The organism is Clostridium sp. C105KSO13, assembly GCF_001517425.1.
In the GTDB taxonomy this organism is placed as follows: domain Bacteria; phylum Bacillota; class Clostridia; order Lachnospirales; family Lachnospiraceae; genus Muricomes.
This window is the reverse complement of record NZ_FBWL01000169.1, coordinates 172,479-230,149: the sequence shown is the minus strand read 5'-3', so window position 1 is coordinate 230,149 and position 57,671 is coordinate 172,479. Positions and strand designations below refer to the sequence as shown.

Here is a 57,671-nt window from a genome sequence, read left to right as displayed (position 1 = left end):
TGGAGTTCCCTGAAAGGATTCTGTAATGTCATTGTGTTCAATTTTCTCACGTATACCTGCCATCAGCACAATTGCGACCAAAAAGCCAAAGGAAGTTGCAAGCCCGTATATAACACCTTCTAAGATGTTATAGGATCTCTGAACATTCACCAGCGCAACGCCAAGTACCGCACAGTTTGTAGTAATCAAAGGAAGATATACACCAAGCGCATTATAAAGCGGAGGCATTGCCTTTTTCAAAAACATCTCTACAAACTGTACCAGAGCAGCTATGACAAGGATAAATACAATTGTTTGTAAATATTCGAAATGCACCGGAACAAGAATGAATTTATAAATCAGGCTTGTTACAAAGGATGCAATTGTAATAACAAAAATAACAGCACTGCCCATGCCCGCTGCAGTTTTCACATCTTTGGAAACACCGAGGAAAGGACAGATTCCAAGGAACTGGCTGAGCACAACATTATTCACAAATGCCGCACCGACTGCAAGTAATATTAACTCTTTCATCTCATTTCCCCCTAATCATTCTCTTTTTTCTCTGTTTCAGACTCTACGGGGAAGATTCCCCCTGTACAGCTTCCTGCTCTGCCACATCCTGCACAACCTTCACAGCCCTCCGCGGGTTCCGGTATAGGCTCGCCTTTTTTCAGGGCTATATGCCTCTTCACTTTATTCTGCAAAGCAACCAGCATAGAGAGAACAAAAAATGCTCCCGGCGCCAGAATAAAAATAGTGATTGGCTCATAAGAATCCGGCAGGATCTGTGTGCCGAAAACTTTCCCTGCGCCCAAAATCTCCCGGACTATACCAATTGCCGTCAGTCCAACAGTAAAGCCAAGCCCCATACCAAGGCCGTCAAATAAAGAAGGAATCACGGGGTTCTTGGATGCATAACTTTCTGCTCTTCCCAAAATAATACAGTTTACCACTATTAGAGGAATATAAATCCCCAGCGAATCATACAGGCTCGGGACGAAACCTTCCAGCAGGAATTGTACAATTGTTACAAAGGACGCAACTACCACGATAAACGCAGGCATCCTTACAGAATCAGGTATAATTTTCCGCAAAGCGGAAATCATGACATTGGAAAGCACAAGTACAACTGTGGTAGAAAGACCCATTCCGATGCCGTTGATGGCGGAAGTCGTGACTGCCAGTGTGGGGCACATGCCCAACATCAGAACAAAGGTAGGATTTTCTTTGACCAGACCATTAAATAGTCTTTCTCCTGACTTACTCATCGACACTACCTCCTAACGTATTTTGAAAATAAACTAATGCAGAGTCCACTGCATTCGTCACCGCATTTGTTGTGATGGTTGCTCCGCTGATTGCATCGATCTTATCATCACCTTTTTCATTATTCTTTGTATAGGCGAAGGCTTCTACCTGCTTATCCTTAAACTGGTCTCTGAAATCCGCCTCTGCTGCTTTCATTCCAAGGCCGGCTGTCTCGCTGATGGAGAGCATTTCCACACCTTTTACAGTTCCGTCTGCCATGATTCCCACAGACATTGTGATATCCCCGCCGTATCCTTCATGGGAAACTACAGTAATGACACAGCCTATGTCGTCTCCGCCTTTGTCTTTTCCTATAACTGCTTCTGTAATTTCATCATCACTGTACCCTGCACTTTTAAGAGTTTTGACAGCATCACTCTCATCAAAATCATCATAAGGTTCAAAAGAAACAGCGTCCGGAAGTGCCTGTCTGTATGCCTCTTGTTTTGCCTTTTCCTGGGCAGTGGCAATGGGAGCTTTTGTAACTTCATAAACCAGCCCGAGGAGAATGCCGGAAATCAATGTAATAGCTGTAAGTATCAACGTGTTTTTTACAATTTTATTCATTACTTTTCTCCTCCTTTGCCAAACGGTTTTGGAAGAGTAATCTTTTCAATCAGAGGAACCAAAAGGTTACTGATGATGATTGCATAGGACACACCCTCCGCGGAACCGCCAAATAATCTAAAAAGTCCTGTCAGCAGCCCCATACAGACACCGTAAAGGATCTGACCTCTCGGAGTAATGGGAGAAGTCACATAGTCTGTAGCCATAAACCATGCACCCAGCATGAGTCCGCCGCCACAGAGATGTGCGGTGATATACTGTGCATCAAAACCGTAACCGCCGAAAATAATAATAAAAATAACAAACGTTACAATGTATGTACCGGGGATGCGCAGGTCAATGACACCCATCAGAAGCAGGAACATGGCACCGACCATAATTGCAAGAACAGAAGTTTCTCCTATGGTACCCCTGGTATTTCCAACCAGCATGTTCATAGTATTAACAGCTTCCCCGGCCTTCATGTCTGCAAGGGGAGTCGGTCCTGTCACACCGTCATACACAAAATAAGTCATGCGCCCTGCAAAAGAGATAAGAAGGAAACACCTGGCAGCCAGTGCAGGGTTCATAAAATTCTGTCCCAGTCCTCCAAACAGCTGCTTTACAATAATAATGGCAAATACAGATCCTAAAGCTCCCATCCACAAAGGAAGAGTGGGCGGAAGATTCAGCGCAAGAAGAAGACCTGTGACAGCTGCACTGAAATCCCCTATCGTTATCGGTTTGTGCATCAGCTTCTCATATATATACTCAGCTAAAACTGCTACTGCCGTTGTAACTACAACCAGCAGCCATGCATTTTCATGTCTGAAATTATAAACACCAAAAATTGTAGCCGGCAGCAGAGCAATCAGAACCATCAGCATAATATTACTGCTGGTTACCTTGTCTCGTATATGTGGTGAGGATGATATGTTGTAATTCTCGTTCAATTTTAATTCACCTCTCTGTTATTTTTTCTTTTTGTTAGCAATTGCAACCTTACGCATAGAACCAATAGACTGCTTCAACGGCAGTTTCGCCGGACAGACATAGCTGCAGCAGCCACATTCTACACATTCCAGTCCGTACTGTGCGACAAAAGTCTCTTCATCCTGTCTGTCGGCATACTTTGCCAATCTGGATGGAACAAGCCTGCAGGGGCAGATTTCCACACAGCGGCCGCAGTTAATACACTGCGTCGATTTTCTCTTCGCCACCTCATCTTCAGTAAAGGCCAAAACGGAAGAAGAAGTCTTTGTCACAGGAGTGTTGAGTGTAATCATGGCAAATCCCATCATAGGCCCGCCCGATATCACCTTCTTGGGAGCCTCTTTAAGTCCCCCGGCGGCATCCACCAGTTCCTGCTGATTCGTGCCTAAAAGCACCTTAAAATTGCTCGGACTCTGTATGTCATCTCCGCTTACAGTAACAACACGCTCCGTCAGGGGCCTGCCTTTCGCTACCGCATAATGAATCCCAATCAATGTCTCCACGTTGTCTACAACACATCCCACATCAGCTGGAAGCATGGCAGAATGAATCGCACGTTTGGTGAGCGCATAGATTAACTGACGTTCCGCTCCCTGAGGATACTTGGTCTGAAGTACTTTAACTTCCATGCGTGGCTCGTCCTTAACGGCATCCTGCAATTTTTCGATACACTCTTTCTTATTGTCCTCTATCCCGAAAATTCCCTTTGCATTATCAAACAGGGAGAGAACTATTCGCATTCCGTTTACAAGTTCTTCTGTGTTCTCCAGCATCCTGCGGTAATCCGCCGTAATATAAGGCTCACATTCTGCGCAGTTCGCTATCACATAATCTATCTTCTCAGGTTCCTTCGGAGAAAGCTTTACTCTTGTCGGAAAACCTGCACCACCCATTCCCACAATTCCAGCTTCAGCAATCATGTTAAGAATTTCTTCTTTTGTAAGCTGCTCCAATGGTTTTACAGGGGCATATTCTGCCTCCTCGTATTCTCCGTCATTCTCGATTACAATACAGTATTCCTTATTTCCTGTGGGGCCTAAATGAGTTTCCAATCCTTTGACATTCCCTGACACAGAAGAATATATCGGTGCTGATACAAACCCCCCTGCCTCTGCAATCTTCTGCCCTTTTAAGACATGATCCCCTTTTTTGACAATGGGGTTTGCCGGTGCCCCTATATGTTGTGAAAGTGGATATAGTAAATCACCTTTTGGCAGTAATTCAGTGATTGCCTGGTTTTTCGATAAGTCTTTTCCGTCTTTTGGATGGATTCCACCTTTAAAAGTTAAAAATCCCATTCTCTGCTACCTTCCTTCCTTACTATTCCCATCGTATTTATTGTACAATGAATTGTCCGCGAATGCCAGTAAATACGGACATTTCATTGTATATAAAAAGATACATACTGCTACTTTTTTAACAAGCAATGCCCTCCCCGATTCTATATACAAGGATTGTTTTTCATAACATTTATGTGTGACATAAGTTTAAACATTAACATAAAAAAAAGAGACTTTCCAGCCTCTGTTTTTTATGAAGTTTATTCTTCTGTATACTCGGCATCCTGAGAATCTGTCTCCAGGGCTTTCATGCTCAGGCTGATTTTCCTCTCCGCTTCATTTAGATCTACGATTTTTGCTGTAATCTCCTGCCCTACAGAAAGTACATCTGATGGTTTGTCTACATGGGCTCTTGAAATCTGAGATACATGGAGAAGCGCATCTACTCCAGGTGCAAGCTCAACAAACGCACCAAAATCTGTCATACGCGCAACCTTGCCCGTGATGATAGTTCCGGCTGCGAAATTCTCTGAAGCATGTGCCCATGGATTTGTCTCCGGGAACTTCAGACTGAGTGCAACTTTTGTATCATTGATATCCTTCACAAGCACTGTTACAACATCACCTACCTGGAATGCTTTTCTGGGGTTCTCTACTCTTCCCCAGGACATTTCGGAGATGTGCAGCAATCCGTCTACCCCGCCAAGATCTATAAAAGCACCGAAGTCTGTTACATTCTTAACGGTTCCCTCAATTCTGTCACCGACTTTTAACCTGGCAAACAGCTCTTTCTGCTTCTCTGCTCTCTCTGCTACAAGAAGCTGTCTTCTGTCACCAATCACGCGGTTCCTTCTTGGATTGAATTCACTGATAACAAACGCAATTTCCTTGCCATCATATTTGCTCAGGTCTTTCTCGTAGGAATCAGATACTAGACTTGCAGGTATAAATACACGCGCTTCATCTATTGTCGCAACCAGACCGCCTCCAAGAATCTGAGTAACTGTAGCCTTGAGGACTTCTTTATTCTCAAAAGCTTCTCTCAGTTTCTCGTTGCCCTTCTCTGCAGCAAGTCTCTTGTAGGTCAATAATACCTGCCCTTCACCGTCGTTTACTTTTAAGACCTTCACTGTCATCGGATCCCCAGCAGAAACTACCGTAGTCAAATCAATGGACTGATCATTGGAATATTCGTTCTTTGTAATGATACCATCTGCTTTATATCCGATATTCAGGATAATCTCATCCGGCTTTACGTCAATGACTGTACCCTCTACTACTTCTCCATTATGAATTGTTTTAAAAGACTCGTCTAACATTTGTTCAAAAGATAATTCTGACATTATTTTGAACCTCCTCAATTATATTGTTGGGCGTGGATGCCCCCGCTGTAATACCTACTGTTTCCACTGACCCTAATTGATTCAAATCCAAATCGTCAAGTGTCTGTATATAGTACGTATCTTTACATGCTTTCTGGCATATTTCAAATAACTTCTGGGTGTTGGAACTATGCTTGTCGCCAATCACTATCATAGCATCCACCTCTTCTGCTATACTCTGAGCCTCAGTCTGACGCTCTTTCGTTGCACTGCAGATAGTATTTAAAACACTTACATCATAACCCTTTTTTAAAATAATTTCAACCAAATCTTTAAATTTATTGTAATTAAATGTCGTCTGTGCAACAATACAGACTTTCTTTCCGGATTCAGGCATGAAATTTTCTGCCTCCTGGGTATTTTGGATTACTGTTACATATTCCCCGGCCCAGCCTCTGATGCCCTCCACTTCAGGGTGATCCGGATTACCTATAATTACAACATGTCTGCCTTTCTGACTCTCCTCCTTCACAATCTTATGTATTTTTTTTACAAAGGGGCAGGTGGCATCCATCACTGTCAATCCTCTCTTATACAGATCTTCACAGATAGCCTCGGACACTCCATGGGAACGGATGATAACGATTCCCTCCGTCAATCCTTCCAATTCCTCCTGGTTTTTTAATACTTTGACGCCTTTTTTCTCCATATCCTTGATTACTTCCTCATTATGGATAATGGGCCCATAGGTACAAATTGGCGTATGACTGTCCTTTTCATTTTCCAGCTGCTTATAAACTTCATCTACTGCCCGTTTTACACCGAAGCAAAAGCCTGCTGTTTTTGCCTGTTTTATTTCCATATTTCTATTTCTTCACCCCTTATATAAATATACGGTTATTATTGCTGCTATTTACAGTGTTTTAGGATTTCAGACACTACTTCTTCTATTGACAGGTGGGAACTGTCGATCAGAACTGCGTCCCCGGCCTTCTTCAAAGGTGCCGTTTCCCGGTTCATGTCTCTGGTATCCCGCTCTTCCATATCTTTCCTGATTTTATTGTAATCGCATGCCACACCCTTCCTGGTCAGCTCATCGTACCGTCTTTTTGCTCTTGTCGCCGTATCGGCCGTCAGATATATTTTCACATCAGCATGAGGGAGGATGTTAGTTCCTATATCGCGGCCGTCCATAACCACATTTTCGTTTTCTGCTATATGTTGCTGGAGTTTTAAAAGCTTTTGCCTCACCTCCGGAATGGCAGAGCTAAAGGAGGCCATATTTCCCACTGCTTCCTCCCGTAGTCTTGATGTTATATTCACACTGCCTGCATAAACCTGTTGGACTTTATTTTCATATTTTATGCTAACGTTTGCATGTTCGCATGCTGCTATGATTTTTTCCTTTTCACCGGGTTTGATGCCTGCATCCAAAAAACAGACTGCCATTGCCCGGTACAAAGCACCTGTATCTACATAAATGTACCCTTTTTCTTTTGCCACTAATTTGGCTATTGTACTTTTCCCCGCGCCTGCAGGACCATCGATTGCAACATTATATCCCATAACTACTCTCTGTGTTTCCTTTCTAATATCTATATTGTTATCCCATTGCCTGCCAGATATGCAGTAGACCAGGCAATCTGCAGATTGAAACCTCCTGTCAACGCATCCAGATCTAATACCTCTCCGATGAAATACAGTCCTCTTACGAGTTTTGATTCCATTGTTCCCGGATCAATCTGCTTTACATTTACACCGCCTTTGGTAATAATTGCCTCTTTATAACCTCGCAGTCCTGATAGCGTCATTTCCAGATTCTTTATCAGGTTCACAAATGTGAGCCTCTCTTCCCTATTTATTTCATGAACCTTTTTGTCTGGATTTACACCACAAAGTTCAAGCATAACAGGTTTTAGTTTTGCCGGAAACAGCCCGTCAACAGCATTCTTGAACTGCTTGTTCGTTCCTTCTTTAAAATTCCTCAAAATTCGCTGATCCAGCTGTTCAAAAGATAATGCAGGCTTTAGATCAATGACAAGCTTTAGATTCTTTTTGCTTAATAATGGTCCCACCTTACTGCTGGCGCTTAAAATGATAGGACCGCTCACACCATAATGAGTAAAGAGCATCTCTCCAAATTCTTCATATATCTTTTTCTTTCCATCGTATATTGTCACATTCACATTGCGCAGGGAAAGGCCCTGAAGATCTCTGACATAAAGCTCTTTTACCTCCAAAGGAACAAGAGATGGGTAAAGTTCTGTAACTAAATGTCCTGTCTGTCTGGCAAAATGGTATCCGTCTCCGGTAGAACCTGTAGACGGATAAGAAATTCCTCCGGTGGCAACAATACATATATCTGCCGCTTCCCTTTTTTTGTCTGCCATAACGATGCTGTGAAATCTGCCCTTCTCCGTGCATATGTCTTTCACTTCACTGCGCAGATGAATCTTCACATGGAGATGCTCAAGCTCCTGTATCAACCCACCAATCACATCAGAAGAGTGATCGGACAGAGGGAATACCCTCTCTCCTCTCTCAACCTTTGTTTTAATACCAAGTTCTTCAAAAAACCGAATCACCTGATCATTGGAAAAGCTATAAAATCCACTGTACAGAAATTTCGGATTGCTGACAACGGAAGTAAAGAGAGTATCCATCTCTGCAGCATTAGTAATATTACACCGCCCTTTTCCCGTAATAAAGAGCTTCTTTCCCAACTTTTCGTTTTTTTCATATATATGGACTTCATGTCCGTTCCTGGCTGCAAAAATACCTGCCATCATTCCCGCTGCACCGCCGCCAACGACGAATACCTTACTCATCTTCTTTTCCTTTCCTGTCTGTGACCACAGGCAGGGGACCGGTCACATGGTTCAGTTCATCTCCGCTGTATACCTGATATTCATCCCAAAGCTTTTCCAGCGTTTCCAGAGTGGAAATCACTTCACCCTGCTTTTTCATGCAGAGAGCCACAATCAGGGCATTGATCACACTTAAAGGGGCAACAAGAGAATCTACAATAGATGCCATATCACTTCTTGCGATCAGATTACAGGAAGAGTAAAGATTCATAGGAGAATGTACACTGTCCGTCAGCGTGATTACCTTTGCTTTACGGTTACTGGCAAATTCCAATGCTTTTAAGGTACGCATGGAATATCTGGGGAAACTGATTCCGATAATTACATCTTTTTCATTGATGCGTATTAACTGTTCAAATATTTCACTGGAACTGTTCGTATGCACCGAGATTACATCTTCACAGATTAAATTCAGATAGAATGTAAGAAATGAGGCCAAGGGAGCACAGCTCCGTATACCAATCACATAAATTTTCCTAGCATCCAAAATTGTATCTATTGCAAGTTCAAACGCTTTTTGGTCGATGACTGCTAGGGTCATTTTAATTTTCTCTATATCAGACTGCAATACATTCGTAAGAATTTCGGACTGGCTGATTCTTCCGTAGGTCACTTCCATTCGCTGGATGGAGTTTAATCGATTGCGCACAAGTTCCTCCAGAGCCTGCTGAAAACCCGGATACCCCTTGTATCCAAGCTGTGTGGCAAAACGTACTACTGTGGATTCACTGACCCCCACAATTTTCCCAAGCTTTGCGGCCGTTAAGAACACTGCCTTATCATAATTCTCACAGACGTAATTTGCAAGACGTTTCTGCCCCTTGCTGAGATTGTTATATTTGGCTTCAATTCTGACCAGAAGTTCTTTGGTCGTGCTTTCGTTTGCGTTTAAGTTATTTTCATTCACAGTAGTACCTCTCTTATGCCGCCTTACACGCAGCTTTTATATTGCCCTTGTATATTCTTTAAGCCATTCCTGCTCATCTTTCGTCAAATGGGGGGCTATCAGCTCGTAAACCTTTTTATGATAATCATTTAGAAGAGTTCTTTCCTTTTCTGTCATCAGCTCCGGAATAATGGCATCCAGATCAATAGGCACAAATGTAATGGGCTCAAAATGCATAAACTGACCGTATTCGTTCTTTTCTCCATTACATACCAGGAGTTCATTCTCCGTGCGGATTCCGTGGGATCCTTCAATATAGATGCCGGGTTCGTCTGTAATAATCATGTTAGCCTCAAAGGGATGAATTTCATTTGGGCGGAACTGCCAGCGGAAACCTGTGGGCGGCTCATGAATATTACCAAGATATCCTACCCCGTGTCCGGTTCCGTGGTTAAAGTTTAGATTTTGTCTCCAGAAAGGCTCTCTTGCCACATAATCCAGATTCATGCCGGAGCATCCGTAGAGGAACTTTACGTCTGCAAGGTTCAGGTTGCTGATTGCAACAGCTGTGAAATGTTCTTTTTCTATCTGGCTTATCTCTCCAAAAACATAGGTTCTTGTAATATCTGTAGACCCTTCATAAAAGTTCGCTCCGGTATCTGTCAGAAACATTCCGCCCTCTTTTAATTCCACATCTGTCTCCGGGGAAGACGTATAGTGAACAATAGCACCATGTTCTTTATATGCGCAGATAGGCTCAAAGCTGGGCCACAGGAAATTTCCCTGTTCAGCACGGAACTCATCCAGCTTATCGGAAGCACTTAGCTCTGTAATTTTCATCTTGCCAACATTCTGTTTCAGCCAGTACATGAACTTCGTGTGTGCGATGCTGTCCTTAATCTCTGCTTTTCTGATATTCTCTATTTCAACATCATTTTTAACTGCTTTCATGATAATGGTGGGATTTTCCTGTTTCACAGTTTTTACTGCCTCAGGCATGTTATTATAAAGAGCATAATTCAGCCGTCTGGGATCAACCAGTACAGTGTCATCCCCGCCAAATGTTTTTACCGCTTCATAAATATCATTGTATGGATGTATATGAACATGATTCTTTATAAATTCTGCTTTAATCTCGTCATTAAACTTTCTTTCATCTGCATAGAGCTCCACAGAATCCATTTTTACAATAGCATAAGAAAGAAGCAGCGGGAAATATTCTACATCATCACCGCGCACATTTAAGAGCCAGCCGATATCGTCCAGACTTGTGATAACATGCAGATTGGCGCCGGCCTTTTTCATCTCACTTCTCACACGCTCCAGCTTGGAGGCAGTCGTCTCCCCTGCATATTTCAAATCTAGCAAAAAAGCTGGTTTTTCTGACAAAGGAGGTCTGTTTGTCCAAATAGAGTCCACTAAGTCACAGTCATAGACAATACTTCCGTGCTTAGCCTCGGCGATAGCAGCGTAAGAGAGACCTTCATCTATTCCTACTGTGCGGCCGTCAAATCCAATCACGCCGCCCTCAGGAAGTGTTTCTTTTAAGTACTCTTCAACAGTCGGCACTCCTGGTTCGCCCATTTTGCGAAGTGCAACACCTGTGTCCTTCATCTGCAGGGCAGCCTGAATAAAGTACCTGCCGTCCGTCCACATACCTGCTTCATTTTTTGTGAATACAGCTGTGCCTGCAGACCCTGTAAAACCAGTCATAAAAGCTCTCACTTTAAAATGTTCCCCAACATATTCACTCTGGTGATAGTCAGCTGTAGGGATAACATAAGCATCTATCCCTTTTTCTTCCATTGACAGGCGGAGCCTGTCAACTCTTTCTGAAATCTTCATGTAAAAACCTCCTTTTGAAAACCATTAATAAAGATCAAATTTTCATCGACTATAGTATATATTATCTCAGAGAAAATAGCAAATATGAATTAGAAAACCTATAAGATTCGGGCATTTCAGATGAATATTAAAAATGAGAAAATTTTTATTAACAAAATATAAAAATTCATTTGTCCTTTTGTATAATTTGTGGTACAATCCCCTAGGAAAAACAATTTTGGTATGGAGGTTTTAAGTTATGGAAACAGCAAAAAAGAAGAAACCCTTTGGCTTTTATGTATGTGCCTTAGGTTTCACATTCGAACGCTGCGCATTCTACACAGTAAAATACTTACTGGCAATCTGGATTGCAACAAATGCAGCAGGCGGCGGACTTGGACTATCAGATGCAAAAGCAGCTTCTATGTCCGCGATTTTCGTAGCCGCAACTTATATTACCCCTATTTTTGGCGGGTATGTTGCTGACTACTGGTTAAGCCCCAGAATCTGCGTAATTGCAGGTATGATACTCATGGGCATTGGTTATTTATTCACCTGGCAGGCTCACTCCACTGCGCTGGTATGGGTTATGATTGTTTTTGTAGCAGTAGGAACCGGTTTATTTAAAGGAAACCTCTCCGGTGTAAACGGTCTTCTGTTCGAAAACAAGGACGATTTGAATGAGGCTTTTTCTATTCAGTATTCGTTCGTAAATATCGGTTCATTCATCGGCACAACTTTTGTCGTACTGCTAACAGGGCCTATGGGATACAATTTTATATTCCTGCTCTGCGCAATTTTCCTTTTTATAGACGCTGTCTGGTTTGCTGTGAATCAGAAGGCTCTCGGCAATGCCGGCAAAAAGCCTTTTAAACATGACCAGAGAAAATTTGTTGACAGTGCCAAGAAAAAAGAGGAAGAAAACAAACCGCTCACTACAAGCGATAAGAAACGTATCCTTGCTATCGTTCTTGTCACAGTATTCTCCGTTGTGTTCTGGATTTTATGGTACATGGCATACATGCCTACATATTATTATTTTGGATGGGGTGACGGCGCAGATTTCCTGAACCACGCAAACTGGTTTATCGGAAACTGGCAGGTACCTACCTCCTATTTCGACTCCATGAACGCAATAACCTGTATCATTTTGGGACCTGTATTAGCCGCACTATGGACAAAACTTGCAAAGCGTCCCCAGGGCGATTTGAGCATGTTTAAGAAAACAGCTCTCGGTATGATCTTAGTTGGGGTATCTTTTGCAGTCATGGTAATTGCCGATATCGTCAGAGGAGACGGTCAGGCTAACCTGCTTTGGATCGTAGTTATTGCATTGCTGATGTCCATCGGTGAGATGATATTCTCCCCCCTTGGAAATTCATTTATCACAATGTTCGCACCTGCAAAGGTATTGGGGCTGCTTCTTGGTCTCTGGCCAATCGCAGTATTTTTTGCAACGATGATTTACCCGGCTTTATATGCTTTCCTCAAGACAGTTCCTTTCCAGTCCGGATACGGGGTTGTCGCTGCAATCGCAATTGTTCTTGGTCTTCTGCTCTGGTTCTTGAGCGGTAAGCTGGACAAGCTTGCAGTTGGTGAAAAGTAATATAAAAATTTTAACTGTAATAAAAAGAGTATCGGTTTATTCCGATACTCTTTTTATCATCCTATCTGCTGTTTCTGAACTGCACAGGAGTCATATAATACATTTTCTTAAACACTCTGTTGAAGTGTTCCACATTCTGATATCCTACAGATTCTGCAATACTTTCCACTGTTGTATTACTGCTCTTTAACATTGCACGCGCTTTTTTCATTCGTATCTCCTTTAATATCTCTCCAAAAGTTGTCCCCGACTTTTCTTTAATATATTTGGAGAGGTACGGTTTAGTGAGAAAGAACTTTTCAGATAAGTCCTCCAACGTTACGTCCTTGTAATTCATGTAAATGTAATTCGTAATTTCCAACAATCTTTCATCTTTACAATTCTCGGCATTTCTAATTTCCTCAATCTTGTTGACGGCTACGACAAGTGCCTCCACAGATGCCTTGATGATGTCCGCATCAATACCGACTCCCCAGAATTTCTTCTTGTTGTATATCACACCTACGTAAGCCACTGCTTTTGAGGATGAGCCTTTCGTCAGAGAATGCTCCTCATAAAATGCAATGTCATAGTTGACGGCAAAATATTGTTTAATTGCGTTGCTAACTGCATCCAGACGTCCATTCCCCACACCTGTAATTACCCTGTTAATGCCCGCGTGGTGGATAGTTGCGTCGGCTACAATGCCATTCTCCTGTTTAAAGTGGCACTCATCTACTGTAAAAATTGATTTTGCATCAACATAATTGTCCTCAAAAATGTGATAAATCCAGTCAGGACTAAGCTCTTTGTGCATTTTATCCGAGACATCCTTTACCAGATATCCCACCTCTTCCTTCATTTTCTCAGGAAGACTAATGCCAAAGTGCTGTTTGAGAATGTAGTTTACGCCGCCCTTTCCGGACTGACTGTTAATTCGTATTACATCCGAATCGTATCTTCTGCCCACGTCTTTGGGATCAATCGGAAGGTAAGGTACTGTCCATTTGTCATACTGTCCTTCTTCTCTCCATGACATCCCCTTGGCAATCGCATCCTGATGGGATCCAGAAAAGGCAGTAAATACCAGCTCCCCCGAATAAGGCTGCCGGGGGGATACCTGCATTCCTGTAAGTCTCTCATAAAGCTCACAAATTTCATTCATATTAGAGAAATCCAACTTTGGATCCACACCGTGAGAGAACATGTTCATCGCCAGTGTAACAATGTCCACATTACCGGTTCTCTCGCCGTTGCCAAAAAGGGTTCCTTCGATGCGGTCAGCCCCTGCAAGAATTCCCAGCTCTGCGTCACTGACGCCTGAGCCCCTGTCGTTGTGAGGATGAAGGGAAAGTATCACATTTTCCCTGTACAGGAGGTGTTTGTCAAAATATTCCACCTGGCTTGCAAACACATGGGGCATGGCATTTTCTACAGTTGTTGGAAGGTTGATGATGGCGTTATGTTTTCCGTCAGGCTTCCATATGTCAAGAACTGTGTTACAGACATCCAGTGCATAGTCTACTTCGGTTCCCGGAAAGCTTTCCGGACTGTACTCAAAAGTAAAATCCCCATCGGTCTCTTCTGATAACTTTTTTAGCAGTTTTGCGCCATCAACAGCAATCTTCTTGATTTCTTCAGGTCCCTTTTTAAAAACCTGTTCCCTTTGTGCCACAGAAGTGGAATTGTAAACATGGATAACGGCATGAGGGGCTCCCTGTATCGCTTCAAAGGTTCTCCTGATGATGTGTTCTCTAGCCTGAGTCAAGACTTGGATTGTCACATCGTCAGGAATCATATTCTGCTCAATTAGTGCCCTCAGAAACTGATATTCTGTCTCAGAAGATGCCGGAAACCCGACTTCAATTTCTTTGAATCCTACGTCCAGAAGGAGCTGAAAAAATTCAATCTTCTCATCCAGGCTCATAGGTTCTATCAGTGCCTGATTTCCATCTCTCAAATCTACACTGCACCATATAGGAGGGCTGGTGATGGAATCCTTTTTTACCCAGTCATAGCATGGTTCGGGTGGCATAAAATACATCTTTTCGTATTTTTCAAAGTTCTTCATATTTTGACGGCTCCTTACATTTAATCAAATTCGTTGTCTTTTTTTATACTACCATAAGAATCCGCCATCCACCAGTGGCAAATTTAATCATTATTATTGATATATCTTAACACCCTTAAATTTTTTGCAGAAAATACATTCCAATAATCGTCTTTAAATACCAGGCAGCGTTCTTTTCAGATATGCTGCAGCCGGTTACAATGTCATAGGATTTTATCATCTCACCATTCAAAGTATAATGAACTTCCCCTACTTTTTCTCCTTTTTCAACAGGAGCTTTGACACTCTTTTTCTTATTCAGGCTTATGTTTACCTCTTCATCGTCCCTCAAGAGTATATTCCAATTCTCATCCGTCTTTACCACCTCAAGAGATATTTCGGTTTCCGTTTCAAAAGGCTTTTGGCTGTCGATTCCGTTATATACTTTCAGAGTACCACAAGACATATCCTGCCTGATATTTCGATATTCATAATGTTCTATCCCATATTTCATCAAAGCTTTCGTGTCCGCCCATTTATAGCTTTTGTTATTTGGCCAGCCGCATGCAAGCAGAGCCACAATGAAGGTTCTCCCCTTATCTTGCAGCGAACCTATGTAACAATAGCCGGCATTTCCGGTAAAGCCGGTTTTTCCTGACAAAGCACCCTTCATCATTTTAAGAAAAGCGTTGTGGTTTACACAGGAGTAAGAATGCTTTCCGGAACAATCCGTAAATTGATAGTCTTGCGTTCTTGTGACTTCCAAAAACATATCTTTCTTAGGGGACTTCATTATACAATATTGCATAATCTTTGCCAGGTCTTCTGCGGTAGTGCGATGGCTTCCTTTTTCATCCGATGCATCCAGTCCATTGGGCGTAATGAAGTATGTATTTTCGCACCCCAATTCCTTTGCTTTTGCATTCATCATGTCTGCAAAGCCCTCCACATTTTTTCCAACATTTTCGGCAATGATGACTGCGGAGTCATTGTGGGATTCCAGCATCAGGGAATAAAGTAAATCCCGGAGATAAAATTCCTCTCCCTTAATAGCTCCAAGACGTACCTGGGGCTGGGATGCAGCGTAGGAACTGACTGACATCTTACCATCCAGTTTACCATATTCCAGTGCCAGAATACAGGTCATGATTTTGGTAGTACTGGCCATTGCTCTCTCCTGTTGTCCATTTTTCGAAAATAAAATACGCCCGCTGTCCGCGTCCATAAGAACAGCCGACTGGGCGTATAAATTTTCCGGTTCTTTCGTCTTTGCCTGTACCTCCGACATTTGTGTTTTCATACCACAAAACACGGTCAGGCTTAGGGTACAGTAGATTAAAATCAACGCTGTGATTCGCACCTTTATATTACGGACAATCCTCTTGCCCTTATCTGTCTTTCTTTTTTGTTCAGCCACTTTAGTTCACTCCACAACATACCATATTATTAGTATCTATGTAGAAATACTTTTCGATAGAACTACATTTTAAAAGGTCAGATATCAAGTTTAAGCTGTGCTTCCTCCTCGGCTTCCTCCTTAAAATGTTCTACCTGCTCAGGGTTAATTGTAGGCAGATCATCCAGAGACTGGACGCTGAATCTGCGCAGAAACTCCTCTGTGGTTCCAAACAACAGCGGCCTGCCGGGTGCATCCATGCGCCCCACTTCCTCGGCAAGACCATATTCCACCAGCTTGTTTACGGCATGATCCGACTTCACACCTCTGATTTTTTCGATTTCCAGCTTCGTGACCGGCTGTTTATAGGCCACAATAGACAAAGTTTCCAGAAGAACATCTGTCAGGATATATTTTCTGGGTTGTCTGGCGACTTTTATCAGATATTCATACATTTCCTTTTTGGTACACATCTGAAAAGAATTTTCCAGTTCAATGATGCGGATACCCCTGTCCTGCTGTTCATACTTATCCATCATATTGTGAATGATCTTTCTTGTTGTATCCTCATCATGTCCTATTACCGCCGCAATTTGTCTCAACTCCACGGAATCACCCATAGCGAAAAAAATTGCCTCTATAACACCCTGCAGTTTTTCTATTTCCATATCCTCTTCCATCCTTTTATACCAGTGAGTGAATCATGATTTCCCCGCATGTTTCTTCCTGTTTTGCCCGAATCGTCCCCAGCTTCATCAATTCAAGAACAGCCAGGAAAGTTACAACAATATGCATCTTACTTTTTTGCTCCTCAAGAAGCCTGCGAAAACTAAAATTATGATGTGTTCTGGCATAGTCTTCTACATAGGACAGCTTTACAGGAAGGGGAACCTCTTCTTTTTCAATTTTACTAAACTTACTCCTCACCGGATCTATCTTATCTTCTTTGCGCTTCATAACATCATGAAAAACTTGATTCAATCGCTCTAATGTCAGGTCTCCCAGAAGCTGATCTATATCTACAGGTTCCACGTATTCCATGACTTCTTCCGGAATTTGGGGTGTCTTAAACAAAACCTGTTCAGCATTATGCTGCCGGTCTTTCAATTCGTAAGCCATATATTTAAACAGTTTATACTGCAAAAGCTGTTCTACCAATTCCCGGCGTGGGTCTTCTTCCTCCCCGTCTTCATTGACCTCTTTCGGCAGAAGCATTTTACACTTAATATCCAGCAGCGTGGCAGCCATTACAAGAAATTCGCTCATAATATTTAAATCTTCCTTCGCCATGCCCCTGATATAATCCATATACTGGGTGGTAATCTCTACAATCGGTATATCGTAAATATCTATTTTACTTTTTTCAATCAAATGAAGCAGAAGGTCCAGAGGGCCTTCAAATACTTCCAGTTTTACGGGTATTCCCATATTTTGCAATTCTCCCTTAAGGCATTCCTATTCTTCATCAAATGGCTGCATGTTGATGACAACCACCTCCGCATTGTTGCAAAAGCGCAGATTGATTGTATGGGTACCTAAGCCCCTGCTCACAATCAAAGCCTGTTCGCCTTCCAGGGTCATTTCTCCTGAATATGCAGGGAAAAGAACAGCCTGCGGAGTGATGAGTCCCCCAAGACCGGGGATGCGTATGATTCCTCCATGAAGATGCCCTGACAATGTCAAATCAGCCCCCCACTCTTTATAAGCAGGGAAAAACACCGGGTTGTGGGCAAGCAGTATATTAAATTTATCTTTTTCTGCATGCTGTATGCAGCGGCTGATATCCTCCGGAGTGACTCTTTGTTTCTTAAACTTTTCATAGGTATCCATGGGAAGTTCCAACCCTGATATGCGTACACAAAGCTTATCCAGCATCACGTCTTCTGTCTGATTCTCCAGAAAATGAATACCAGATTCCTGCAGTGCGTTTTTGTAATCATAGTATGTCTCACCGCCATGCTCCCAGGAAGCTTCCTTTAACCGCTGCTCATGATTCCCCAGGGAATAATACACTGGACAAAGTGGAGGAAGCTTTGCGATAAAGGAAAGGGCCTCTTGAAAATCAGATTTTTCCCTCCCCACCAGCATGTCCCCTGCTATCAGAATTAAATCCGGTTTCTCCTTGCGTATTGCCCTGAAAAGCTTATCATTGTGTTCTCCATATACTTTATTATGCAGATCAGCCAGCAGAACTATTTTTTTATCTGTATCCAGCAGTCGGAATTTTGGAACCTTTAAGGAGTATCTGGTGATTTTAAAAAACTTAAGTTCCCGCTTTCCCTCCACCAGAATAATTACAAGCAGTATAATAAGGATTGTACCAACAACCTTACTCATGCTTCATTCCTTCTACAATTGCAATCCCCGAGCTTGTCCCCAGCCTGTCGGCGCCTGCGCGAACCATGGCCATAGCCGTCTCAGTATTCCGAATACCGCCGGAAGCTTTTACTCCCATACCGGATCCTACAGTCCTGCGCATCAGGGCTACATCTTCTTCCCTGGCACCGTCCGCAGAAAACCCTGTGGAGGTTTTTACAAAGGCTGCTCCTGACTCTCTACATAATCTGCACGCATATTCTTTCTCGTCATCCGTAAGAAGACATGTCTCAAGAATCACTTTCACAATAGCCTTATCTCCTGCTGCTTCCACCACAGAAGCTATGTCCTGTCTAACGTAATCCCAATCCTTACTCTTGATCATCCCCACGTGAATGACCATGTCGATCTCTTCAGCCCCATCCTCCACTGCAGAAAGAGTCTCTGCTACCTTTCCTGCTGTGGACATGGTGCCAAGAGGAAAGCCTACCACTGTACACACTTTTACATTGCTGTCTTTTAAAAACTGCGCACAATAATACACAAAACTGGAATTTACACATACTGAATGAAACCCATATTCCACAGCCTCTCTGCAAAGCTTCTCAACATCCTGCTTTGCTGCCTCCGGTTTCAAAATTGTATGATCAATCATTTTTGCAAGATCCATGTTTATCCTCCATCTGTAGAGCGGCATAAAACTGCCGGCAAATCTGTTATCATTTACATTATACTAACATTTTTTGCCTGCTTATGCAACTAAGGCTTGATTTTTCCAAGCCTTAGTTGCAAAGCATATCCTGTCGACTTAGACGTGGTTTTTTTATGTCTTAGTGACATGGATATTCCTTTTTTAAGCAGCTATACTAAAACTTTTCATTACCTTCTTAAGATAATCAAATATACCCGCCTTTTTTACATTTTTGGAGGCAATTACATCCACCTTTCCTATTTCTTTCCCATCCAGCTCATATACCAGACTTCCTGCAGCATCCCCTTTCCTGACAGGTGCATCCAGACTCTTCTTCATATTCAGCTTTTTTGTGATTCCCGCCAGGTTGGCTCCTGTTGTGTCAAGGTAGCGGAATGTACCGGAATATTTACAGGGGACGGTATCCTCCACTCCTCCATCCACCACTATATCCTTTAATTTTTGAGGTTTCTCGTCTTTGTAGACCTGACATTTTCCAAAACCATAGTTTAATAGTGTTGTGGCATCTTTGAACCGGGCTTTAGAGTCTTCTGCCGCCATTATCACTGCAATCAGGTCAACGTCATTCTTTTTAGCTGTTGCTGATACACAGAATTTTGCCAGCCCTGTTGAACCGGTTTTCAGCCCAGTGGCATATTCATACTGCCGCACAAGTTTATTTGTGTTTGTAAGACCAAATTCGGAAGTTCCCTTTTGTGTTGTATGGGTGATATTTTCCATCCATATCATACAGTAATCCTGAATCTGAGGATACTTTGTAATCAGCTCCCGTGACATCAGGGCGATATCCCTTGCTGTCGTAACATGTCCGTCCGCATCCAATCCATTGCAGTTGACAAAATGGGTGTTCTCCATGCCCAGGCTTTTTGCCTTCTCATTCATCTGTCTGACAAACTCTTCCTCATTGCCGCATATGTATTCCGCCATGGCAACGCAGGCGTCATTGCCACTGGCTACAGAAATGCATTTTAGCATTGTATCAACAGTCTGGGTCTCTCCTGCCTCCAGAAACACCTGAGAGCCACCCATAGATGCCGCATATTCAGAAGTCGTTACCTGGTCCTCCAACTTGATCTTTCCCTCTGCCAGGGCATCAAAAATCAGCAGCATAGTCATAACCTTCGTCACGCTTGCTGGAGGGCGGGGCGTATCTGCATCCTTTTCGCAGATAACTTCACCCGTCGAAGCCTCCATCAAAACTGCAGACGGTGCACTGACCTGAGGACCTGCAGCTTCTTCGGCAGGCTGTTCTCCTTCAGAATCGTCCTTATTTTCGGTATCCTCTGTATTCTCAATATTTTCCTGAGTATCTTCATAGACAATATGTTCTTTTGCCGGCATTGCATATACATTCTGCAAACACAGGAATGTACTGAGAAGTACCGCCAATACTCGTTTCATAAAAAACTCCCTCTACTACATCGTCTATTAACAATATAGTAGAGAGAGAAAAAAAATAGAACTTTTTATACTACTCTGGTCATGGGAAGTTCGTTGTTAACTCCTTTGGAAATTAAAATCTGATGTATATCTATAATACCGTTATGGAATGTTGCGGCGCAGGCAGCAAGGTAGAGTTCCCACATTCGGGTAAATTCCTCACCCTGCATTTTTACTACTTCGTCACGGTGACCTAAGAAATTTTCACGCCAGCACAGCAGGGTTCTGTTATAATGCCTTCTCAGGCTTTCTACATCCAGTGTGTAGAACTTGTAATCCGGCAGAATGTTTATAATCTCCCGCAGGCTCGGTATAACTCCTCCTGGGAAAATGTATTTTTTTATCCATGCGTCACCTTCATGTTCTTCCAGTGCACTGATGTAATGTAGTAAAAACAATCCTCCGGGTTTTAAAACACCATTTACATTTTTCAGGAACAGTTCATAATTTCCCCGTCCCACGTGTTCAAGCATGCCTACACTGACTACCCGGTCAAATTGCAGGTCCGACTTCTCCAGGTCTCTGTAATCCATCAGCTTTACAGTCAGTAAGTCCTGAAGGCCTTCCTTCTCTATATCTTCAGAGAATTTTTTATACTGCTCTTCACTTAGGGTAATACCGGTTCCCTTAACCCTGTATTTTTTTGCTGCTTCTTTTAGGAGAAATCCCCAGCCGCAGCCTATATCAAGAAGTGACATTCCTTCTTCCAGATGAAGCTTGTCCAGGATGTGATGCACCTTTCCCACCTGTGCCTGATACAAGGTATAGGAATCCTCCTTAAAGTAACCGCAGGAGTAACTCATAGTCTCATCCAGCCAGAGACGGTAAAAATCATTGCCGATATCATAGTGGGAAGTCACTTCTTTTTTCTGATTTTTCTTAGATTTTGAGGTGGTGATCAATTTCTTCAATGCCGACTTATCCGTTGTGAACTTTCCCATCTCACCCATGAACAAATCCAAAACCTCATATAAATCCCGGTCCACCTCAAGTTCTCCACGCATATATGCCTCGCCCAGCGCAAGAGATGTGCTGGTAAGCAATTCTTTCTGGTCCAGATTCTTATTTAGTGTCACCGTAAACTCAGGGGTTTTTGCATTTCCTATCTGAGAAACTTCTCCACCGGATTTCAGACAGAACGTCACAGGTATAATACGTCCCAGGTACTCTTTAATAAATGTCTGCATAATAATTCCTCCTCTTCTGCATTATGCTGTCTCTTTATGCTTCTTTTGCTGCCAATACCAATTAGGAAATTTCGCTTATAAAAAATAATTATAAAACTTTCCATTTATTTTTCAACCCCCTAAAAGCATTCTTGTTGTCTTGTTTAAAAAGAAGTAGTTATTTAGAACCAGGCACAAAAAGAAGAATTTTGTTCCCTGACTTTTCTTGATTTTTTTTTTTTTATATCGTAATATTAAGGTTGCAGAATCGAATGAAAGGCTGAACTGTTACATATAAGGTCTAGATAATAATAAGGCAAGGAGAAAACAATGGAAACCCGTACATATTATGACATTCTCGGTGTATCCAGGGAGGCAACCACGGAGGATATTACAGATGCAAAGAATGCTCTGGCAAAGGTATACCATCCCGATGCCAATATCCATAGTGATATAGATACAACCTCCTATATGCAGGAAATACTGGAGGCATACACAGTACTTTCCAATCCTGATAAGAGGAAAAAATACAACTGTGTACTGGCCGGGAAGCCAAGCCGTGTATTTCGCACTTACACTGTAGAAAAAGGCGACCCTGAAAAGGACGCTTCCTCATCTTTTGTCACCTATTGGAATGCCGCCTGCAAGCTGAATGAAATCGTAGAACAGAGTGAAAAAATCATAGAGACCAGTCATAAAAAAGAAAGAATTTCACTCAAACTCTTCAGGAAAATCGGAAAGCACAATAAAGATGACACGGCAGTTGCAGAACAGCTTAACACTTTGTCCCTGCAGGCCATCCGATATATCACCATTCTGAAAACCGCAGAAATTCCTCTGAACTGCTGGCAGCCCGAGGCTATGAACTGGGTTCTTGTCCGCTGGGGACAAAAACAGAGCCTGGATTACCGTGTACTCTTTTCAAAATATGAAGTATACATGGAACAGAACCAGTCAACTGCGGAAAAAGCAAGAATTCGTTCTCAGAACAGACATTTTTATAATAATCTGCAAAGACTATTGAGTTATGCTTCCGGTATTTTAGACTCCGTATTTATGAATCTGTAAATTCTTCCGGACGTCCTTTTAATCTGACATAGTATAGTCTTAGTTTTTTCAAAAAAGAGGTTAGATATCGAAGCACAGGTTCTGTTGCAATGGAAAAGACTACGAACAACATAACACATTTTGTTGACATGGTTGTAATGGCAAACAAATCGTTCAGGAAGATGCTGCAGAAAAGCAGACCTGTAATGTTTCCCACGACTACTGCAGTCCTCAGTATATTCATGGGGGCACTGATTTTATATAAAATCATAAATCCCACAATAGCCAGCAGCATAGTGGCTGCTGTGGAAATGTCTGTAGAGTTCACGCCAAAGGTCAGTCCGAACACTACAAGGGCGCCAACTGCCAGCACATCAGTCAGCGCTGCCGGAAGCGCTTTTAAAAATACATTGGTCAGGAAGTGACCTTTAATAATATTTTTATTTGGCTCAAGAGCCAGGAAAAATGCCGGTATCCCAATTGTAAACATGCTGATCAGAGATACCTGGGAAGGTTCCAGAGGATAAGTAAGCATAAATACAGCGGAGAACAGCGAAAGCAGGAAGGAAAATGTGTTTTTTACCAAAAATAGGCTTGCCGAGCGCTGAATATTGTTGACGACTCTCCGCCCTTCCGTAACCACCTGGGGCATACATGAAAAATCTGACTCCAGGAGCACAAGCTGGGATACATGGGCTGCTGCCTCGCTCCCGGACGCCATGGCAATACTGCAGTCTGCATCTTTAAGCGCCAATACATCATTTACTCCGTCACCTGTCATGGCAACTGTTTTCCCTGCGTCCTTTAATACATGTACAAACTGCCGTTTCTGACTTGGGGTCACTCTCCCGAAGACTGTGTTTTTCAGCACGGCTTGACGGATATTTTCATCGGATCTCAAAGAAGATGCATCTACGTAATCTTCCCCGTGAGCAATGCCTGCTCTCTTTGCTACCTCAGAAACGGTCACCGGATTATCACCAGATATTACCTTTACTTCGACACCCTGCTCCGTAAAATAGTGGAAGGTCTCTTTTGCTTCTTTTCTGATGGGATTTTCCATAAGAATATAGCCCAGAGGAATAACCTCTTCTTTCAACGCCTTACCGTCTATCTCACCATCATAGAGACCAAATACAAGTACTCTGGTCCCTTTTGAAGCATATTCCATAATTGTGTCTTTATACTTCTCATAATGTTCACGTAGAACAAATTCAGGGGCGCCAAGTACGTAGGCAGCATTTTCGAATGTAACGCTGCTGTATTTTGTAGCAGAGGAAAACCCTGTCTTACTGACCGGCTTTTTCCCGGAAGTAGACTGAAAGTATCTTTTCATGGCCTCCATGGTAATGTTATCCTTCTGCATTGCCGCCGTGAAGTCTCCGATCATTGTATCCAGAAGGCCCATGGACTCAATGTCATACCCCTCTGCAGGGATTACCCCTTGAACCTCCATGGTGTTCTCTGTGATAGTTCCTGTCTTATCGACGCAGAGTACATCGACCCTGGCCAGTGTTTCGATACATTTCATATCATGAAGCAGAACTTTTTTGTTGGCCAGTCTGACTGAACTGACTGCCAGCGCTACACTTGTCAAAAGGTAAAGGCCTTCCGGAATCATACCAATGACTGCCGCAACCATAGATGCAATACTGGACTGAAATCCTTCCCCCTGGAAATAAAACGCCTGTACAAACAGAATAATTCCAATGGGTATAATAGCAATTCCAACACCTTTTACCAACTTGTCCAGGGAACGTATCATCTCAGACTGCTCCCCTTCCTGCATTGCTTTTGCTTCCAGTGTCAGTCTGGAGATATAAGAATCAGCTCCCACTTTATCCAGCCTTGCATGACACTTTCCCGATACAATAAAGCTTCCCGACATCAGATTGTCGCCTTTTCTCTTTGTGATTTCATCAGACTCACCGGTCAGCAGAGACTCATCAACCTGAACTTCCCCCGCACAGACTTGTGCATCAGCACAGACCTGGTTGCCGGCCTTAAAAACAACAATATCGTCCAACACAAGCTCTTCGGCATCAATCACTGTCTCCAATCCGTCTCTTACCACTGTTGCATGTGGCGCATTGAGCATGGTCAATTTGTCCAGAACTTTCTTCGCACGAACTTCCTGCACTATTCCAATGAATGTATTTAATATAATAACTGGCAGGAATGTAAGATTGCGGAAAGAACCTGCAATACACAAAAGTACGGCCAGAATTAAAAATATCAGGTTAAAATACGTAAACAAATTACCCTGGATAATCTCCTTTACGGTCCTGGCGGGCGGATCCACCGATGTATTGGTCCATCCGTGAAGCCTGTGCTCCTGTACCTGCTGGCCGGTAAGGCCCTTTAAATACTCCGGGCAGTATCTGGTCGTGGGGATTCTCCGGTCCGTGTTCTCATCAATTATCTGGGATCTGTTTTTTCTTCGCATGTATTTTCTTCCACCTCATTTTCGTTATACGTTATCTTCAGTATTTTCCAAATTAAGTCCTATTCATTCTACCATATTGAAATCAAATTTCCAGAGGCTTCATCAATTTTTCTTATAAATTGCCATGGTTCCTTGTTTTCTGAACATGTTTCTATTATAATAGTACAGGTATTCTAAGAAAAGGATAAGAGTTGACAATAAAATTATGAGATTAAGAAGTGTACTTGCAATCAAATGTGCTAAATGCACCAGCTATCTGATTAAAAAACTGAATAGAGGAAGCGGTGTCACCCTTCCAGGATATGTGGCCCGCCTAATAGACCCCCAGATCCTGGGCGTTATGGCTGATATGGTAAGGGAAAAAACAATCGTAACTATGGGGACAAACGGAAAGACAACAACCAACAGTATCATTTACCATGCCCTGAAAGCAGAGGGTAAAAAGGTAATCATAAATAGGACCGGTGCCAATATGCTCAATGGAATTATCTCCGCTTTTGTTCTTGCCGCGGACAAGCACTGCCGTCTGGATACCGATTATGCCTGTATAGAGGTGGACGAAATTGCGTCTGTAAATGTGCTGCCCCAATTAAAGCCTGATTGCGCCCTTTTAACCAATATCTCCAGAGATCAGCTGGACCGTTTTGGTGAGGTGGACATTACGTTCAATAAACTAAAGACTGCCGTGACAAGCGTCCCTGATACAAAACTGATTATCAACTGCGATGATGTACTTTCTTACACTCTGGCTTCCGAAAGTGGAAATTCATTTGTGACATATGGGATTAGTGAACAGATCTTTGACGATATCTCCCGTTCTGAAATCAGGGAAAGCATTTTTTGCCGTTCCTGCGGGAAAAAACTGGAATATGATTTCTTTCATTATGGTCAGCTGGGAATTTACCACTGTCCCAACTGTGGCTTAAGCCGCCCGGAACCGGATTTTACGGCAGAGAACATTTCGCTGGAAGAAGAATTGTATACATTTTCTATGGATGGTATGTTAATTCATTCAACAGTCCGCACCCCGTACAATATTTATAATACTTTATCTGCTTATGCGGCACTAAATGTACTGGGGGCTGCCCGGGTACATTTCCAGGATATGATAGAAGCTTTTGATTACGGCAATAACCGGGAAAGTATTTTCTTCATCAATGATGCAAGAGTTCAGCTGCATCTTGCCAAGAACCCTATTGGTTTCCAGCAGAAGATTTCTCTGGTATTAAAAGATGAAAAGCCTAAGGATATCATCATCCAGATCAACGATACCTATCAGGATGGTGAAGACATTTCCTGGCTTTGGGATGTAGACTTCCAATATCTTGCAGATGCAAGGGCCGCTGCAATAACCACAGCGGGTACACGCAGGTTTGATATGGGTCTCCGCCTGAAATATGAGGATATTCCCTGCGGCAATACCACGGATCTGCGCAGTACTATTGTTGAGCGCACAAAAAGCGGAACGGGGAATCTGTATGTGATTGTAAATTACTCCGGGCTTTACAGCACGAATCATATGCTGACCGAATTAGAGAAAATACAGAAAGGGGAAGAAACGCCATGAAACTGACAATCGGACATTTATACCCGGATTTGCTGAATCTATATGGTGACAGGGGAAATATACAATGTTTCCGCAAACGCCTGGAATGGCGGGGCATGGAAGCAGAAATTATACCTTTCCTTTCCGATGATACGATAGATTTTTCCCAACTGGATATTGTCCTGCTGGGCGGAGGCTCCGACAGAGAACAGGAACTGGTATGTGGGCATTTGAAAAATATTCAGCAGGATTTTAAAAATTATGTAGAAGACGGCGGAGTTGTCCTGGCCGTCTGCGGAGGATACCAGCTTCTGGGTAAATATTATAAAACAGACAACAAAACAATAGAGGGGCTGTCCATATTAGACATCTCTACCGAATGGCAGCCTGAACGTCTGATTCGGAATATTGTCCTTACCAGCCCTCTTTTTGATAAACCTGTGGTAGGCTTTGAAAATCACGGGGGCCGCACCTACATCGGCAGCCATACACCTTTTGGCAAGGTTTTTTATGGACTGGGCAATACCGGGAAATCCGGTTACGAAGGTGTCATTTACAAAAATGTTATCGGAACCTACCTGCATGGTCCTCTTCTTCCCAAAAACCCACAGGTATGTGATTACCTGTTGGAGAGAGCACTCAAAAGGAAATACGATGACAATATTATTCTTGAGCCGCTGGAAGATGAATTAGAAGACCTTGCAAACAGGTACATCGCAGACAGATACAGTGACAAAAAATATATTCTAAAAGAAACAATCAAAAGGCACATCTAACGAAACATACAAAATGAGCGGACAGATTTCCTCGTCCGCTCACTTTTTGGGATTTTTATTTCTTTAACTTTCTCTGAATAGCTTTTGTTATTTCCATGATTGGAATAATTGCAATCGCCAGTCCCATAGCAATCAAATATTCGTTCCAATCAATCGACTGGAATGAGAAGGCATCTGCAAGTATAGGAATTTCAATAACACTTGTAGTCAATACAAGTGAAAGCAGCATTGCGCCCCACAACCATTTATTCTGGTAATTCATAGTAAATATAGAACCTCTTCTGGATCTCATATTAAATGAGTGGAAAATCTCAACCATCGACAAGGTAAGGAAGGCCATTGTCATTCCATCAAGGCTGTCAGTAATTTCCCAGACGCCTGACTCTACATAGTGTCCAACAAAGTAAGAAGCCAATGTTAATAATGTTACAATAACTCCCTGAAAACCAATGTCAAAACCCATTCCGCCGGCAAAAATTCCATCTCTGGAATTTCTTGGTTCCCGCTTCATAATATCACTTTCAGCTCTCTCCATACCCAAAGCCAGCGCGGGAAAGGCATCTGTAATCAGGTTAATCCACAATAAATGTACCGGTTTTAGAATCTGGAATCCCATCAATGTGGCGAAAAATACAGCCAGAACTTCAGCCATATTGGAAGCCAGAAGGAACTGAATTGCCTTTCTTATATTATCATATATGCGGCGTCCCTCTTCAACTGCTGATACAATGGTTGCAAAATTATCATCTGCCAAGACCATGTCTGCTACATTTTTCGTAACATCTGTTCCTGTGATGCCCATGCCAACGCCGATATCAGCGCTCTTAATAGAAGGAGCATCATTGACACCGTCGCCGGTCATGGCTACAATCATGCCTTTCTTCTTCCATCCTTTAACAATACGAACCTTATGTTCCGGCTGCACACGGGCATACACGGAATAATTTTCAATCTCTGTAAAAAAGTCCTTATCACTGATCTCATCCAGCTGAGCTCCGGTGATGGCATGGCTGGCATCTTCGATGATTCCCAACTGCTCCGCAATAGCAACAGCTGTATCTTTATGATCTCCTGTAATCATGATAGGCCGGATTCCTGCCTCCCGACATTCCTTCACCGCATCCTGTACTTCCGGACGCACAGGGTCAATCATGCCTGACAATCCCAGATAGCAAAGATCCTTCTCAAGATTGCCCGGTTCCTGATTCTCAGGCACCGATTCCCAGCTGCGCTGTGCACCGCACAACACGCGCAAGGCCTGTCCTGCCATCTCACGGTTCTGACTTATGATTTCCTTTCTGGTTCTATCATCTAAAGGCTTTTCCTGACCGTCCGACCAGAATTTTGTACAACGCTTTAGAACCTCATCCGGGGCGCCTTTTGTAAACTGCATGATTTCACCATCATTCGTCCGATGTATGGTAGACATCATCTTGCGCATAGAGTCAAAAGGTGCTTCTCCTACACGCGGATATTCTTCCATCAATTCGGATTTAAGCAGCCCAAGCTTATAAGCATCATTTACAAGGGCAGCTTCAGTTGGCTCTCCCACTGCATTATTCTCATCATCCAAATTAGCGTCTGAGCACAAAGCCATTGCCATTGCAAGTCTCTTTTCATCAGACCCACTGTGATGGACAACTGTCATTTTATTCTGAGTCAGTGTGCCTGTCTTATCCGAACAGATAATCTGTGTACAGCCTAATGTCTCCACGGCAGTAAGCTTGCGGATTACTGCATTTTTAGCAGACATCTTAGTCACGCCCATAGACAGTACAATTGTTACCACGGCTGCCAGACCTTCCGGGATGGCAGCTACTGCCAAAGAAACTGCAACCATAAATGTATCCAGGGCAAACTCTCCATTAATTCCTGTTCCTGTAACCTGTGCCCTGATCAAGCTTACCGCAAATATTACAATACAAATAAACAATACCAGAACACTTAAGATTTTACTGAGCTGATTCAATTTGATTTGAAGCGGTGTTTCGTCATCCTTTGCATTTGACAGGGCATCGGCAATCTTACCCATCTCTGTATCCATACCGGTTGCAGTCACCACAGCCATACCACGGCCATACACTACGGTACTTCCCATATAGCACATGTTTTTTCTGTCACCGAGAGGAACATCCTTTGCTCCGTCCAGATTCAAGACCTTGCAGATTTTATTGACCGGAACAGATTCACCGGTCAGTGCTGCTTCTTCAATCTTCATGCTGGCACTTTCTATAATTCTTGCATCTGCAGGAACTGCATCTCCCGCTTCCAGCACAACGATATCCCCCGGAACAAGCTCCTCGCTTTTTATACTGGCCTGTTTCCCGTCGCGGATAACATTTGATGTTGCCGCTGCAATTTCCTGGAGGGCTTCAATTGCTTTCTCAGCCTTGCTCTCCTGCACAACACCCAGCACCGCATTAATAATTACCACAATCATGATGATGATGGCCTCTGCAAAGGATTCGCCCTCCAAAACTGATGTAATTCCTGAGATAACCGCAGCTGCAATCAGTATAATAATCATAGGATTTGCCAGTTCTTCGAGGAAACGCCTGAAAACAGATACTTTCTTTCCTTCTTTTAATTTATTTGCCCCAAACTGCTGCAGCCTTTTTTCAGTCTCCTGTGTACTTAAACCTTCCTCATTTGACTTTTGTTCCTGCAGTACTTCCTCCACGCTGGTTAAGTACTCTTTCATAGTGACCTCCTTTTATTCGGTTTTCATCCTGCGATTAAAAAAAGACTTATCTGTATACACAGATAAGTCTCGTCATTTCATCAAAAGCCAGGAACTCCTGTTCCGGTTGTTGGCCCTTTCGCGGTTAATCGCCGACTACTCCCTTACTGTATGGCATTGTAACACATCCCGCACTTATCCGTCAAATATTTTCTAAAATTTCTTTTGCTCTTGGAGTGTTTGCCAATCCGCCTTTGCTTGTCTCACGCAGAGAATCATTCATTGCTTCCCCGACCTCTTTCATTGCATCGATTACCTGATCCGGAGGGATACGGCATGTAATGCCAGCCAGGGCCATGTCCGCCGCAGACAGAGCATTGACGGCTCCCCCTACGTTTCTCTGTACACAGGGCACTTCAACCAGGCCGGCAACCGGATCACAGACTAGGCCCATCAGATTAATCAAGGCCATTGCGGCTGCATCCATAATCTGATAATTGTCTCCGCCTTTTAAATAAACCAGCGCTCCCGCAGCCATTGCAGAAGCCGAGCCTATTTCTGCCTGACAACCGCCTGACGCGCCTGCTATAAAAGCCCTAAAGGCTATCACCTCTCCGATTCCCGCTGTGACATAAAGGGCATGGAGAATCTCCTCCTCTGTGTTTCTTCCCTCTTTGAATAGAGAAACAAGAATCGCAGGTATTACACCACAGGCTCCCGCCGTGGGAGCAGCAACAATCCTCTTCATGCAGGCATTAGATTCTCCCATCTGCAAAGCTCGAGTAATAACCTTAGAAACAAAATCGCCGCAAAGTGTCTCTCCTTTTTTGCGGTATGACTCCATCTGTCCCCCCATACCACCTACGAGTCCGCTGTTTGAGGTCAGGTTTGTGTCATAATCATCGCTGGCCCCCAGCATAGCATCCCACATTCCCTTCATAGTATGGACAGATTCTTCTTCACTGATACCATTTTCCTCCATGTCTCCCAATAATACAGCTTTCCAGAATGGAACGCTCTTTTCCAGGCAAAACTGATTTATTTCTTCCAAAGACTGATAAGCCATCTATGCATCCCCCCTGTCTATATAAGTCACCTTTACGATTCCTTCCTGTTTCTCCAGCCACTTTACATATGAATCCGGCACAGGCTGATCGATCTCAATGACCATCACTGCCAGTCCGCCTCTTTTTTCGCGGTGGAGCTGAAGAGTTGCAATGTTGACAGATGCTTTTGCAAGCATGGAAGTCACTTCCGCTACATGCCCTGGAGTATCATGGTTGTGGACAATCAGTGTGGGACTTTCTCCGGTACAGTTCACCACAATACCATCCAGCTTGTTTAACATAATACGGCCTCCGCCCAGAGAAGACGCCTGCACCTCCAACACTCTGCCATCCTTACCAGTCACTTTTAAAAGTGCCGTATTGGGGTGGGCATCACGTATCTCTATATTCTTTATATGAAAGTCCAGCCCTTCCTTTACAGCAATCTCAAAGCTTTCAGGAATTCGCATATCATCCGGCTGCATTCCCAGAAGTCCCGCCACAAGTGCCTTGTCTGTACCATGTCCCTTCCCAGTGGCTGCAAAAGAACCGCAAAGTCCAATCTCTGCCTTTATAGGACAGCTTCTCAGCAGTTTTCTCGTAACACGACCTATGTTTACTGCCCCTGCTGTATGGGAACTGGAGGGTCCTACCATAACAGGTCCTAAAATGTCAAAAATATTCATAATCCGCTTCCTCCATAGAAGAACGTAAGCTTGTTCTTTAATCAGTATAGCAGATTTTCATTTAAATATCCACGAATTTCATTTATTTAGTAGACTTGATTCTACACGATACCCTGTGCCGTCATTGCATCCACGACCTTCTCAAAACCTGCGATGTTCGCACCTACTACATAGTTTCCTTTTGCACCGTATCTTTCGGCTGCATCTGCCATATTATGACAGATAGTTTCCATGATTCTCTTGAGGCGGCTGTCAACCTCTCCAAAGGTCCAGCTAAGTCTTTCACTGTTCTGGGACATTTCAAGAGCAGATGTGGCTACGCCGCCGGCATTGGCAGCTTTTCCCGGAGCAAACAGTACTCCGTTTGCCTGAAGATATTCGGTTGCTTCCAGCGTTGTTGGCATATTTGCTCCCTCGGCCACTGCAATACATCCGTTTTCTGTCAATAACTTAGCATCATCCAAAACAAGTTCATTTTGCGTTGCACAGGGCAGTGCGATGTCGACCTTTACGGACCACACACCTTTTCCTTCATGATACTCTGAATTTGGACGGTAAATCTTATATTCTGTCAATCTCGCACGTTTTACTTCTTTAATTTCCTTGAGTGCATCCACGTCAATGCCCTCCGGGTCGTATACCCAGCCATTCGAATCGCTGGCGGTCACTACTTTGGCACCGAGCTGCTGTGCTTTCTCTGTTGCATAGATGGCAACATTGCCGGATCCGGAAACCGCAACCGTCTTCCCGGCGAATTCGATTCCATTAAGCTTCAGCATTTCCTGTGTCAGGTAGAGCAGACCGTATCCGGTAGCTTCCGTACGTGCCAGAGAACCGCCGTAGCTCAACCCTTTTCCTGTAAGAACACCCTCTGATAATCCACGGATACGCTTGTACTGTCCGTACAGATACCCGATTTCTCTTGCGCCTGTTCCTATATCGCCGGCCGGCACATCTGTATCAGCCCCAATGTATTTGCTCAGCTCTGTCATAAAGCTCTGACAAAATGCCATAATCTCTCTTTCTGATTTTCCCTTAGGATCGAAATCAGATCCACCCTTTCCTCCGCCGATTGGAAGACCTGTCAAAGAATTCTTGAAAACCTGTTCAAATCCTAAGAATTTAATAATACCGAGGTTTACAGATGGATGCAGGCGAAGTCCTCCTTTGTATGGCCCTATTGCACTGTTGAACTGAACGCGATAGCCTGTATTTACATGTACCTGACCATTATCGTCCACCCACGGAACACGGAACTTTAATTGTCTTTCCGGTTCAGTCAGTCTTTCCAGAAGAGCATCCCTGCAAAACCGCTCTTCATTTGCCTCTACAACAACCCGAAGAGATTCCAGTACTTCCTTCACTGCCTGATGAAATTCCGGCTCTGCAGGATTCTTTTTCACTACTAACTCAATTACCTCGTCTACATATGACATCCTTTTTTCCTCCTTTAATGTAAAAATAGTTATCCCCAATGTACCCGCTTTTAGACTACATTGTCTACCAGTTCAGTTTAAAATCAGAATGCAACTTTGTCAATCATAAGTTTCATTGTTTAAAAGTGCATCGGCAGCCATCGTTGTAATCAATTCTTTCTTAATCCGCACATTGAAAATTCTTGCAGGAATTCCCAAATCACAATTCATTTTTTCAGCCAACTCCATTAATTCTCAGATCAGCTAATGTAAATTTTACCCCTTTCTTGCTGGAGTAAAAAAAAGCCATGAACACTCGTCCATGACATCTTTGTCTGATATTATAATAGGAAACCTGGTTCCCTCTAATATAATAAATAGAGTGCCTTCTAACACTCTATTTATCTGCACATATTAATTATATTTGCGTTTTCTAGCAGCTTCAGATTTTTTCTTACGTCTTACGCTCGGCTTTTCGTAATGCTCCCTTTTACGAATCTCCTGCTGGATACCAGCCTTTGCACAGTTTCGTTTGAATCTGCGTAAAGCGCTATCTAACGTCTCGTTCTCTTTAACGATTACATTTGACATAGTCTCACACCTAACCTCCCCTCCAGCCTTGTATTGTGCATCATACGACTGTTCGGGTATATTTATTGCACTACAGAAGATTATATCATATTTTTGATAAACGTCAACTGTTTACTGCAAAAAAACTAAGAAAGTTGTCCTTTAAGAACCTCAGCTGTTTTTGCAAGAGCCTCTTTGATTCCTGCCGGGTTTTTTCCTCCTGCCTGAGCCATGTTCGGACGTCCGCCACCGCCGCCGCCTACCAGACCGGCGATTGCCTTAATAAGATTTCCTGCATGAGCACCTTGTTTTACAGCCCCTTCTGTTGCGGTTGCCATAAGATTTACTTTGCCTTTATTCTCAGCTGCAAGGACAACAACACCCTCTCCCATTTTTTCCTTTAACTGGTCTCCCAGTTCGCGCAGACCTGACATATCTACACCATCTGCCTCTATAGCCAATAAACCAAGCCCCGCTATCTCCTGTACCTGATTCATCACATCCCCCATTGCATCCTGTGCAAGGCGGCTCTTTAGACTTTCTGTCTCCGCACGCAGAGTTTTGTTCTCTGACTGTAAATGAGAAATTTTTTCAACAAGATTGTCAGGCGCTGCCTTCAACTCTTTTGCCGCCTCATTTAATCTTTCTTCCAGAATATTATAGTAATTCAGCAGTCCCTTTGAGGTCAGTGCTTCAATACGGCGTACCCCTGCTGCTACACCGCTCTCGGAGACAATCTTGAAAGCCATAATCTCACTGGTGTTCTTTACATGGGTACCGCCACAAAATTCAACGGAAAATCCGCCCATATTTACTACCCGGACAATATCACCATACTTTTCCCCGAAAAGTGCCTGTGCCCCGGTTTTCTTTGCCTCCTCTATAGGCATGTTCTGTATTTCTACGGGAATAGATGCCGCAATCTGCTCATTGACGATATCCTCTACCTTCTTCAATTCTTCCTGGCTCATTGCGGAAAAATGAGTGAAATCAAAACGCAGCCGTTCCTCGTTCACGCTGGAACCTGCCTGTTCAACATGGGTGCCAAGTACCATTCTTAATGCTTTCTGAAGAAGATGAGTGGCGCTGTGATTTCTTGCAGACAACGCCCGCTTCTCAGCATTTACAGCTAAATCCGCCTTCTCTCCCACACGGAGCATCCCCTTGATCACCTGCCCTACATGGCCTATTTTACCGCCCAGAAGCTTAATTGTATCCTCTACCTTGAACGTTCCCTCAGAGGTGGTTATGATGCCTGTATCAGCCGTCTGTCCTCCGCTGGTGGCATAAAAAGGAGTTTTGTCCGCAAAAACAGTTCCTCTTTCTCCTTCTGAGAGTGCATCCACAATTTCTGTCTCAGAAGTCAGCACCAATATTTCCGATTCATAGTTCAAATGATCATACCCCACAAAGGTACTGGTGACAGCCGGGTCTATAGACTCATATACAGTCACATCTGCTCCCATATAGTTCGTGACACCCCTGGCAGCCCTGGCAGTCTCTCGCTGCACCTGCATCGCAGCCCCAAAGCCTTCTTCGTCCACATCCATACCTTTCTCTTCCAGTATCTCCTTTGTCAGATCAATGGGAAATCCGTAAGTGTCATACAGTTTAAAGGCATCTTCACCGGAAAGAACTTTTTTCTTTGACGTATCCATATCCGCAATCATCTCAGATAAGATTCCCAGTCCCTGGTCAATGGTCTTATTGAATTGCTCTTCTTCCTTTACAATTACTTTTAGAATAAAGTCTCTCTTTTCTTCCAGCTCCGGGTAACCGTCTTTAGAACCTTCCATTACAGTTTCCGCCAGTGTTTCCATAAAATTTCCCTGTATATTCAGGAGACGCCCGTGCCTGCATGCTCTCCTGAGCAGACGTCGCAGTACATACCCCCTGCCCTCATTAGAAGGCATAATTCCGTCAGATATCATAAAGGTTACAGAACGAATATGATCCGTAATTACGCGGATTGAAACATCAGTCTGATAATCTGTGCCGTATTTTACATCGGCAAGTCTGCAGACATGAGTACGTAATTCTTTGAGGGTATCCACATCAAAGATGGAATCCACATCCTGCACCGCCACGGCCAGTCTTTCCAAGCCCATTCCCGTATCAATGTTCTTCTGTTCCAGTTCAGAATAATGTCCTTCACCGTCATTTTCAAACTGGGTAAATACATTGTTCCAAATTTCCATATAGCGGTCACAATCACAGCCTACCGTACAGCCTGGTTTTTTGCAGCCGTACTTTTCTCCTCTGTCATAGTAAATCTCAGAACAGGGGCCGCAGGGGCCGGAACCATGTTCCCAGAAATTATCTTCCTTTCCAAACTTAAAAATGTGTTCCTCAGGAATTCCCATTTTTTTATTCCAGATTTCAAAGGCTTCATCATCCTCCACATACACAGAAGGGTATAGTCTGTCCGGATCAAGACCTATTACATCCGTGAGAAACTCCCAGGACCACTCGATTGCCTCGTTTTTGAAATAATCTCCAAAAGAAAAGTTTCCAAGCATTTCAAAAAAGGTACCGTGGCGGGCGGTCTTTCCAACATTCTCAATATCGCCTGTACGGATGCACTTCTGACATGTCGTCACCCTTTTCCTCGGTGGGATCTCCTGTCCTGTAAAATATGGTTTCAGCGGCGCCATTCCTGAATTAATGAGCAAAAGGCTCTTATCGTTATGTGGTACTAAAGAGAAGCTCTTCATTGCCAGATGCCCTTTACTTTCAAAAAAGTCCAGGAACATCTTTCTTAATTGGTTTACTCCATATGACTGCATCATCTCATCCTCCGGTTTCTTTATCTGGGGCAGATAACTCTGCCTTATTCATGTTCAAAATTTCGCTAAGACATCATACCATAGCTGCCCGGATTTTTCAAATTTTGTTACTTTTATTTTAATTCAATCTCGGCCAGCTCCTTCGGAGGGACAGCGTTGGTGGATGCTTTTACGAAGTTACTAAGAGCCTTCTTTGCTTTTGTGATTGGAATGTTTGTACCTGCACCTGCAATACAGCCTCCTGGGCATCCCATCCCTTCGATCAGGCATCCGTTCATTTTCCCTGCTTTGGCCAACGTAAGAATCTTTTTACATTCGGCCAGACCTTCTGCATGTTCAATGCTTACATCCACCCCCGGGTAATACTCATTGATGCATTTCTCGATGGCCGCAGCAACACCGCCTGCACAGGCATAGCCCCTGCCTGCGCCTGTGGCATCATGGAAATTGGATTCAGATTTATATTCTGTGCGATCAATCTCCTTAGCATCAAACATAGCCTGCAATTCTTCAAAGGTAACAACAAAATCAACATCACTGCGCACAGATCGCCTGGAAGCTTCTAATTTTTTAGAAGCACAGGGACCGATGAAGACTACCTTGGCATCCGGGTGTTCCTGTTTGATACTTCTTGCGGTAGCTACCATAGGCGTCAGTTCCTGGGAAATCTGATCTATCAGATCCGGGAAATATTTTTTAGCCAGCATTGCCCAGGAGGGACAGCAGGATGTAAGCAGAAAGGGAAGTTCTCCTGTAAGCACTTTGTCAACATAATGCTGTGCTTCCGCCATGGCTCCTATATCTGCTCCCAGAGCCACTTCATATACTTCTGTAAATCCCAGCTCGTGAAGTGCAGCCTTAATATTCTTTTGTGTAATATTGTCACCGAACTGTCCGATAAAGGCCGGTGCAATCTCGGCTATAATTTCTCCTTCCTCACGGAGCGCACGGGTCAGCTGAAATAGCTGTGATTTATCTGAAATAGCACCGAAGGGACAGCTTACCATGCACATGCCGCAGGATACACATTTCCCATCATCGATGCGTGCTCTTCCATATTTGTCTGAAACAATGGCATGCACTCCACAGGCTTTCTGACAAGGTCTTTCCTTCTTTGCTATCGCATCATAGGGACAGGCGGACTTGCATCTTCCGCACTTGATACATTTTTCCTGATCAATATAGGACTTTCTATTACCCACAAAGGAGATGGCATCCCTGGGACAAACCTCCTGACAGGGATGGGCAAGGCAGCCTTTACACATATTGCTGACTTCATATTTGTTTTCCTCGCAGCTCTCACAGGCCGAAGGAATCACCTGCATAAGGGGCGGCTCATAATACTTCTCAGAAATATTGCTGGCTGCCATTCCTGCTGTCAGATGTACCGCCCTGTTTTCCGGACGCAGTGACAAGCCCATGGCAAGACGCAGCCTTTCTCTAACTATGGCGCGGGCACGGTAAGTACTCTCCCTGTATTGTTCTACATCATCATTTACAATTTCAAAAGGAATTTCTTCGGCATCTTCCAGAAGAGTCTCCGCACTGCCTTTAAAACCTAATTTTGCAACTTCCGTGAACACCTGTCTTCGTATAGCCCTGACCGGTGTCTGTAATCCTCTCATCATAAGCTTTTCTCCTTCTTGTACTCTTGAATAAAAAGTGTGGTTTCCTATTGTGCAAAAACGCGCTGTGCGTAATATACGGACTGCATGGCATCTTTCCCATAAAAGTCTGCTCCTATCATATCCGCATATTCCTGGTTCAAAACGGCACCGCCCACCATCACTTTGCAGTCAGGCACATTCTTCCTTAGCAGACGTATCGTGTCCTCCATACTAACCACAGTAGTCGTCATGAGTGCACTTAACCCCACCAGCTGTACATTCTCTTCTTTTGCTTTCGCGGCAATTCGTTTTGGCGCCACATCTTTTCCCATATCTATAACATCAAAACCGTAGTTTTCTAACAATACCTTCACGATATTTTTCCCAATATCATGGATATCCCCCTTTACGGTGGCCAATATAATTTTATCCTTCTTTTCACTTGACTTACCGCTTTCGGCAAGAGAATCCTTTAAAATGGCAAACGCCGCTTTTGCCGCCTCCGCACTCATCAAAAGCTGGGGCAGAAAGACTGTGCCCTGTTCAAATCCTTTTCCCACATAATCCAGCGCAGGAATCAGATGTTCATTGATGATATCAAGAGGAACCTTATCCTTAACCATGTCGCAGGTAATGTGATGAGCTTCTTCTTTCAGACCTTTCTCTATTGCCGCTTTAAGTGACATATCAAGGGTGCCTGAAGAAGCATCCCGTACCCCTTTACTTGCTCCTGCATATCTGGTAATATATTTTTCACAGTTGCTGTCCATATTCATGAGTGCATGGTATGCGTAATAGGACCTCATCATTTCTTCAGAGGAAGGATTGATAATTCCCGCACTCAAGCCATTTAACATTGCCATGGTATAGAAATTGGAATTGATGACAGGACGGTTGGGCAAGCCAAACGAAATATTGGATACTCCGAGAACCGTGTGCACCCCTAATTCTTCTCTGACCTTTTTCAGGGCCATCAGTGTCACCTTGGCTCCCTCGGGTTCTGAACTGATTGTCATGGCAAGCACATCAATTACAATATCCTTTTTTTGTATTCCATATTTTTTTGCTTCCGCAATGATTTTTCGGGCTACTGCCACTCTTTCGTCCGCTGTTTTAGGAATTCCCGCCTCATCCAGAGTAAGTCCTATAACTACACCGCCATATTTTTTTATCAAAGGAAATACTGCATCCATAGATTCCTGTTTTCCGCTGACAGAATTCACCATAGGTTTTCCATTATAAATCCGCAGCGCCGCTTCCATAGCCTTTGTATCTACCGTATCGATTTGAAGTGGCAGGCTGGTCACACTCTGGAGTTCCTCCACTACTTCTGCCATCACTGCAGCTTCATCTATATCCGGCAGGCCCACATTCACATCCAGGATATGTGCCCCCAGGTCCTGCTGAGTGATTCCTTCCTTGAGAATATAGTCTATGTCATGGTCCTTTAACGCCTGCTTAAATCTCTTTTTCCCTGTGGGATTGATCCGTTCGCCTATGATTTTAGAATCCCGGCCGAAACATACAGACTGGCCATAGGATGAGATCATTGTAATATTCTTTTCCCCGGCCGGTTTCAGTGACTTTCCCCGACAGAGTTTTGTCATCTCCCTGATATGCTCAGGTGTGGTACCGCAGCACCCGCCTATGACGGCAGCACCCTGACTTACAATTTCCTTCATAGTGCCTGCAAACTCCCTGGGAAGAACATCGTAATAAGTCTCTCCCTTTACCTGCTTTGGCAATCCCGCATTGGGCTTGACAATAACTGGCAGTGACGTATACTCAAGGATCTGTTCAAAAACAGGAAGCATCTGTACCGGCCCCAGACCACAGTTGATACCAAGTGCATCCACCCGCAGTCCTTCCAGCAGCGCCACGACTGCGGGAACATCTGCCCCGGTGAGAAGCTTGCCCCTCTCATCAAAAATAGTCGTTACGAACACAGGAAGATGGGTATTTTCTTTCGCTGCCAGGACAGCAGCCTTCAGTTCATAGGTGTCACTCATGGTCTCAATATGAATCAGATCAGCTCCTGCCTCAGCTCCCCGGCGCATTACCTCGCCAAAGGCATTATACGCATTTTCAAAATCCAGGTCGCCCATGGGTTTAAGGAGCTTTCCGGTAGGCCCTACATCTAATGCCGTGTAGATTTCCCGTCCACCGGTCCCAGCCTGAGAAGCCGCCCTCTTGGCGTGTTCCACTGCCGCACTCACAATTTCCTGAAGGGAACAGGCCTCATCATGAAATTTCAGTGCGTTGGCCCCAAATGTATTTGTCAGCACGATGTCACTACCGGCTTCAATGTATTGCCTATGTATATCTGTAATGATATCGGCATGAGTTATATTCCATGTCTCAGGGAGTTCCCCCGGCTTCAATCCTTCTGCCTGAAGTAAAGTTCCCATACCGCCGTCAAAAAAAAGCAGTTCTTTTCCCAATCTGTCTAAAATCATATTGTATCCCTTCTATATGCACAGTCTTCTTTGTCACAGGATTCGCAGCCTTTACTGTGACATTTTTCTTTTGCAGCACTGGCCCCTATGACAGCCGTGACGGACTTTGTCGGAGACATCATAAAGCTGTCTGTCATTGTAAGCCCAATTAGCTTTGCACAGTCCAGCATCTGCATGAGCTGCGTCTGATAGTGTATGTCAAAATCTCCATAACCGGGGCTGAAACGGGGTCTGAGATAAAGTCCCTGAGTTCTTAGTTCCCTGTCGATATTGCTCTGACATTCCTCGCAGTATTCTTCCAGCATGGCTGCCGCACATGCCTGCAGCACCACCGTCCTGGCCATATCTGTCAGGGAAGCCCTCCTTATCAGCCTGTCCGCTCCTATTCCCAGGGTTGCTCCAAACAGAACGATTTTATTACATCCCTTAAGGTTCTTTGCGAGATTTTTACTGTGTATCTCCATTGTTTCGATTAAAACTTTGTCATCCCCAGTCTGTTTTAAATCAAAGATGCGGTAGATGGATTTCCGGCCTGCAGCCGCTTCCAGATTCAAAAAAGAATCAGAAATCAGTGCAAGGGTATGATCGTCTACCGCATGTTTCCCATATCCCAGATAGCGGATGGCTTCCTTCGTCATCGTATCCATTTGCTGCAACTCCTAGCATTTTACAATTTCAGATAACTGAGACATAATTGTCTCTGCTACATTCGGCTTATTCATCGAGTATATATGAATGTTCTTTATTCCATTGGCAAGCAGATCAATAATCTGATCAACAGCATAAGCAATACCGGCCTGCTGCATAGCCTCCGGGCAATCCCCGAACCGATCTGCAATCGCCAGAAAGCGCCTGGGGAACACAGTGCCCGAGAGTTCAATACTCCGCTTTATCTGCTTCGCACTCGTAATAGGCATAATACCGGGCAAAACAGGTACAGTAATGCCGGCCTCCCGGATACGGTACAAAAAATTATAGTGGATATCATTTTCAAAAAACATCTGGGTGGTCAGAAAATCGACGCCTCTGTCCACCTTTTTTTTCAGAAACCTGATATCCTCTTTGCTGTATTGACTCTCCGGATGTCCCTCCGGATAACAGGCTGCGCCAATACAAAAATCACCGTAGTTATGTATCTCTGTCACCAGCTCACTGGCATGACGGAAACGGTCATCTGAGGGAAAGGATGAATTTTCCGGAATGTCTCCTCTTAGTGCCAGTATATTTTCTATTCCCAACTCCTTGAGATTCTTTATTACGCTTCTTACTTCTTTCTTTGTGGAGGAAGCACAGGTGAGATGCGCCAGGCTTTCCACGCCCAAATCCTCTTTGATATGTCTCGCAATTTCGGCGGTATTCTTACTGGTGCCGCCTCCTGCCCCATAAGTAACACTGATGAAATCCGGTTTTAATTCTGCAATTCTGTCCGTTGCCTGTAACACATTATCAAATCCGGCATCTGTCTTCGGCGGAAAAACCTCAAAAGATATGTGTATCCGGTCTTCTTTCAGTTTATCTATAATCTTCATGTAATTTACTCTCCTGTCTTTATCTTAAGCTCTTTTCAAAAGCTGATTTTCTTATTCTCCAATCAGATCCCTGTATAAATCCTGATACTGTCTGGCTGAATTCTTCCAGGAAAAATCCTGATTCATTGCGTGCTCTACAATTTTATTCCAATCACGTTTCTTATCATAATAAATATGTCCTGCATAACGAATCGTGTTCAGCAGTTCCTCTGCATTATAATTTGCAAAACTGAAGCCGGTCCCGGTTTTGTCAAACTCGTTGTATGGTTCTACTGTATCTTTTAATCCTCCTGTTTCCCTTACAATCGGAATTGTGCCGTAGCGAAGGCTCATAAGCTGGCTTAAACCACATGGTTCAAACAGCGACGGCATCAAAAACGCATCGCAGGATGCATAAATCCGATGGGATAAGTCTTCCGAATAAAAGATGTTCGCGGATACTTTTCCTGAATACTTCCATGCAAAATGACGGAACATATTCTCATATCTCGCTTCGCCCGTGCCAAGTACAACAATCTGAACGGCATCCTGACACAACTCATCCATGATATAGTCTATCAAATCCAATCCCTTTTGATCTGTTAATCTTGATACTATTCCAATGAGCATGACCTTGGGATTTCTCTCCAGTCCCAATTCTTTCTGCAATGCAAGTTTGTTGACTGGTTTGTTTCTGCGGAAGGTATCAGATGTAAACTTCTTTGTAATTCTTGTGTCCGAAAAAGGACTGTATTCTTCGTAATCAAGTCCGTTCACAATACCGCATAAATCGTTGGAACGGGCCACCATCAGACCATCAAGGCCTTCTCCATAAAAATGTGTCTTAATTTCTTCTGCATAAGTCTGGCTTACTGTCGTCACTTTGTCTGCATATACAATTCCGCCTTTTAGAAGATTAGCATCGTTGTATGCTTCCATTTTGTCCGGTACAAAATAATACTCCGGCAGTTCTGTAATCTGACGGACGGTTTTTGTATCCCATACTCCCTGGAACTTCAGGTTATGTATCGTCATAATTGTCTTAATTCCACGGTAATACTCTCCCAGATAACGGAAATTATCAATATAAACCGGTATCAGCCCGGTCTGCCAGTCATGACAGTGTATAAGATCAGGACGAAATCCAATGACTGGAAGAATGCTTAACACTGCTTTTGAAAAAAAGGCAAACTTCTCAATATTCCATCGTGGGTCTCCTTCATAGGGAGCAGCACCGCTGAAATAATACTCATTGTCGATAAAATAAAATATAACATTCTCATGCACACATTTCAAAATTCCCACATACTGATTCTGATTGGCGATGTCCATATAGAAATGGTCTATATTTTCCATTTTATCTTTCCATTTCTGGTTCATACAGGAATATTTCGGAAGCACAACACGTGCGTCATACTTTTTTCTGTTGAAGTATTTCGGCAGCGAACCCGCTACATCCGCAAGACCTCCTGTCTTAATAAACGGCACACATTCTGAAGCTGCAAACAAAATGTTTTTCATAGCTTTTCCTCCAATACCCTCAGTATTTACTCTAAAATCTTATACTGAAAAATATTATACCCTATTTTGGAGGTAAAAGAAAGAATTATCTGTGCTTGTACTCTAACTGAATTGTGTCGGCAATCAAGGCTATAAATTCTGAATTTGTAGGTTTCCCTTTGCCCGTGCTGACTGTATATCCAAATAGTTCGTCCAATGTGTCTAATTTTCCCCGATTCCAAGCAACTTCGATTGCATGGCGTATAGCACGCTCAACACGGCTGGATGTAGTCTGGTACTTCTTTGCCACAGTGGGATAAAGAACCTTAGTAATTGCATTAAGTACATCCATATCATCGACAGACATCATAATCGCATCTCTTAGATAATGATAACCTTTAATATGAGCCGGTATACCGATTTCATGGAGCATATTCGTAATACGATTCTCCAGGTCTTCTTCTCTGGTACATGAATGCACAGATAACTCTTCATTTTTCTTATCGTGACTTTGGAACACTTTTCTTACAGTTTTGATACGATTCACCAACATCTCATTGTTGAAAGGTTTCATGATGTAGTAATTTGCACCCTTATTGAAGGCGTCTTCTGTGATTTTTTCCTGCCCGACCGCTGTTACGACAATAAAATCAGGGTGTTTTGACATGGTTTTATCTTGATTAACGTGCTCCATAACGGATAATCCATCCATTTTCGGCATAATAAGATCAAGAAGAACCACATCCGGCTGCTGGTTTTTGATAATCTGACACATCTCTTCACCATTTTTTGCCTTTCCAACCACCTTGAGCTCTTTGTCCATGTTGATAATTTCTTCAAGTAAGTTCAAAATCCGTTCATTATCATCAGCGATGGCCACGTTCAAATGTTCCATAATCCCTCTCTCCTCCAAGGACCTTAACTGAAAAACACCACGCGATTATTATATCCCGTTGCTCAACGCGGAATCAAGCGTAAATTGTTTCGTTATTTCGACAAAGACCTTTACTTAACATTTTCCAACATGTTATCTATAAAAATCCCGTATCCTTTTGTGGAATCTTGCACAAAAACGTGGGTTACTGCGCCTATTAATTTCCCGTTTTGGAGAATGGGACTTCCGCTCATACCTTGTATGATTCCACCCGTCTTTTCAAGGAGTTTCGGGTCTGTGACCTGGATTACGATACCCTTATTCACTTCTTGTCCGGAAAAGTCGATATCTGTCACTTTTATACTATATTCATGCACTTCGCTGTCGATATAGCAACGCATTGTCGCATCCCCGATTTCCACTTCATTCCTGGATGCTGTCTCTACAGGAATCTGCTCTGTAAACAGATCATCGATTTTATCTATACGACCATAAATTCCTTCCTCTGTGTTCTTTTCAATCGTGCCGATTCTATTATACCCATTATAGACGATGATCCCTTCCATGCTTCCGGGGATGCCATTTTCTCCCTTTTTAACCGAGTGTATACTGGTTTTATAGAGAGTTCCATCAGCGATAGAAAGCAGTGTATTTGTATCAATATCATGGATCCCGTGCCCCAAAGCCCCAAACATACTGCTTTTTGTCAGAAATGTAACAGTTCCAAGACCTTGTATATTATCCCTCACCCAGATCCCAAGTTTGTATTCATCAGGCTTACACTCCACCGGTTTGATTTTTACATCTAAAATTTCTTCGTTTCTCCTAAGCTGAAGAATTACTGTCTTTTCATCTAACCTCTTTAAAGCATTCATTAGTTCCTTCTTGTTTTCAATTGTCTTTCCATTTAGCCCGGTAATATAATCACCGCATTTTACAAGATGTAATGCCGGTTCATATTGAGCACCATCTAAGCCTTCAATGTGATCTGTATCCAGAACCATGACTCCGTCGGTCTCCATGTAAATTCCCACCGGCATACCTCCGACAAGAACCGTATCACTGTTGATTGCCTCTGTACTGACTTCCGTCTGCTTTGCCGCGTCTGTGGCAGCCCATCCAAAGCAGCCCACTGCAGCAGATAAGAAAAAGATAAAAAAGAAAGCTAGTATTTTGCTATGCCAGTGTCCTTTCATTTACACACGTCCTCTCCTTTATTTAGAATAAAAAACAGATGCCAATTGGTATCTGTTTTTAGTATGTGTGTATGTAGTCTATTTCACACTGGTATTATATTTCACGCTTTGCCAGTTCTTTCATTTCGGCCGCGCTCTCCATTATCTTTCCGGTTATTTTTGCCCCACCCAGAAGTCTTGCCAGTTCGTTCACGGATTCCTGCTCACCTAGACAAAGTATTTCTGTTTTGGTTATATTTGATTTTGCTTTTTTTTGAATCAAATAATGTGCATCTGCCATGGCTGCTATCTGGGCAAGATGCGTAATGCATATGACCTGTCTGTTTCTGCCTATCTCGCGCATCTTCTCCCCAACCTTGCCCGCTGTGATGCCGCTGATTCCTGTATCTATTTCGTCAAAAATCAAAGTCGGAGTGTCTTCCTTGTCCGCCAGCACTGCTTTAACTGCCAGCATAATTCTGGAGAGTTCTCCTCCGGAGGCAACATTCCCCAAAGGCTTTACGGACTCTCCAGGATTCGTAGAAATATAGAATTCACCTTCATCTGCTCCGTTCGCAGAATAAGCACCGGCACTGCTTATCCTCATTTCAAACTGTACATCCAGAAAATTCAAATCATTTAGCCCCTGCTTTATTTCTTTAACAAAAATTTGTGCGGCTTCTTTCCGGGCTTTCGTCAGCGCTGTTGAATACTTACGTAATTCTTTCTCGCTTTGCGCATATTTTTTTTCAAGTTCAGCAATATAATTATCATAATCTTTCAGTTCATTTAGTCTTTCACTTTTTATGGCGAAATATTCTTTGATTTCATTTACACTGTTTCCATATTTTGTCTTTAAATAATTTAACTGATTCAGACGATTTTCCGTCTCAAAATACTCCTCCTCCGAGAACTCGAAACTTTTAGCATAGTCCGAGAGTTCCCTGTTAAAGTCATTTAGAAGGCTGTCAATTTCCACAAGCTGCTGATATAAACTACTGCCGACAGCATCGCAGTCCTCCACTCCCTGAAAAGCGCGGATGGCCCGGCTCAGGAAATCGCTGGCATTACCCTGGGCACTTTCACTTGTAAACTGATAAGTCTCTGCAATACTCTCTGTAAGGCGTCTGCTCTCAGTCATACGCTGATACGTTAATTCAAGACTTATATCTTCTTCGTCCTGCAAATTCGCCTCTTCAATTTCATTTATCTCAAATTCGGCAAGTGAAATTTCTTTCTTTCGGCTTTCCTCGTCCATGGCCGATACTTCCAGCTTGCGTCTGCACTTTTGAAAGTTCTTAAATGCAGCAGAAACAGACGCTTTCAGCGCTGTTACCTTATCTCCGGCATATACATCCAGCAGCGCAAGATGATTTTTCTTGTGCAGCAGAGTCTGATGTTCATGCTGGCCGTGTATATCAATCAAAATACTGGCCACATCCTTCAGCGTGGCCATATTAACCATCTCTCCGTTGATTTTGCTGACACTGCGGCCCTCCATCAATTTTCTCGAAAGAACAAGCATATTGCTCTCAGGAAAAATATCCAGTGCCTCCAGCTGTTTTTCTATTGCCTCATCTTCCACGGAAAACATCAGCTCTACAAGGCCTGCCCCGGCTCCTTTTCTCAGCATATCCGCACTGTATCTGCCTCCCAGTGCAAGGCCTACAGAGCCCAGAATAATTGATTTCCCGGCTCCTGTCTCACCAGTCAGGATATTGAGTCCCGGCTGGAATTCTACTTCAATTTCGTCAATCAACGCTAAGTTCTTAACATGCAGATATTGTAACATATACTTTTTCTAATTCCCCTTTGCCACAATCTTTCGAATCTTGTCCATGACAGCCACAGTCTCTTCTGTACTGCGGATAGCGCACATAATTGTGTCATCCCCCGCAATACACCCCACTACCTCTTTCCATTTCATGGCATCTACTGCCGCAGCAACTGCCATTGCCATGCCTGATACAGTCTTAATTACAAGAATATTTTGTGCCATATCCATCGAATCATAGCCGTCTCTAAGCACACGGATATACTTTTCATTCATCCCGTCATCCTTGGGCTTTAGTATCACGTACTTCTGCCTGCCCTCACCGGCAGAAACTTTGGTAAGCTTTAAGTCCCGGATGTCCCTGGACACTGTTGCCTGGGTTACTTTAAACCCGGCCTTGTTTAGAAATTCCGCCAGCTCCTCCTGAGTCTCAATGTCATGCTGGCTGATTAATTCAATGATTTTTGCATGGCGACTGACTTTCATAGTTCTACTTTCCTTTCATCTTCATACACAATCTTTTCATAAAACTCTCATTGCAAAGCTTGATCATCTTCGCCGTTTCCTCTGCCCTCTTTATCACAATCCTGTTTCCTGTCACCATGGAAATCGGATTTGTCCCATCAAATACAGCTACGGCATGTTCTGTTCTCCCATAACGTCCCGAACAAAGTTCCACTTCAATAATATCGTCTGCCGACAATACGATGCTGCTTGTGTTCAACGTATGAGCACAGATAGGTGTGATTACAAACATACTGGCCGTAGGCTCCACAATGGGCCCTCCCGCTGAAAGATTATAGCCCGTAGTTCCCGTAGGCGTAGAGATAATAACACCATCAGCCTGATAGGTGCTAAGCAGTTCTTCGTTGACATAAATGTTAAAGTAAATGATACGCAGTGATCCGTCCCTAGTGATCACAATATCGTTCATCGCTGAATGTGCAGGTATATCCTCCACCTGGCCCCGCAGCATCATGCGCTCTTCAACAGACGGTTTCGTATGGAACAAAATATCCAGAGCTTTGCGGAAATCGTGTAATTCTACCTCAGTCAGGTAACCTAATGTCCCCAGATTGATGCCAAGCAGCGGAATATTGAGGCCCTCCAGCTCTCTTGCCGCACGTATGAAAGTCCCGTCACCGCCAAGAACCAGAGCACAGTCAGCCTCCTTGGGGACAGTCCCCTGTATAATATTACCTTCCTGATCCTTTTGGGACAGAATACCTTTTTTCCCATTTTGCCTGATATAATCTAATACTTCATTCGTGATACTGAAATCAGTATCCTTCAGTTTATTTGTTATAATGTAAAAATTGTCCATTGTATCCCCTTATTTCGTCAGTGTTTCAAATGCCTTGTCCACCACTGTCCGTAAGTCAACTTTTATTTCATGCGTACACGTCACTGATTTTTTTAAGTGTATCAGATATTCAATGTTCCCCTCTGGTCCTTTTATAGGGGAAAAGTCAATATTTTTTATTTCAAACCCAAGAGCGCCGGCATAGGATGCCACTTTTTCTATGACTTCATGATGAGTACTTTTATCACGCACCACTCCCTTTTTTCCAACTTTTTCCCTGCCCGCCTCAAATTGGGGCTTAATCAGAGCCACAATTTCCCCATCCTCTTTCAGATAGTTGCGAATAGGCTCCAATACCTTTGTCAGAGAAATAAAAGAAACATCTATGGAAGAAAAGTCTACCGGTTCTCCTATATCATCAGATGTCACATAGCGGATATTGGTTTTTTCCATACTGACTACACGCTCATCCTGTCTCAGTTTCCAGTCAAGCTGTCCCCTGCCTACATCTATGGCAAATACTTTTACAGCACCGTTCTGCAGCATACAGTCGGTAAAACCGCCTGTGGATGAGCCTACATCCGAACAGACCTTTCCCTTCACGCTGACATCAAAATTAGCCAATGCCTTTTCCAGCTTTAATCCGCCACGGCTTACATAAGGCAATGTATGTCCTCTTACCTCTATGAGCACATCACCGGGAAAAGCAGATCCCGCCTTGTCCTCCCGCTGTCCGTTCACAAAGACATTTCCTGACATAATAATAGCTTTTGCCTTTTCCCTGGATTCTGCTAGATTTCGTTTCACCAGCAGTACGTCTAATCTTTCCTTCATTTTACCCTTTCTCACCTAAACCAGCATATATTCTGTGATTATTTTCTTTGTAATGCTTTCACAGTCCAGCCCTACTTCATGGCGCAGCACATCTACGCTTCCGTGCTCCACATAATCGTCGGAAATCCCGATATTGAGTACACGGATGCCTAAGTGAGCTCTTGACACATAGGAAAGCACCTGCTCTCCATAGCCCCCGGTCAGCACATTCTCCTCTATGGTCACGAAAAGAGTATGGTCTTGTGCCATTTTTTCCAGTGTTTCAGTGTCCAGCGGTTTAATAAACCGGGCATTGACGAGACTGCAGCTGTATCCGATATCCTTTAGCTTTCTCCGCACTTTCTCCCCAAGAGAAGCCATATGACCCACAAACAAGAGGACAATATCTTCCTCTTCATAAAGGACCTCACTCTTTCCATATACAATCGGTGTACGAAAATCTTTAAGACCCTCATAGGCTTCTCCTCTTGGGTACCGCAGAGCTGCAGGGTACTCAAAGTCCACAGCAAATCTGAGCATATCCGCCATTTCCCAGCGATTTTTGGGGGACATGATCGTCATATTTGGTATTGTGGACAAAAAAGACAGATCAAACAGTCCTTGATGGGTTTCTCCATCACTGCCCACCAGGCCCCCCCGGTCTACTGCCAGAACAACCGGCAGCTTTTGCAGGCATATATCATGAATTGCCTGGTCATAAGCGCGCTGTAAAAAGGAGGAATATACTGCAACCACCGGTTTCATCCCCCCTGCGGCAAGTCCTGCGGCAAAAGTCAGTGCATGCTCTTCTGCAATTCCCACATCAAAAAAACGTTCCGGGAAATATTTCTGAAAACGTGAAAGCCCTGTGCCGTCTGCCATAGCTGCTGTGATTGCAGTAACTTTCTCATCTTGCTTTGCAATGTCACAAAGTACCTTGGAAAACACATCTGAATAACTGTCCTTCCCACTTTTGTCCCCGTTTGATTCCCCTGTGATTACATCAAATGGTCCGGTTCCGTGAAAACGGGACGGATTTTCCTCCGCCGGAGTATACCCCTTTCCCTTCTTCGTCAGGACATGGATAAGCACAGCGTGATTTACTCTTTTTGCTTCCTGCAGAGTTCTGCAAAGACTCTTTAAGTTGTGACCGTCCACAGGACCCAAATATGTTATCCCCATGTCTTCAAACAGCATGCCCGGTACAAGAAGCTGTTTGATACCGCTTTTCGTTTTTTTTACTTTATTTATAATTTTTTCTCCCTGTACCGGAATCTTAAGAAGAGTATCCTCCACACCCTTCTTCAAATCGGTATAAGCCTCTGTTGTACGCAGGCCATTGAGATATTTAGACATTCCGCCTACATTTTCGGAGATGGACATATTATTGTCGTTGAGAACGATGATAAAATTACTTTTCAGCCGGGAGGCATTATTCAGAGCCTCATATGCCATTCCGCCTGTCATGGCACCGTCACCTATAATTGACACAACAGAATTTGATTTCCCAAGTATATCTCTGGCAGCTACATATCCCAGCCCCGCAGAAATGGATGTTGAACTGTGCCCTGTATCAAAGGCATCGCATTTACTTTCCTTTCTCTTGGGGAACCCGCTCATCCCTCCGTATTTGCGCAATTCATCAAAACCGGCCCGGCGGCCTGTCAGGAGTTTGTGGGTATAGGACTGATGCCCAACATCCCAGATTAACTTATCCTTGGGCAGTGAAAATACCAGGTGCAGAGCCATCGTAAGCTCTACAACTCCCAGATTAGAGGCCAGATGTCCACCGGTTTTACTGATTTTCTCCACAAGGAACTGCCGGATTTCTTTTGCCAGTAAATCCAGTTCCTCCGGATGGAGTTCTTTTATATCATTTTCCTTTTGAATCTTTTCTAATATCATAAGGAATTCCTCTCTATTTGCTTCTGTTAACTAATGATTCCAACAACTGAGGAAGGTACTTCTCCTCTGGTTTCAGACTCATAAGAAGCGTCACAGCCTCATGGGAAAGCTTTGCCACCAGTGCTTTTGCCTCTGCTAATCCTTTCCATGTAACATAGGTTGTCTTTTCATTCTTTTCATCGCTGTGTACCGGTTTCCCCAGGACTTCCGCGGTTCCTGTCACATCTAGTATATCATCCTGAACCTGAAAAGCCAGCCCTGTCTTCCCGGCAATGTCTTCTACAATCTTTACCTGGCTGTCATCTGCACCCCCAAGAATTGCCCCAATCATCATAGCCGCTTCAATCAGAGCTCCTGTTTTCAGTCTGTAGATAAAATCCAGTTTTTCACCGGATATAGCTTGCCCGGCAGATTTCACATCTACGACCTGCCCCCCGATCATCCCATAAATACCGGCCTTAGCCGTCAGAACCTGAAGGGCTTTCCCAATCCGTCGGCTTTGCTCCGGCTCTATATCAAAAGCACAGGAAACAGTCTCAAAAGCGTAGTTGAGCAATGCATCACCTGTGAGAATTCCAATATCCTCTCCATATACAATATGCGTTGTCTTTCTTCCTCTCCGATAATCATCATTGTCCATAGCCGGAAGATCATCATGAACCAGTGAATACGTATGAATCATCTCCAGAGCTGCCATAAAAGGTTCTATCACCCTGCTTGTCCCGCCGAAGAGCCGATAGGTTTCCTGCATCAGCATGGGCCGAATCCGTTTTCCCCCGGCCATCAGGTTGTATTCCATCGCTTCCATAATCACGGCCTGGTATCCTTCCTGTTTTGGAAGATAACTACGCAGTATGCTCTCAATTTCTTTTACTTTTCTCTGATATGTCTCCTTAAAATTCATGAGTCTCTCCATTCTCATCCAGCATCTGCACCTTTTTCTCCACGGTGTCAATCGTTGTATTGCACTGCTTCAACAGATTCATTCCCTTTTGATAAAGCTGGAAAGATTCTTCCAAAGACACCTCGTCTCCTTCCAGCCTGGAAACTACCCGATCCAGATTCTCAAACAACTCTTCCAGAGAAGTTCCCTGCTCACTTTGTGTTTTATTCTCCTGCTCTGCCATCCGGCTTCACCTCCGTCTTATCTTTTACTTTTGCACTGATATATCCATCTGACACATAAATGCGGATTGGATCACCGGAGGAAATCCTTTTTACAGATTTAATATTTATTCCTCCGGGTCCTTCCACATAAGAATATCCGTGATTTAACTTTGCCAGGGGCGAAAGTCCCTTCATCTGCTCCACATATAATGCAAACTGATGTTTCTTTCCTCCCAGACAGTTATTCATCAACATGCGCAGCTTGTGCTCTGTATCCGCAGCGCGCTGTCTTTTCTCGTTAAGTCTCTGCCCAGGGTGTGTAAACTTCAGCTTCAGGGCTGCCTGCTCACTTCTTCTTCTCTCCTGAAGAATCCTTTGGGTTATACTGCGCCTCAGCTGTAATTCGTATTCCCCCATGATTCCTGCCGTCCCCATATATTCATAGACGGCAAGTTCAGCGGCTGCCGACGGTGTGGGAGCGCGCAGATCGGCCACATAGTCTGCTATGGTTGTGTCTGTTTCATGTCCAACAGCTGAAATCACCGGGACCCGGCAGTCAAAGATGGCCTGTGCCACTGCTTCTTCATTAAAGGCCCACAAATCTTCTATAGAGCCGCCTCCGCGCCCTACAATCATAACATCTATATCCTTTTTTTCTAACATTTGAATTCCGTTAACAATACTATTTACCGCACCTTCTCCCTGTACAAGAGCAGGATATAGAATCAGCTGCACATAGGGATTTCTTCTAGAAGCGATATTTATAATATCGCGAACCGCAGCCCCAGTTGGGGCCGTCACAATACCTACCCTTTTTACATATTTCGGAATTGGCAGCTTGTATTGCACAGAAAACATGCCCATTTCCTCCAGTTCCTTTTTAAGGGTCTCAAATTTTTCATACAGGAGACCTGCTCCGTCCAATAGGATTTCCCGGGCATAAAGCTGGTAACTGCCGCTCCTTTCATAGACACTGACAGAGCCTAAGACAATCACCTGCTGACCCTCCTGCATACGAAAAGAAAGCCCTGACCGTGAACCCGCAAACATTACGCAGGCTATCGTGCCGGACTCGTCCTTTAATGAAAAATAGATATGTCCTGAAGTATGATATTTACAATTGGAGACCTCTCCTTTTACATAAATTCTATTCAGCATGAAGTCCTGTGTAAACATGTTTTTAATATATGCATTGACCTGCTTTACCGTATAGACATTACGCATAACCGCCTCCTAATCCACGAGCTTTGCAAGAACTCCGTTAATGAAGGATGGACCTTCACCCCCGCTGAAATGCTTTGCCAGCTCCACGGCCTCGTTGATTGCCACTCCTGTCGGAATATCCTCGTCCCACTTCATCTCATAAACTGCAAGACGCAAAATTGATAAATCTACTTTGTTCATTCTTGTGGTCTTCCACCCGGTGGTCTTCTCGTTCAAGATCCCGTCAATTTCATTTACTTTATCTATGACTGCCTGGAGTTTGATTTTTATCTGCTCTTTTTCTGTGTCCCCGGCACTCCCGAGATAATCTAAGTAGAGGCTTATATGTTCCGGCATATCCCTCCTGTCAACAAACTCTATCTGAAAAAGCATTTTGAAAACATGCTCTCGAAATTCTCTTCTTACCATGTGCTGGCTCCTTTCCATTGGCATCCAAAAAAAGGGATGCCTTACGACATCCCCATTATACTACACCTCTACTGTCCTTTGCAATGAAAAGGTTATTCCTGACTTTCCATTTCCACGCCGGCCACCTTGATATTGACATCGGCCACTTCCAGGCCGGTCATGTTCTCCACGGCATTCTTCACCTTTTCCTGTACCTTGGAAGAAATCTCCATAATACTGTAATTATATTTCAGGTTCAGTGCCAGGGAAACTGTTACAACACCTTCAAGCACGTCCACTTTCACGCCCTTGGACAGGTTCTTCATACCCAGCTTGCTGATAAATTCATTGGTCACATTGCCTGCCATGGATGCAACGCCTTCCACTTCCGTGGCCGCCAGGGCAGCAATAATTGCTACAACTTCATCTGCAATCTTGACCTCCCCCATGTTGGAGTCATTCTGTATAGTATAAGTATTTCTTTCGTCCTTTGCCATCGTAAAAACCTCCTGCTTAATTTACGCTGATGTTTCTTTTTATTTTATATTATAGCAAATATCCATCTGTTTGAAAAGAAGAATATCAGGAGCGTCCGAATTCGGAAAGCTTTAGTTCCTTATTTCTCTCCAGAGTCATGCGTATGCTCCACTCATGTACAAACAGTAGAAGCGGCCTGCCCTTTAAGTCCTTAATTTTCTTCATGTCCGAAGTCCCCGTCAGTTTGTCCATGTTGATTTCTTCATTTTCAATCCATCGGATATGCTCATAGGGAAGGTTCTCCAGTCTGATTTCTACATTATACTCATTTAACAGGCGGTATTCCAATACATCAAATTGCAGCACGCCTACCACGCCTACAATAATTTCTTCCATTCCGGTATTAAATTCCTGGAAGATCTGGATTGCACCTTCCTGAGCTATCTGATTGATTCCTTTCACGAACTGCTTGCGTTTCATAGTATCAACCTGACGCACTCTGGCAAAGTGTTCCGGCGCAAAGGTAGGGATTCCTTCATAGGTAAACCTGTCTTTTGCGGCAGTCAGCGTATCCCCAATAGAAAAGATTCCCGGGTCAAACACACCGATAATATCTCCTCCGTAAGCCTTATCGATGATTTTTCTTTCGCTGGCCATCATCTGCTGGGGACGTGCCAGGCGTACTTCCTTCCCTCCCTGCATATGGTAGACAGGTAAGCCGGCTTCAAACTCACCGGAGCAGATTCTCATAAAGGCGATTCTATCTCTGTGCGCCTTATTCATATTTGCCTGTATTTTGAATACAAAAGCGGAAAAATCGGATTCTGTCATAGGATCAATCTCTCCTATATCAGACATTCTGGGAAGCGGAGAACTGGTCATTGCCAGAAAATGCTTCAGAAAAGTTTCGACGCCAAAATTCGTGAGGGCGGAGCCAAAGAAAACCGGTGATAGATTTCCTTTGTTGACCAGTTCCTGGTCAAACTCTGCCGCAGCACCGTCCAGAAGTTCTATCTCTTCTTCTAGAGTAGCCTTTGCCTCAGTCCCCAGTATCCAGTCCAGTTCCGGATTGTTGGCATCGATTTTTTTCACCTCTCCCAGGGCAGTTCCTTTCTGTGTATCTGAAAACAGCTCCACTTCCTTCTTCTGTCTGTCAAACACTCCTTTGAAATCTTTGCCTGAACCAATAGGCCAGTTAACCGGGCATGTTGCTATTCCCAGTTCTTTTTCGATATTATCCAGCAGGTCAAAGGTATCCCTTGCCTCTCTGTCCATTTTATTAATAAAGGTAAAAATCGGAATGTGTCTCATGACACAGACCTTGAACAGCTTGCGAGTCTGAGCCTCCACACCCTTGGAAGCATCAATGACCATCACCGCAGAGTCAGCCGCCATCAAGGTGCGGTAAGTATCCTCGGAAAAATCCTGATGCCCCGGTGTATCCAGGATATTGATGCAGTATCCGCCATAGCGGAACTGTAACACAGAAGAGGTCACGGAAATCCCTCTTTCTTTTTCAATATCCATCCAGTCCGAAACTGCATGTTTTGCCGTTGCCTTTCCCTTCACGGAACCGGCATGATTAATCGCTCCACCATAAAGCAAAAACTTCTCGGTAAGTGTAGTCTTACCCGCATCCGGATGAGAAATAATGGCAAATGTTCTTCTCTTTTTTATTTCATTTGTAATTTCTGACATATTTTTAATCTCCAGTTCAACCATCCTATTAACTTATCTAGTTTATCACAAGTGGAAACCACCTGCAATTGTTTTAAAGAAGTTCATTACAATGTGATATGATTTACTCTTATAATTTTTTTATTCTCCGCTGTTTGCAGCGTTGTCTGCTGTACCCTCATGTATCGGTGTAATAACAATGTTCTCTGGCGCTATGTCGGTCTTCCGTGTTACGATATCTTCTATCTGGGCACGGTTGGCATCTGTCAGTTCGGCGCTGTTTACAACAATATCCGCAGAGTCGGCTGTAAGGCTCACGACACTCTCTGAAAACCCTTTGGATACCATCAGAGTTTCAATTGTCACTTCCTGCTCAGACAATTGCGTCATCTGGACCATCTGGGCAATAGCGTCCTGCTTCTCTTCATCGCTGATATTCGTATTGTCGATGATAGCCTGCAGCGTTTCCTTGTTCTGAGCACGGACCTGTTCCCGGGACACTTTAGCCTGTGCCACAGTCGCATCTGTCTGGCCGCTTGTCAACACTGCCTCTCCCGGTGTGCCGTCCACCTCAGAGTCATTGCTTGCTATGTCACCGGAACCTGTCTCCAGATCTTCGTCCGAAATATCCAGCAGCTCCTTGTTGGCCAGATCTGCATTTGCCTCCGCAGACCCCTTATCTGACTGTCCGAACAGCCGGCCTGAGTAATTCAGGTACCCGGCAATGGCAATCATAATTGCCAGCGTGGTAATAATAATTTGATTTTTCTTAAATAAACGCTTCACTTGGAATCCTCCTTTTATGTATCAGTCCTTTTCATTATTTTTATTTTATGCGCTTCTACGCCGAATAATGCCTGGATTGCTTCTGTTATATTCTCCACAACCACTGCATTGTCTCCGCCTTGGGCAATCACAATCACTCCTTCGATTTCCGGAGTAAGCCTCTTACTCACATAGGGGGACGACGACCCGTCAGAAGACTGCTCATAAATACTTGTCTTATCTGCTGTATTTTCCTTTACAGAACGTGTCCCTCCCGAGCTGTCCTCCTCATTTGTATTCTGATTACTGCTTTTTTGATCCTTCTCTACAATATTCTGACCGGAAGACTTCAATGTAATCATCACTTCTGCTTTTCCAACTCCCTGCACATGTTCCAGCGCCTTAGAGATGCGCCGCTCCAGATACTGCGCATACTCCTCCTGAGAAT

50 protein-coding genes (2 of these 50 cut by a window edge) are annotated in these 57,671 nt (G+C 43.7%); 4 read left to right on the top strand and 46 right to left on the bottom strand.

From position 1 onward, the window contains the following. The 11 genes from BN3456_RS12170 to BN3456_RS12120 form a co-directional block, all read right to left on the bottom strand. On the bottom strand, window positions 1–513 hold the 5' portion of the coding sequence (locus BN3456_RS12170) for an electron transport complex protein RnfA (RefSeq protein WP_089984432.1). 63 nt of this gene lie to the left of the window's left edge; the window shows 513 of its 576 coding nt (coding positions 1–513); the start codon lies at window positions 511–513; the stop codon falls past the left edge of the window. An 11-nt stretch (window positions 514–524) separates the two neighbouring features. Further along, the gene (locus BN3456_RS12165; protein WP_089984431.1) at window positions 525–1,250 is read right to left on the bottom strand and encodes an electron transport complex subunit RsxE; all 726 of its coding nucleotides are present in this window, start codon (window positions 1,248–1,250) and stop codon (window positions 525–527) included. Then, window positions 1,243–1,857 carry an RnfABCDGE type electron transport complex subunit G gene (locus tag BN3456_RS12160; RefSeq protein WP_089984429.1) on the bottom strand — a complete coding sequence of 205 codons (615 nt, stop codon included), beginning with the start codon at window positions 1,855–1,857 and terminating at the stop codon, window positions 1,243–1,245. The genes BN3456_RS12165 and BN3456_RS12160 overlap by 8 nt, the downstream gene beginning before the upstream one ends. Further along, window positions 1,857–2,789 (bottom strand): RnfABCDGE type electron transport complex subunit D, encoded by a 933-nt coding sequence (locus tag BN3456_RS12155; protein ID WP_089984428.1) that lies wholly within the window; start codon window positions 2,787–2,789, stop codon window positions 1,857–1,859. Before BN3456_RS12155 ends, BN3456_RS12160 begins: the two co-directional genes overlap by 1 nt. Before the next feature lie 18 nt (window positions 2,790–2,807). Further along, window positions 2,808–4,127, bottom strand: a complete 1,320-nt coding sequence (gene rsxC, locus BN3456_RS12150) for an electron transport complex subunit RsxC (RefSeq protein WP_089984426.1) — start codon at window positions 4,125–4,127, stop codon at window positions 2,808–2,810. A 242-nt stretch (window positions 4,128–4,369) separates the two neighbouring features. Then, window positions 4,370–5,452: a 30S ribosomal protein S1 gene (gene rpsA / locus BN3456_RS12145; RefSeq protein ID WP_089984424.1), complete on the bottom strand. Its 1,083-nt coding sequence runs from the start codon at window positions 5,450–5,452 to the stop codon at window positions 4,370–4,372. Next, the gene (ispH, locus tag BN3456_RS12140) at window positions 5,433–6,293 is read right to left on the bottom strand and encodes a 4-hydroxy-3-methylbut-2-enyl diphosphate reductase (protein ID WP_089984423.1); all 861 of its coding nucleotides are present in this window, start codon (window positions 6,291–6,293) and stop codon (window positions 5,433–5,435) included. Before ispH ends, rpsA begins: the two co-directional genes overlap by 20 nt. Window positions 6,294–6,340: 47 nt before the next feature. After that, the gene (gene cmk / locus BN3456_RS12135) at window positions 6,341–6,997 is read right to left on the bottom strand and encodes a (d)CMP kinase (RefSeq protein ID WP_089984421.1); all 657 of its coding nucleotides are present in this window, start codon (window positions 6,995–6,997) and stop codon (window positions 6,341–6,343) included. A 29-nt stretch (window positions 6,998–7,026) separates the two neighbouring features. Next, window positions 7,027–8,259 carry an NAD(P)/FAD-dependent oxidoreductase gene (locus tag BN3456_RS12130; RefSeq protein ID WP_089984420.1) on the bottom strand — a complete coding sequence of 411 codons (1,233 nt, stop codon included), beginning with the start codon at window positions 8,257–8,259 and terminating at the stop codon, window positions 7,027–7,029. Continuing rightward, window positions 8,252–9,205 (bottom strand): MurR/RpiR family transcriptional regulator, encoded by a 954-nt coding sequence (locus tag BN3456_RS12125; protein ID WP_089984418.1) that lies wholly within the window; start codon window positions 9,203–9,205, stop codon window positions 8,252–8,254. The genes BN3456_RS12130 and BN3456_RS12125 overlap by 8 nt, the downstream gene beginning before the upstream one ends. 36 nt (window positions 9,206–9,241) lie before the next feature. Next, window positions 9,242–11,029: an aminopeptidase P family N-terminal domain-containing protein gene (locus tag BN3456_RS12120; RefSeq protein ID WP_089984416.1), complete on the bottom strand. Its 1,788-nt coding sequence runs from the start codon at window positions 11,027–11,029 to the stop codon at window positions 9,242–9,244. Window positions 11,030–11,267: 238 nt separating this feature from the next. Here BN3456_RS12120 and BN3456_RS12115 point away from each other — a divergent pair, with 238 nt between their 5' ends. Further along, window positions 11,268–12,614: a peptide MFS transporter gene (locus tag BN3456_RS12115; RefSeq protein WP_089984414.1), complete on the top strand. Its 1,347-nt coding sequence runs from the start codon at window positions 11,268–11,270 to the stop codon at window positions 12,612–12,614. Between the two features lie 61 nt (window positions 12,615–12,675). On the opposite strand, the gene BN3456_RS12110 is transcribed toward BN3456_RS12115, so the two are convergent. From BN3456_RS12110 to BN3456_RS12075, 8 genes are all read right to left on the bottom strand, one after another. Continuing rightward, window positions 12,676–14,664: a 2-isopropylmalate synthase gene (locus tag BN3456_RS12110; RefSeq protein ID WP_089984413.1), complete on the bottom strand. Its 1,989-nt coding sequence runs from the start codon at window positions 14,662–14,664 to the stop codon at window positions 12,676–12,678. Between the two features lie 115 nt (window positions 14,665–14,779). Then, window positions 14,780–16,060 (bottom strand): D-alanyl-D-alanine carboxypeptidase family protein, encoded by a 1,281-nt coding sequence (locus BN3456_RS12105; protein ID WP_089984411.1) that lies wholly within the window; start codon window positions 16,058–16,060, stop codon window positions 14,780–14,782. Window positions 16,061–16,137: 77 nt separating this feature from the next. Then, entirely contained in the window at window positions 16,138–16,707 is a 570-nt protein-coding gene (gene scpB / locus BN3456_RS12100; protein ID WP_089984409.1) for an SMC-Scp complex subunit ScpB, read from the bottom strand. Window positions 16,708–16,723: 16 nt separating this feature from the next. Further along, window positions 16,724–17,467 carry a segregation and condensation protein A gene (locus BN3456_RS12095; RefSeq protein ID WP_089984408.1) on the bottom strand — a complete coding sequence of 248 codons (744 nt, stop codon included), beginning with the start codon at window positions 17,465–17,467 and terminating at the stop codon, window positions 16,724–16,726. Between the two features lie 27 nt (window positions 17,468–17,494). Further along, window positions 17,495–18,376, bottom strand: coding sequence for a metallophosphoesterase (locus BN3456_RS12090; protein WP_089984406.1), 882 nt, complete (start codon window positions 18,374–18,376; stop codon window positions 17,495–17,497). Then, window positions 18,369–19,025 (bottom strand): deoxyribose-phosphate aldolase, encoded by a 657-nt coding sequence (deoC, locus tag BN3456_RS12085; RefSeq protein ID WP_089984404.1) that lies wholly within the window; start codon window positions 19,023–19,025, stop codon window positions 18,369–18,371. Before deoC ends, BN3456_RS12090 begins: the two co-directional genes overlap by 8 nt. Before the next feature lie 183 nt (window positions 19,026–19,208). After that, entirely contained in the window at window positions 19,209–20,468 is a 1,260-nt protein-coding gene (locus tag BN3456_RS12080) for a D-alanyl-D-alanine carboxypeptidase family protein (protein ID WP_089984402.1), read from the bottom strand. Window positions 20,469–20,533: 65 nt separating this feature from the next. Continuing rightward, complete coding sequence (locus tag BN3456_RS12075; RefSeq protein ID WP_089984401.1) at window positions 20,534–21,694, bottom strand: SAM-dependent methyltransferase; 1,161 nt, start codon at window positions 21,692–21,694, stop codon at window positions 20,534–20,536. Window positions 21,695–22,003: 309 nt separating this feature from the next. Between BN3456_RS12075 and BN3456_RS12070 the strand changes: the two genes are divergently transcribed. Continuing rightward, a complete protein-coding gene (locus BN3456_RS12070; protein WP_089984399.1) occupies window positions 22,004–22,741 on the top strand; it encodes a J domain-containing protein in 738 nt (245 codons plus the stop codon). Here BN3456_RS12070 and BN3456_RS12065 read toward each other — a convergent pair. Further along, entirely contained in the window at window positions 22,728–25,166 is a 2,439-nt protein-coding gene (locus BN3456_RS12065) for a cation-translocating P-type ATPase (RefSeq protein ID WP_089984398.1), read from the bottom strand. The two genes, BN3456_RS12070 and BN3456_RS12065, sit on opposite strands and share 14 nt — an antisense overlap. Window positions 25,167–25,371: 205 nt before the next feature. On the opposite strand from BN3456_RS12065, the gene BN3456_RS12060 reads away from it, so the two are divergent. Together BN3456_RS12060 and BN3456_RS12055 are read left to right on the top strand one after the other, a co-directional pair. Beyond that, window positions 25,372–26,733 (top strand): Mur ligase family protein, encoded by a 1,362-nt coding sequence (locus BN3456_RS12060; RefSeq protein ID WP_089984396.1) that lies wholly within the window; start codon window positions 25,372–25,374, stop codon window positions 26,731–26,733. After that, complete coding sequence (locus BN3456_RS12055; protein WP_089984395.1) at window positions 26,730–27,488, top strand: type 1 glutamine amidotransferase; 759 nt, start codon at window positions 26,730–26,732, stop codon at window positions 27,486–27,488. The genes BN3456_RS12060 and BN3456_RS12055 overlap by 4 nt, the downstream gene beginning before the upstream one ends. A 55-nt stretch (window positions 27,489–27,543) precedes the next feature. Here BN3456_RS12055 and BN3456_RS12050 read toward each other — a convergent pair whose 3' ends face one another. From BN3456_RS12050 to BN3456_RS11925, 26 genes are all read right to left on the bottom strand, one after another. Continuing rightward, a complete protein-coding gene (locus tag BN3456_RS12050; RefSeq protein ID WP_089984393.1) occupies window positions 27,544–30,189 on the bottom strand; it encodes a cation-translocating P-type ATPase in 2,646 nt (881 codons plus the stop codon). A 181-nt stretch (window positions 30,190–30,370) separates the two neighbouring features. After that, window positions 30,371–31,234 (bottom strand): L-serine ammonia-lyase, iron-sulfur-dependent, subunit alpha, encoded by an 864-nt coding sequence (gene sdaAA / locus BN3456_RS12045; protein WP_089984391.1) that lies wholly within the window; start codon window positions 31,232–31,234, stop codon window positions 30,371–30,373. Beyond that, on the bottom strand, window positions 31,235–31,900 hold the full coding sequence (gene sdaAB, locus BN3456_RS12040; protein WP_089984389.1) for an L-serine ammonia-lyase, iron-sulfur-dependent subunit beta: 666 nt from the start codon (window positions 31,898–31,900) through the stop codon (window positions 31,235–31,237). It lies immediately after the preceding gene. 101 nt (window positions 31,901–32,001) lie between these two features. Next, complete coding sequence (gdhA, locus tag BN3456_RS12035) at window positions 32,002–33,336, bottom strand: NADP-specific glutamate dehydrogenase (RefSeq protein ID WP_089984388.1); 1,335 nt, start codon at window positions 33,334–33,336, stop codon at window positions 32,002–32,004. A gap of 393 nt (window positions 33,337–33,729) precedes the next feature. Continuing rightward, window positions 33,730–33,906: a 30S ribosomal protein S21 gene (gene rpsU / locus BN3456_RS12030; protein ID WP_004054229.1), complete on the bottom strand. Its 177-nt coding sequence runs from the start codon at window positions 33,904–33,906 to the stop codon at window positions 33,730–33,732. 125 nt (window positions 33,907–34,031) lie between these two features. Next, a complete protein-coding gene (alaS, locus tag BN3456_RS12025; protein ID WP_089984386.1) occupies window positions 34,032–36,671 on the bottom strand; it encodes an alanine--tRNA ligase in 2,640 nt (879 codons plus the stop codon). 113 nt (window positions 36,672–36,784) lie between these two features. After that, window positions 36,785–38,299, bottom strand: a complete 1,515-nt coding sequence (locus tag BN3456_RS12020) for a 4Fe-4S dicluster domain-containing protein (protein WP_089984385.1) — start codon at window positions 38,297–38,299, stop codon at window positions 36,785–36,787. Between the two features lie 44 nt (window positions 38,300–38,343). Next, complete coding sequence (locus BN3456_RS12015) at window positions 38,344–40,734, bottom strand: homocysteine S-methyltransferase family protein (protein ID WP_089984384.1); 2,391 nt, start codon at window positions 40,732–40,734, stop codon at window positions 38,344–38,346. Beyond that, the gene (locus BN3456_RS12010; protein WP_089984382.1) at window positions 40,731–41,381 is read right to left on the bottom strand and encodes a vitamin B12 dependent-methionine synthase activation domain-containing protein; all 651 of its coding nucleotides are present in this window, start codon (window positions 41,379–41,381) and stop codon (window positions 40,731–40,733) included. Before BN3456_RS12010 ends, BN3456_RS12015 begins: the two co-directional genes overlap by 4 nt. 12 nt (window positions 41,382–41,393) lie before the next feature. After that, window positions 41,394–42,263: a methylenetetrahydrofolate reductase [NAD(P)H] gene (metF, locus tag BN3456_RS12005; RefSeq protein WP_089984381.1), complete on the bottom strand. Its 870-nt coding sequence runs from the start codon at window positions 42,261–42,263 to the stop codon at window positions 41,394–41,396. Between the two features lie 51 nt (window positions 42,264–42,314). Continuing rightward, window positions 42,315–43,763 carry a glycogen synthase GlgA gene (gene glgA, locus BN3456_RS12000; protein ID WP_089984380.1) on the bottom strand — a complete coding sequence of 483 codons (1,449 nt, stop codon included), beginning with the start codon at window positions 43,761–43,763 and terminating at the stop codon, window positions 42,315–42,317. An 85-nt stretch (window positions 43,764–43,848) separates the two neighbouring features. Next, window positions 43,849–44,637: a sporulation transcription factor Spo0A gene (gene spo0A, locus BN3456_RS11995; protein ID WP_089984378.1), complete on the bottom strand. Its 789-nt coding sequence runs from the start codon at window positions 44,635–44,637 to the stop codon at window positions 43,849–43,851. Between the two features lie 110 nt (window positions 44,638–44,747). Further along, the gene (gene spoIVB / locus BN3456_RS11990) at window positions 44,748–45,812 is read right to left on the bottom strand and encodes a SpoIVB peptidase (RefSeq protein ID WP_089984376.1); all 1,065 of its coding nucleotides are present in this window, start codon (window positions 45,810–45,812) and stop codon (window positions 44,748–44,750) included. A 94-nt stretch (window positions 45,813–45,906) separates the two neighbouring features. After that, the gene (recN, locus tag BN3456_RS11985) at window positions 45,907–47,583 is read right to left on the bottom strand and encodes a DNA repair protein RecN (protein ID WP_089984374.1); all 1,677 of its coding nucleotides are present in this window, start codon (window positions 47,581–47,583) and stop codon (window positions 45,907–45,909) included. A 9-nt stretch (window positions 47,584–47,592) separates the two neighbouring features. Further along, complete coding sequence (gene argR, locus BN3456_RS11980; RefSeq protein WP_089984372.1) at window positions 47,593–48,051, bottom strand: arginine repressor; 459 nt, start codon at window positions 48,049–48,051, stop codon at window positions 47,593–47,595. Between the two features lie 4 nt (window positions 48,052–48,055). Further along, a complete protein-coding gene (locus BN3456_RS11975; RefSeq protein ID WP_089984370.1) occupies window positions 48,056–48,889 on the bottom strand; it encodes an NAD(+)/NADH kinase in 834 nt (277 codons plus the stop codon). A 9-nt stretch (window positions 48,890–48,898) separates the two neighbouring features. Next, window positions 48,899–49,702 carry a TlyA family RNA methyltransferase gene (locus BN3456_RS11970; protein ID WP_089984369.1) on the bottom strand — a complete coding sequence of 268 codons (804 nt, stop codon included), beginning with the start codon at window positions 49,700–49,702 and terminating at the stop codon, window positions 48,899–48,901. A gap of 15 nt (window positions 49,703–49,717) precedes the next feature. Then, window positions 49,718–51,586, bottom strand: a complete 1,869-nt coding sequence (gene dxs, locus BN3456_RS11965; RefSeq protein WP_089984367.1) for a 1-deoxy-D-xylulose-5-phosphate synthase — start codon at window positions 51,584–51,586, stop codon at window positions 49,718–49,720. A 13-nt stretch (window positions 51,587–51,599) separates the two neighbouring features. After that, window positions 51,600–52,490 carry a polyprenyl synthetase family protein gene (locus BN3456_RS11960; protein WP_089984365.1) on the bottom strand — a complete coding sequence of 297 codons (891 nt, stop codon included), beginning with the start codon at window positions 52,488–52,490 and terminating at the stop codon, window positions 51,600–51,602. Beyond that, the gene (gene xseB, locus BN3456_RS11955; RefSeq protein WP_089984363.1) at window positions 52,480–52,713 is read right to left on the bottom strand and encodes an exodeoxyribonuclease VII small subunit; all 234 of its coding nucleotides are present in this window, start codon (window positions 52,711–52,713) and stop codon (window positions 52,480–52,482) included. The genes BN3456_RS11960 and xseB overlap by 11 nt, the downstream gene beginning before the upstream one ends. Further along, window positions 52,694–53,917, bottom strand: coding sequence for an exodeoxyribonuclease VII large subunit (gene xseA / locus BN3456_RS11950; RefSeq protein WP_089984361.1), 1,224 nt, complete (start codon window positions 53,915–53,917; stop codon window positions 52,694–52,696). Before xseA ends, xseB begins: the two co-directional genes overlap by 20 nt. A gap of 9 nt (window positions 53,918–53,926) precedes the next feature. Beyond that, window positions 53,927–54,325 (bottom strand): transcription antitermination factor NusB, encoded by a 399-nt coding sequence (nusB, locus tag BN3456_RS11945; RefSeq protein WP_089984360.1) that lies wholly within the window; start codon window positions 54,323–54,325, stop codon window positions 53,927–53,929. 92 nt (window positions 54,326–54,417) lie between these two features. Continuing rightward, on the bottom strand, window positions 54,418–54,801 hold the full coding sequence (locus tag BN3456_RS11940) for an Asp23/Gls24 family envelope stress response protein (protein WP_089984359.1): 384 nt from the start codon (window positions 54,799–54,801) through the stop codon (window positions 54,418–54,420). Between the two features lie 85 nt (window positions 54,802–54,886). Further along, window positions 54,887–56,479 carry a peptide chain release factor 3 gene (locus BN3456_RS11935; protein WP_089984509.1) on the bottom strand — a complete coding sequence of 531 codons (1,593 nt, stop codon included), beginning with the start codon at window positions 56,477–56,479 and terminating at the stop codon, window positions 54,887–54,889. 120 nt (window positions 56,480–56,599) lie between these two features. Continuing rightward, window positions 56,600–57,244: a SpoIIIAH-like family protein gene (locus tag BN3456_RS11930; RefSeq protein WP_089984357.1), complete on the bottom strand. Its 645-nt coding sequence runs from the start codon at window positions 57,242–57,244 to the stop codon at window positions 56,600–56,602. A 14-nt stretch (window positions 57,245–57,258) separates the two neighbouring features. Then, window positions 57,259–57,671, bottom strand: partial view of a stage III sporulation protein AG gene (locus BN3456_RS11925; protein ID WP_176699185.1) — the 3' portion only. Its footprint extends 193 nt past the window's final position; 413 of the gene's 606 nt are visible here — the last part of the coding sequence; its start codon lies beyond the right edge, outside the window — the gene reads right to left on this strand; its stop codon occupies window positions 57,259–57,261.

Excerpts from the sequence above, each read along its gene's own strand:
- BN3456_RS12165 (WP_089984431.1), bottom strand. The coding sequence starts at position 1,250 with ATGAGTAAGTCAGGAGAAAGACTATTTAATGGTCTGGTCAAAGAAAAT.
- BN3456_RS12160 (WP_089984429.1), bottom strand. The coding sequence starts at position 1,857 with ATGAATAAAATTGTAAAAAACACGTTGATACTTACAGCTATTACATTG.
- rsxC (WP_089984426.1), bottom strand. The coding sequence starts at position 4,127 with ATGGGATTTTTAACTTTTAAAGGTGGAATCCATCCAAAAGACGGAAAA.
- rpsA (WP_089984424.1), bottom strand. The coding sequence starts at position 5,452 with ATGTCAGAATTATCTTTTGAACAAATGTTAGACGAGTCTTTTAAAACA.
- ispH (WP_089984423.1), bottom strand. The coding sequence starts at position 6,293 with ATGGAAATAAAACAGGCAAAAACAGCAGGCTTTTGCTTCGGTGTAAAA.
- cmk (WP_089984421.1), bottom strand. The coding sequence starts at position 6,997 with ATGGGATATAATGTTGCAATCGATGGTCCTGCAGGCGCGGGGAAAAGT.
- BN3456_RS12130 (WP_089984420.1), bottom strand. The coding sequence starts at position 8,259 with ATGAGTAAGGTATTCGTCGTTGGCGGCGGTGCAGCGGGAATGATGGCA.
- BN3456_RS12120 (WP_089984416.1), bottom strand. The coding sequence starts at position 11,029 with ATGAAGATTTCAGAAAGAGTTGACAGGCTCCGCCTGTCAATGGAAGAA.
- BN3456_RS12115 (WP_089984414.1), top strand. The coding sequence starts at position 11,268 with ATGGAAACAGCAAAAAAGAAGAAACCCTTTGGCTTTTATGTATGTGCC.
- BN3456_RS12110 (WP_089984413.1), bottom strand. The coding sequence starts at position 14,664 with ATGAAGAACTTTGAAAAATACGAAAAGATGTATTTTATGCCACCCGAA.
- scpB (WP_089984409.1), bottom strand. The coding sequence starts at position 16,707 with ATGGAAATAGAAAAACTGCAGGGTGTTATAGAGGCAATTTTTTTCGCT.
- BN3456_RS12095 (WP_089984408.1), bottom strand. The coding sequence starts at position 17,467 with ATGGGAATACCCGTAAAACTGGAAGTATTTGAAGGCCCTCTGGACCTT.
- BN3456_RS12090 (WP_089984406.1), bottom strand. The coding sequence starts at position 18,376 with ATGAGTAAGGTTGTTGGTACAATCCTTATTATACTGCTTGTAATTATT.
- deoC (WP_089984404.1), bottom strand. The coding sequence starts at position 19,025 with ATGGATCTTGCAAAAATGATTGATCATACAATTTTGAAACCGGAGGCA.
- BN3456_RS12080 (WP_089984402.1), bottom strand. The coding sequence starts at position 20,468 with ATGAAACGAGTATTGGCGGTACTTCTCAGTACATTCCTGTGTTTGCAG.
- BN3456_RS12075 (WP_089984401.1), bottom strand. The coding sequence starts at position 21,694 with ATGCAGACATTTATTAAAGAGTACCTGGGACGTATTATACCTGTGACG.
- BN3456_RS12070 (WP_089984399.1), top strand. The coding sequence starts at position 22,004 with ATGGAAACCCGTACATATTATGACATTCTCGGTGTATCCAGGGAGGCA.
- BN3456_RS12065 (WP_089984398.1), bottom strand. The coding sequence starts at position 25,166 with ATGCGAAGAAAAAACAGATCCCAGATAATTGATGAGAACACGGACCGG.
- BN3456_RS12060 (WP_089984396.1), top strand. The coding sequence starts at position 25,372 with ATGAGATTAAGAAGTGTACTTGCAATCAAATGTGCTAAATGCACCAGC.
- BN3456_RS12055 (WP_089984395.1), top strand. The coding sequence starts at position 26,730 with ATGAAACTGACAATCGGACATTTATACCCGGATTTGCTGAATCTATAT.
- BN3456_RS12050 (WP_089984393.1), bottom strand. The coding sequence starts at position 30,189 with ATGAAAGAGTACTTAACCAGCGTGGAGGAAGTACTGCAGGAACAAAAG.
- sdaAA (WP_089984391.1), bottom strand. The coding sequence starts at position 31,234 with ATGGCTTATCAGTCTTTGGAAGAAATAAATCAGTTTTGCCTGGAAAAG.
- sdaAB (WP_089984389.1), bottom strand. The coding sequence starts at position 31,900 with ATGAATATTTTTGACATTTTAGGACCTGTTATGGTAGGACCCTCCAGT.
- gdhA (WP_089984388.1), bottom strand. The coding sequence starts at position 33,336 with ATGTCATATGTAGACGAGGTAATTGAGTTAGTAGTGAAAAAGAATCCT.
- rpsU (WP_004054229.1), bottom strand. The coding sequence starts at position 33,906 with ATGTCAAATGTAATCGTTAAAGAGAACGAGACGTTAGATAGCGCTTTA.
- alaS (WP_089984386.1), bottom strand. The coding sequence starts at position 36,671 with ATGCAGTCATATGGAGTAAACCAATTAAGAAAGATGTTCCTGGACTTT.
- BN3456_RS12020 (WP_089984385.1), bottom strand. The coding sequence starts at position 38,299 with ATGATGAGAGGATTACAGACACCGGTCAGGGCTATACGAAGACAGGTG.
- BN3456_RS12015 (WP_089984384.1), bottom strand. The coding sequence starts at position 40,734 with ATGATTTTAGACAGATTGGGAAAAGAACTGCTTTTTTTTGACGGCGGT.
- BN3456_RS12010 (WP_089984382.1), bottom strand. The coding sequence starts at position 41,381 with ATGGATACGATGACGAAGGAAGCCATCCGCTATCTGGGATATGGGAAA.
- metF (WP_089984381.1), bottom strand. The coding sequence starts at position 42,263 with ATGAAGATTATAGATAAACTGAAAGAAGACCGGATACACATATCTTTT.
- glgA (WP_089984380.1), bottom strand. The coding sequence starts at position 43,763 with ATGAAAAACATTTTGTTTGCAGCTTCAGAATGTGTGCCGTTTATTAAG.
- spo0A (WP_089984378.1), bottom strand. The coding sequence starts at position 44,637 with ATGGAACATTTGAACGTGGCCATCGCTGATGATAATGAACGGATTTTG.
- spoIVB (WP_089984376.1), bottom strand. The coding sequence starts at position 45,812 with ATGAAAGGACACTGGCATAGCAAAATACTAGCTTTCTTTTTTATCTTT.
- recN (WP_089984374.1), bottom strand. The coding sequence starts at position 47,583 with ATGTTACAATATCTGCATGTTAAGAACTTAGCGTTGATTGACGAAATT.
- argR (WP_089984372.1), bottom strand. The coding sequence starts at position 48,051 with ATGAAAGTCAGTCGCCATGCAAAAATCATTGAATTAATCAGCCAGCAT.
- BN3456_RS11975 (WP_089984370.1), bottom strand. The coding sequence starts at position 48,889 with ATGGACAATTTTTACATTATAACAAATAAACTGAAGGATACTGATTTC.
- BN3456_RS11970 (WP_089984369.1), bottom strand. The coding sequence starts at position 49,702 with ATGAAGGAAAGATTAGACGTACTGCTGGTGAAACGAAATCTAGCAGAA.
- dxs (WP_089984367.1), bottom strand. The coding sequence starts at position 51,586 with ATGATATTAGAAAAGATTCAAAAGGAAAATGATATAAAAGAACTCCAT.
- BN3456_RS11960 (WP_089984365.1), bottom strand. The coding sequence starts at position 52,490 with ATGAATTTTAAGGAGACATATCAGAGAAAAGTAAAAGAAATTGAGAGC.
- xseB (WP_089984363.1), bottom strand. The coding sequence starts at position 52,713 with ATGGCAGAGCAGGAGAATAAAACACAAAGTGAGCAGGGAACTTCTCTG.
- xseA (WP_089984361.1), bottom strand. The coding sequence starts at position 53,917 with ATGCGTAATGTCTATACGGTAAAGCAGGTCAATGCATATATTAAAAAC.
- nusB (WP_089984360.1), bottom strand. The coding sequence starts at position 54,325 with ATGGTAAGAAGAGAATTTCGAGAGCATGTTTTCAAAATGCTTTTTCAG.
- BN3456_RS11940 (WP_089984359.1), bottom strand. The coding sequence starts at position 54,801 with ATGGCAAAGGACGAAAGAAATACTTATACTATACAGAATGACTCCAAC.
- BN3456_RS11935 (WP_089984509.1), bottom strand. The coding sequence starts at position 56,479 with ATGTCAGAAATTACAAATGAAATAAAAAAGAGAAGAACATTTGCCATT.